The organism is Legionella nigrisilvae, assembly GCF_977063395.2.
Window position 1 is genome coordinate 115,343 of the sequence record NZ_CDRUGZ020000044.1, and the last position, 57,671, is coordinate 173,013.

Sequence of the window (57,671 nt, forward strand, 5' to 3'; positions counted from 1 at the left end):
CAAGTTCAGACACTTGCACACCTATTGGCCCTAAAGCCAACCACCGTCGGCTGCCATTAACTGACCGACCTATTCCGGGAATCAACACAATGACTAACATAAACAAACAAATTAGCAACATCGGCATGCTGATTCGTTCCCAAACACTACTATCTGTCCTAATCACGATAAGAGCAATCATTAGACCCGCAAATAAATAACATGCTTGGCGAATCAGAAAATGAAATGGTTGGTGGAAATATTTGGTAGAAATCATGACCGAACTTGAGGCCACCATCATCAGCCCGATGATCAGCAAACCGATAACCACACTAATTAGCCATTTATCATAAAGCGAAATAGGTCTACTTACAGGTTTGCCTCGTTGATTCACATGTCTTGGCCGCATTGATTACAATCCATTTACTAAAGACGCAAACGATTCACCGCGATGATTAAAATCACGGAACATATCTAAACTGGCACATGCAGGAGACAATAAAACAACATCGCCCGGTTTTGCCTGTGACTTAGCTACAACTACAGCATTATCCAAAGAAGAAGCGCGCGAAATAGGTACTACATTAGCTAATGCAGCTTCAATCTTATCTGCATCTTCACCAATTAAAATAATAGATCTTACATAATCAGCTATAGGTTGGGCCAGTTCACTAAAATCAGCGCCCTTTCCTTGCCCACCGGCAATAAGTACAATCTTACCTTCCATAGAACCTCCTATTCCATTAATAGCAGATATAGTTGCACCAATATTCGTCCCTTTAGAATCATTAATCCAGTCTACGCCATCGAGAGTTCGCACCCATTGGGATCGATGCGGCAAACCCGTGAAAGAACTTAACACCTTGATGATATGATGATGTGAAATTCCTGCAGCATCCGCTAAAGCAGAAGCAGCAAGCGCATTAAGCCAATTATGAACTCCTTTGATTAATACAGACTCAACAGGCAAAATGCAAGTACTACCTTTTGCCAAATACATTTTATCTTTTTGGGTAATCAAACCCCAATTGTTTTTTTCAGGAGCATCAACGCCAAAAGAAATATGATTCACTCCTGAAGTTGGAATAGTATAATGATCACCACGATTAAACAAAGCAACTTGTGCTTGATGATACACTCGTTGTTTCGCTTGTGCATAAGCTTCCATTGTATGATGTCTATCTAAATGATCAGGAGATACATTCAGAATGGTAGCTGCGATTGGTGCTAAAGAATAAGTTAAGTCCAATTGAAAGCTGGACAATTCCAGAACCCACAAATCGTATTGATGCTCGTCATCAAGCATATCAAGAACTGGCGTCCCTATATTTCCGGCCACAGCAACTTTGAATCCTGCTGCCTTTGCCATTTCTCCTACTAAAGTAGTCACCGTTGATTTTCCATTAGTTCCAGTAATTGCGATCACTGGAGCATGAATCTCTCGAGCCAAACACTCAATATCACCATAAACAGGGATACCTATTTGCATGGCTTTTTTTAAAAAAGGTATCTCCAACGGCAAGCCGGGGCTTGCAATTATATCTGACAGTTGGGTTAGTACTTCATCAGGGATATGCTGAGTATAAACAAGAACATCGGGGAATTCTTTTGTGAATTCAGCCACACTTGGAGCTTGTGCACGCGTATCAAATGCAATAAAAGGTTTATTTTTTCTACGTAAATATCGCGCTACCGATATTCCAGTTTTACCCAAACCTGCAACTAAATACAAAGGAGAATTCATGAATGCACCTTTTTATCGAAGTTTTAAAGTGGCTAACCCGCATAGCACAAAAACAACAGTAATAATCCAGAATCTGACAATTATCTTAGGCTCTGACCATCCTTTTAATTCAAAATGATGATGTAACGGTGCCATTCTGAATAAGCGTTTACCATGAGTATATTTAAAATAACCTACCTGTAAAATGACCGAAATTGTCTCGATGACAAATAAGCCACCCATCATTAATAAAACCAGTTCTTCTCTAATGACTACTGCGACAATACCCAAAGCAGCCCCTAAAGCTAAAGAGCCCACATCGCCCATAAATAACTGAGCAGGATAACTATTGTACCAAAGAAATCCAAGTCCTGCGCCCACAATCGAAGAGCAAAAAATGGTTAATTCTCCGGTATTTGGAACATAAGGTATACCCAGATAAGGTGCATAAACCGAATTGCCAGAGGCATAAGTAAAAATCCCCAAAGCACCTGCAACCATGACGATAGGCATAATCGCCAAACCATCCAATCCATCAGTCAAATTTACTGCATTGGAGCTTCCCACAATTACAAAATAACCTAAAACAGGAAAGAGAATACCTAAACCTATCGTTAACGATTTAAAAAAAGGAACGGTTAATTGAGTATGGACCGGTAATGTAGCATGCATGTATAAATAAATTACAGCAATAAGCGCAATGACTGATTGCCAAAAATACTTCCAACGTGCAGGCAATCCTTTACTATTTTTTAATACCAATTTGCGGTAATCATCAACCCAGCCTACTACCCCATTTGCCAGAGTCACCAAAAGCACAAGCCATAAGCTGGATTGTTGCAAATCACCCCAAAGCAAACAACTTACCGTGATTGCCAATAAGATTAAAACTCCTCCCATAGTGGGAGTTCCTGCTTTGGATAAATGTGATTGAGGACCATCATCTCGTACCATCTGACCAATCTGTAAGCCTCGCAACCAACGAATCATCGCAGGTCCACACAATAAACCCACTAAAAGTGCAGTTAGAGAAGCTAAAATGGATCTGAAAGTCAGGTATTGAAAAACTCTTAACGCATGATATTGCCCTTGAAATAGCTGCGTTAGCCAGTAGAGCATAATTGTTCCTCTTGGTTAACCCAATTATGGGTTTGTGTTAAATATCGTCCAATAGAATAATGGGCCAAAAAAGCGGCCAAGCATACCACAAACCTACATACCATTCAGCATCATACAAAAAAAATTTCTTTGCTTTTTTATCATCATATAGACAGGTCGCTAGAACTCCTCAATCTAGCAGTTGGTGCACAATTTTTTCCATTGCACTGGCTCGAGACCCTTTCACCAAAACAACAACATCTGGGGCTAATTTTTCTACTAGATTGTGCACCAGTAACTCTTGGCTGGAAAAATGCTCACCTCCGACACCAAACGACTCAGCCGCCAATTTGCTGTAAGAGCCACAACTTAGTAACTGATCAATTCCTAATCGTCGCGCTGCAAATCCAACTTCCTGATGGTGCTGAGTTGCCCAAGTCCCCAATTCCCCCATATCGCCAAACACAAAGATTTTTTTATCAGGACGTTCTGCCAATACTTCTAAAGCGGCTAGAACAGAACGTAAATTTGCATTATATGTATCATCGATTATTGTTGATTGATTTTTTCCTTTAAGAACTGTCAAACGTCCTTTTACACCGCCAAAGCTATTTAGCCCCTGTTGAATCTCTTTTATGGCAATTCCAACTGCATAACAGCAAGCTGCAGCAGCTAGCGCATTGCGAACATTATGCAAGCCAGGAATTTTTAAATGAATATCGGCCTGTCCATTAGGTACAATTAAAGAAAATTGACCACAACCTTGCTCATCTAGAACAACATCTTGAGCATAGATATCAGCAGGGTGATCTAGAGAAAAACGAAGAACCTTTTTCTCAATCAATAATTCATCCCAAAAATGAGCATAAGCATCATCATCATTAACTACTGCTACACCGGCAAGAGATAAACCTTGATGTATTTCTCCTTTGGCGCGAGCCACACCATCTATAGAACCAAATCCTTCCACATGGGCTGGAGCTATATTGTTAATTAATGTCACATCGGGATGAACAATTGCAACAGTGTGTGCGATTTCACCAGGGTGATTTGCACCCAGCTCAAAAACTGCATAACGGTGTTGGTTATTTAATTGTAAAATGCTCAGGGGAGCACCAATATGATTATTGAAGTTTCCCTTAGTAGCATGAGAAGGAGGGGGTAAAATGGCAGCAATCATTTCTTTGGTTGTTGTTTTTCCATTAGATCCAGTCAAAGCGATGACAGGGCAATGGATATTTTGTCGATGCGCTGCCGCTATTTTAGCTAATGCTTGTATGGGATCTGCAACAACAAATTGCGGTATACGTACTCCATCTACAGCATGACTTACTATGGCAGCGACTGCACCTCGAGTTTCTGCTTCTTTTACAAAGTCGTGTCCATCAAAACGCTCACCACAAATGGCAATAAACAAACTTCCTGGCTTGAGTTCACGAGTATCTGTAGAAATTCCAGTAAGTTCAGTATTAATCTGACATGGTTGGGCAAGTAATGCAGCAACAGTATTTAGGTTCATAGTATTCAGACATAGCTAAAAGTCTAGTGTACTAAGACTTGTGCTTAGAGTTCAAGTGGGTAATAACAGTAAAAAAAGTTTAATTTTTTTTCCTTACCAAACGCTATCTTGGATGCGGGTGTACCATGTAGGTTTCAAGAAAATGAGTAGCGTATCAATTCCCGGATTCATCTAGACACCCGGGCTAAATGAGGCCTATCCAGCAGCAAATTCAAAATGAGACTGATTAATTTGTAATAGGCGATAATAGCGAGCAATACGATCTTCAGTTAAGGGTTTACGCTGATCATCCAGTAAGTGCGCATCCAAACCTTCACTTAATTGCCTTGCTGTTTCTAACATCACTGTAAATCGTTCCATATCGATACCGGGATTTTTTGAGGAGTGCATGTACAAACAAAGACCACGCACACTAAAGGCACCAATATTTTGTAAATCAAAAACGCCTGTCGCAGTTGCAGCTGCCAAACTACATAAAACAGGGCCTTGACCATTAGAAAATTGATGGCGGTGAAATAATTGTCCTTCGCCAAAACGTAAACCGGCAGCTAAAACGGTTTGTAATAATTCATATCCAGCGAATTGTCTGTTTTCTTTTGCCAGCAAAAACATCATCAAAGTAGGCTGATGATCTGTTTGACCTTTCGTCTCAACTTCTATTTTAGGCGTGGATTTTGACTCAATTTCTATCTTTAGTTTATGGTCCTCTTCATCATCCAAAGGCATTAAACGGGGCTGTGATGGCTTTGTAGTCGTTTTCTTTGTTAATTGTAAATTCTTATCCACTTCAATTTTATTCTCCATTGCCGCAGCATTAACCTTACGCACAGCAATAATGTCATCAGTATAATTTTGTGTGCTATCGGAAGTCCTTTCTGGTGTTCCCAAATTAGGTTGATAACGTTCTGGACTTAAGCTCTGTCTTCGAGCTTTCATTAAGCGCCCAATTGCTACGATAACGCCAATTAACAACAGGACATTAAGAATTAAGCTCCAATTTGCCTGCATCATTTACTCCATAGCCAAAGCTTGTGTTACATCAACCGCAACCAAGCGAGATACTCCAGGTTCACGCATAGTTACCCCAATCAAATGATCTGCCAATTCCATTGTAACTTTATTATGTGTAATAAAAAGAAACTGTACGAATTGTGACATCTCTTTCACTAAAGCGCAAAAACGCCCCACGTTTACATCATCTAAAGGTGCATCCACTTCATCTAACATACAAAAAGGCGAAGGATTTAACTGAAAAATAGCAAAAACTAATGCTACCGCAGTCATTGCCTTCTCTCCCCCGGATAACAAATGAATGGTACTGTTTCGTTTTCCAGGAGGTTGTGCCATTACTACAATACCAGCTTCCAACAGGTTATCACAAGTCAATTCCAGCTGCGCTCTCCCCCCGCCAAATAAACGCGGAAATAGGGCTTTGAATGAAGAGTTGACTTGATCAAAGGTATTTTCCAAACGTGAGCGGGTTTCTTTATCCATTTTTTCAATGGCAGTTTCCAGTGTTGCCAACGCTTGATTTAAATCATTATATTGCTCATCCAAATACACTTTACGCTGTTGTTCTGCAGTAAATTCTTCAATTGCAGCAAGGTTAATAGCCCCTAAGCGTTTTATTTTTTCAGAAAGAGCAATTAATTCATCTTCCCGCATAACCTGAGTGATCTCAGCAGGAATCAACTCAAGTAATGAGGATGCTTGTAAACCTAATTCATCAAGCGATTCATGTACGGAGCTAGCACGCACAGCCAAAGCCTGCTCTTCCATTCGAGCTTGGCTTATTTGTTCTTGGATCCGTTTTACCTCGAAATCACAGTTTAAAATATTTTTCTCACATTCTTCAAGCTCCATCCTTAATTGTGAGGACTGCTCCCTACTTAGAGTCAATTGCAATTCTACTTCATTATGTTTTTGTAACAGTACACTCAATTGTTCGTTGAGCTCTTCTCCTGGACCTTCTGTTTGCAGGCAAAGCATTGCTAAATGTTCCAGCCGCTCCTCCAAAATATTCAACCGCTCTTGTTCTCGCTGAATACGATCGTTTATTTGCTGTATTTTATTTCGCTCTCTATCATATTCCAGTTCTGCCTGATGGAGCATAACGCGAGACTCTTCTACTTGTTTATTTCTTAGAGCCAAAGTGTGTACCCATTCTTGTTTTTCACGTAGGCAATGCTCATGTTGTTGCTCATACTCTCGACATTGTTCTTCTAAAGAATGTAATTTCGCTTTTATATCATATTCTTCTGCAGCCATTGCTTCCAAAGTTAGAGTTAACTCTTCGCACTCGGAGGCAAGTGCTAGTGCTTGTTGTTCTGCATGAATAATGGCTTGTTCATTTGCGCTTCTTGCCACACTATTTACTCTTAATGCCTCATTACTGGCATTTACATTGAGCTGTTGTAATTCGATTTCCTTTAAACTTCGTTGGACCTGCAGATGGGTCTCATCACGTTCGGTCCTTAAAATCGCAATTTTTTGTTGTTGCTCCTCAACAACTAGAGATAAATCAGAGATTTTTTGTTGTCTTGCCAATAAGCCTAACTCATCCTGAGTTTCTGGAATAACAAATTTCACCCAGCCCCTTCCCAACCAAAAACCGTCGGGAGTTATAATTGACTCATACTCGGCTAATTCAAGTAACCAGCTCAATGCCTCATCAATATCTTCGGCAGTGTAAATATGTTCCAAGGGGGATGCATGTGCGGGAATATCACCTTTTATTTTATCTATGAGACGTGGGTGAGCCCCAGATTGAAGCTCTTTTTTTCTCAGAGTGACAATGTGTTCGCCTTGCCGTTCACAAATTGCTCGCTGCGGCCATAGTTCATCAAAAGTTTCTAGGACATAGGCATGTAGTGCTTCATTAAGCACACGCTCACAAGCAGATTGCCATTTGGGCTCCACCTGTAAAACATCCATTAATCGAGGTTTTTCTGACCATTCCTTAATTGTATTCTTGTTGCTTTGCATACCTTGTTTTGCGGCACGCTGGGCTGCCATCAATGCGGCATATTCACTATTTGCATGATGGAAATCATCTTGTAATCCATGTAAGTTTTGTTCTACATCTTGTAATTGGGCGCGTAACCGTTCGGCATTCTCATGACTTTGTTTGAGTTGAAGCTGATCAAACTCTTGATCTGCAATTAATTTAATATGTTGAATCTGTAAATTTTCTCGAGTTTGTTGTAAATCTGCTACGGAAATTCGTTCTTGCTCTAATTGAAGTTTTTCTAATCTTAATAGGGTTTGCTGATGTTTCTCCTCCAGATGCTGTGCTTTAACTTGTGCTACTTGAAATTCCCTTTTTAGGGTACTTCCTTGTGTCTGAGCCTCTTGCCAACGAAGTTCCCATTCTGTCTGTTGTTTTTGCGTATCTAGCCAATTCGTTTCTTGTTCTTTAAACTGATTCTTTAATTGCTCAAGTTTCTTTTCTAAATCGCATGCATGCTGTTGACTATGCGCTAACTCTTCTCTATCGTGTTTGTGTTGTTCCGTAGCAACCCGCCAATCCTCTTGCATTTGCTGTTGATCTTGCTCCAAACGTTTTTTTTCACGTGTCTGCTGTTGTATGGTCTCTTCCAAACGTGCTATTTCAGTTCCCAACTGATAGAAGCTCGCTTGAATTTGCTGCGATTGGGCATCTGCATCATGCAGAGTTTCATTCAAAATGATCCGGTCTTTATTTGCTTTTGCTAATGCACTTTGCTGATGTTCGTAGCCCACTGCTAATTCTTGTATTTGGCGTTGTTTTATTTCTTGTTGGGCAATAAAATCTCGCCATTTTAGCGCTAAAATTTCTGCACGACATAACCGCTCTTCATCTTTAAGAATAAGATAACGTTCCGCCGCTTTAGCTTGACGCTCTAAGCGTTGTAATTGTTTGTCTAGTTCTTCTCGGATATCGGCAACACGAGTTAGATTCTCACGCGTATGTTCAATACGTTGTAAGGTCTCGCGTCGTCGCTCTTTATATTTGGAAACACCTGCCGCTTCCTCGAGGTGCGCTCTTAGATCTTCCGGTCTGGCTTCAATCAGCTGAGAAATAGTACCCTGACCAATGATTGAATAACCACGAGCTCCAGCTCCTGTACCAAGAAAAATATCGGTTATGTCTTTACGCCGACAACGACTGCCATTCAAATAATAAGAAGAATCACCATCACGAGTTACAACGCGCTTTACAGCGATTTCGCCATAACTCGCGAAAGGACCGGCCAAACGCCCAAGACTATTATCGAAAACCAGTTCAACCGAAGCCTGGCCTACAGATTTACGATTAGAAGAACCATTAAAAATCACATCGGCCATAGATTCACCCCGCAAGTTTCGTGCGGAACTTTCTCCCATGACCCAACGTACAGCATCGATAATATTCGATTTTCCACAACCATTAGGTCCAACAACTGCAACCAATTGGCTCGGAAAATGAACCACTGTAGGATCCACAAAAGATTTGAAACCGGCTAGTTTTAATTGCTTCAAATGCATAGGTCGGGGCAATTTAAAAAAAATAAGCTGGCATTATAACTGAGGATGAGCAGGCTATCCACATAAGTACAAAACCTCTTTCCAATTAAGACCGGATGAAAATAACTTAGATCTATGTAGCGATTACCTAAAGGCTAATTGACAAACAAATGAACAAGGATATAATTTGGGCATTTAGTAAAAATGGATAGATAATGAAGCGTGTACTCAATAAATCACTCTCCCTCCTTATACTCAGCACTGCTTTTCTTTTTTCAAATCCAATTTTTTCAGATCCACCGAATCTTACTTTAGTAAAAAATGAACTCAAAAATTATTATGATTCAGGCCTATATCAAAAAGAGTTAACTCAAGAGATAAAAAAAGCCCAAAATTATATTGATCAACAAGCCGAAATCAATCAAAAAGAAAAATCACCTAAAAAGCTTGCTTTAATTCTAGACATCGATGAAACCAGTTTATCGAATTATCAATATATGATTAAACGTGATTTTGGTGGGAACCGGGAAGCATATCATCAAGACATAATGGCTGCTAATGCTCCAGCGATTGAGCCTATGCTCACTTTATATCGAGATGCACAAGACCATGGTATAGAAGTATTCTTTGTTACCGGTAGAAATGAATCTGAACGCAAGGCCACGGAAGAAAATTTGCAAAAAGCAGGTTATACTGGATGGTCCGGTCTGTATTTGCGGCCTATGAACTATTCCTCAAAATCAATTATTCCCTTTAAATCCAATACCCGAAAGATGCTCACTGAAAAAGGCTACATCATTGTGGCATCGATAGGAGATCAATATAGTGATCTTAAAGGTGGGTATGCGCAAAAGATATTTAAGTTACCCAACCCCTTTTATTATTTACCGTAGGTATTTGACTATATGCTGCACCGCAGGCGAATAAAGCCGGTTATTCATAGTTTTTTAGAACTATCAGGTACAATTTCATTTGTATCCTGATGGACTATATCTTTTAAAACAAGTGACATTAACAATTGAATTTGTTGCTCATACATTTCTCGATCATATCCTCCTTCTAATCCCCAATATAATTTTTCGATGCAGCTTTTATTCTCTTGATATAATCTGAATAAACTCTCATAAAAATAGGTTAAGTCGGTTTCGTTAAAACGAGTTTTTCGTGCTTCAGCAGTCCCCATTAACTGACCGTCAACAAATTTCCCACAATAAGCTGTTTCCGCTTCATGAGAATCCCAACCTGTAGGTAAAAATAGAGCTACTTTCTGCTGATTGGTTTTCGCTTGTTTGATTTGTTCTTCAATTTTTTCTAATGCAAAAACTAAAGCTGGATGTACTAAACCGGGTTTGCGTACGGTACTACTTAAATCTACTGCAAAATATTCGAAACTTCCTCGTTGCCACGCCTGAATTTTTTGTCCTACATCTGTTGCACTCTGTTTAAAGGTTTTAGTAATAAATGCATTATCTTGTTGGGGATAAACCCTGGAGTCAAAAATATCAATATGGCATATATCCATATCTGAAGCAGAATTCATCAAAATATAACATAGGCCATTGTCTCGATTTACGTCAGTTCCAACAATAATATGTTTCAATGGTTTACTCGATAAATGCTCCAGATATTTAATTAGAACCGCTGACTTATTTAAAATACAAAAACCACTACCCTCGTCACTGTATGCATGATGCGTCGGCAAGCCAAAAGAAAAGTGTATTTTTCCCGAATTAAATAAAGTCATCGCAATATCTTTGATTAATACCTCAAACGTTCCAGGGGTAATGATGATATCTGGAGATAATTGTTTCCATCCTTTTTTTTGCGCTTGGATGCAGTAAATAATAATTTGTTCAAGATATTTTAATGGGTGTACTGCTAATAGAGCCTGGAGTATTTCATCTTCTTCGGGAAATTGCGCAAGAAGTGCCAGAGCGATTTCTGCATCCCCCTTTTTTATTGCAGTAAATAATTGTGTCCAGTGTTTCGGTAGGTTTACAAAATTAGTGGTAGCTACGGGTAAGGATGAGTCTGCTGATTGAATTTTTGTAATTACCTCGGTCATATGTTGGAGACGTTCAAATTGATCTTCGTCCGCACCTGCCGGCATGGCATGCATTTGATTTATATCTTGGGGGGAGGGAATTTGAATACAACATTCTTGAGCGTTATGCGTACTAGGAGAAACCTTAGGTCCAAAAAAATATTTATGCTTCATCTTCATTAATCCATATGAAAGTAAGGAGCAAAAGAGTTTCTGCTCCAAGCGAAACTCCTTTAATTTTTATTAGATTATAGCGTATAGGGGCATGATGCAATGAAGCGGGGCAATTAATTTAAGGCAACAGCACTATAAGGATAAGGTGGTGGTGCATCATAGCTCTCCATCCCATCTTTAATCTCTATAAGTTCTTGAGATAAACCTTTACGCCTTCCTGATTCAATAGCTTTAGGGCCCGCAAAGAAGGTTAATCCAACTCCAGAGGCTGCTGCTAGAGTAGAGGCAATTCCGAAAGCAAGCTCTGTTTCTAATAAGCTAAGTCCTAATGAAATACCCCAGGCACTTAGAACAGAGCTCGAGCCACAAGTAGTGATAAAACCAGCTATACTAGAGCAAATGAGCAGAGCACCCAATACAATAAGTAGACCACCTAAAACTTGTTTACCCGTAGAGTTGCTTCCCGATGTATAAGCAGCGATATCTCCTAAACGTTGCGCTAGTTGTTTATCTGTAGGATTAACTAAAGCGGAATTTAAAATAAGAACAGTTCGCCCATAAAAATGATAATCAATGTCTTCATGCTTTTGCTTTTTTAATTTTACTTCGGCATCAATTAAATTGACTGCATTGATGATGTGTTTTTGAAGCGCGGTAGGCTTTAAGAGCTTATTCTGACTAATATATGCCAATCCATTGTTCAGGATTTCTTCTTCCAAAATAGGCAAAAAGTATTCTTGAATTGCAAAACATCCTGGTGCACTTTGTTTATTACTTTCAAACCAGGCAGTCGCACTATAACCAGTCCATAATGGATATGGTAAATCTCCATGTTGCGCAATATGAGTACTTTCAATAAGGCTCCCTAAAACCTTCTCAAACTCGGCATCTTTTTTTTCATTTTTTACGTTGGTGTACATATCCCATAAGAAACCACACAAACGAAGATAATTACTCCGATGGACTTGATTCAAATAGTCAGGATCGCTTACTCCGGGATATATCGTCAATTGATTCAAATACCGCACAGCTATCAAGCAAATACGTACCTGAGGAGAAAGGTCAAACAGGTGCGTGTCTTCGTAATTAGCCAATGCATCCCAAATTCTATTACTCAAATCCTGCACCGATTTCATTGGATTTTCTTGCAACGTTTCTAAAAATAACTGTGCTGCAGGAATATGCTCATTTAACCATGCTCGGCGAGAAAAAAGGTTCTGCAACAACTCCTGGGTTTCAATTATTGCTTGCTCATGAGGAATCATCTTGTGTTCGAGGATATTACGCTCCTCTTGCAAACGGCTTAACTCCAGTTGCAACTCAAAGGTTTCTAGTACCTGAATATTCTCTCCATAATAATGAATCTTGGGACGCATTAAATCCTGAGCCAGCACCATATCCATAGAAACCTGATGCTCTATTAAGGAAATACGTAAATTCAAAGACCGCAATTGTTCTTCATAGGGATGAAGTTGTTGCCTCTGGCTTTCAACGAATTGTAAATTCTCTGAGATTTGTTGTTCGAGTGGGGTTAATTCTTTTTGCCAGGATAGGAGATCAGCGTGATTGTAAACAACTGGGTTAGCTGTAGGCATAATGATTCTCACATGTGGGTTACATTAGAAGCGCATTCGATTATACACGGTGGGAACTATTGATTCAATTATTGCATTTTATACTCATAGTAAGTTCTAACTTATTGATTGTAAATGCAAAAAATTGGTTAGAAACCTTACCCATTTTCCACTTCCTCCATGCATCCACTAATATATTGGGCCTAAACAAAGTGCTCCTTATTTATTTCATTCAACTTACTTTTTAATCAGAATGGATCACTAGAAATCACCATTAAAATCAAAAATTACTTTTTTATTTATTCCAGAAAGTACCAATTTATGTCTTATAAAAAAATGTGTATTATGTGGCTCCATTAAATCATCGATAAAAGGAGTTTTGATGAGGTTTATCCAAATTTTCTCAGCTTTGGGATTGATGGCATTAGCTTGTCTACCCACTCCACTCCATGCTATTTCTGCTGCTGAAGTTAAACAGCTTTATGAAGAAGCAACTTTAACATTTGATAATGTTTTTATCGGTGATTCCATTACATTTCTGGGTTTATGGCCTGAACTGTTGAACCATAGAACAATTGGTAACCGTGGAATTGGTGGGGACACTACAAACGGTTTATATGAAAGAATGGGTAATATTTTAACAACAAATCCTAAACGTGTATTCATAATGATAGGGCTAAATGACGCCTACCAAGACAGGACCCCTGTAGATTATATGTTTCTAAATTATAAAAAAATTGTCGATTTATTAATAAATAATAATATAAATGTTGTTATAACTTCAACTGTAATTTGCAATCAAGTTCTTTCAGAAAAATGCCGTAATGCATTACCTAAGATTAATGAGCTTAATAAACGTTTACAGTCTCTGACCCAAGATTATAGAATTCCTTACCTGGATTTAAACTCATTGTTGTCCGGAAAAAACGGGCTTGACGAAAAGTTTACCTCCGATGGAGTCCATTTGAATTTGAATGCTTATAAAATATGGGCAGGGCTCGTAGCTCCTTATATCCTATAGTAGTTTTTTATTAAACTTAGGATGGTTGAAAGGAGCCTATTGGCAGTTTATTCAGAATTAAAAGAACATATGTATCGAAAAGATCTTAATCAAAATAACCTCCCCAATCCTGGCGAGGCAAAGATCATAATTTTATCAAAATTCAAATCACTACTTATAAGCATCCGAAATAATAACCATCCGCTAACTTTCTTTAAAACATTCACCAGGATATAGCATGCCCCCTAGGGAACCGATACAATGGAAACAGTTTCTAAAATTTCTAAGGACATCGGTTGAGCACCCAAAAAACTTTTGGACCTTATTTTTTCCCATTTATGTTACTCACAGCTATTTTGCTTGGAGGCCTCACAGGTTATTTTTGGGGGCCAGCTACTCTCTATTTAAAACCTTTTGGGGAAATTTTTCTTAACCTAATTTTTACGGCAATTGTCCCTTTAGTTTTTTTTAGTATTTCTTCCGCGATTGCACGCATGGGCTCAATGGGAAAACTCGGTAAGATCTCTTTTTATATGGCGATTGTATTTGTTTTTACCGGAATCATAGCAGCAGTTTATGCTCTTTTTATTGTCAGCCTATTTCCTCCCGCTGAAGGAGTCACATTAACACTTCATGCTCAAGAAAAAACCTCTGAATTAAGTTTTCTCAATCAAATTGCTGATATTTTTACGGTTCCTGAGTTTAGCAAACTTCTTTCCCAGCAGCATATTTTGGCACTTATTGTATTTTCAATTCTCGTAGGCCTAGCGGCATCGAATACCAATAATAAAGAGACCATATTTATAGATTTTTTGAAAGCGGGTGAAGAAATTTTCATGCGTGTTTTTTCTTTGGTAATGTATTACGCACCATTGGGTTTTTTTGCTTACTTTGCAGTTTTAGTCCATGACCTAGGTCCTCAATTGATGACTAATTACCTGCGAATTGGAGTTCTTTATTATACATCCGGCATGATTTATTTTATCCTTGCTTCGACAGCATTTGCCTATTTAGCTGGAAAAACTCAAGGTATAAAATTATTTTGGAGTAACATTTTTTTACCCGTAGTTACTGCAATTGCCACATGCAGCAGTGCCGCGAGCATTCCTGCTAATTTGCTGGCCGCAAAAAAAATGCGAGTTGCTCCTGAAGTTTATGAAACTGTAATTCCTTTGGGTACCATTATTCATAAAGATGGCTCAGTAATCGGTGGGGTGTTCAAGATCGCTTTTTTGTTTGGAATCTTCCACTTAAATTTTTCAAGTCCCAGTGTACTGCTAACCGCCTTAGGAATTTCATTATTAGTTGGTACGGTAATGGGCGCAATTCCAAGCGGAGGCATGCTTGGTGAATTACTTATCCTCAATGTTTATGGATTTCCTCCTTCAGTTTTAATAGCAATAGCGGCAATTAGTATTATCATTGATCCACTTGCAACAATGCTTAATGTAACATGTAATACAATAAGTAGTATGATGGTTGCACGTTTTGTGGAAGGAAAAACATGGTTAACTTAACGTATTGAAGGTAAATTATGAATCAATCCTACAAAAAATTATGGCGCTCTCGTAGAGATCGAAAAATTGCTGGCGTATGTGGTGGTTTAGGGGTCTATTTTGGCGTCGATCCTGTATGGGTAAGAATTATTTTTGTTATTTTTTTCCTCCTAGGTGGTGCTGCATTTATTGCCTATATTCTGTTATGGCTTCTCATTCCTTTAGAGCCTGAAGACTGGCAGGATGCATAAACCCGTATGCGACCTGTAAGGCTTGATAAGGAGTTTTTTTCTTTGTTTTTTACATTAGACTAATCAGATTGGATTTTTAGTTCTAGGTAAGCCTGTACCCACTTCTATGAAGTTAAGTTTAATCGTTCCCACGCAGAAGTAAATCTATTCTTAAAACACTATCTCTATCCAGAAAGGGTTTTCGCGTTTGTGGGAACAATCGATTTTTCCATAACTTCATGCCCGTAAGGTGCTTAAACCCTATCTAATCAGTTATTTGCAGTTCATTGTTGTGTAAAACAAAAGACAATGCATTTAAAATCGCTGCAATCCGAAGTACAGATTGTACTGCAACTTTATTTAACTCATGTTCCAACAATTGCTTCACATGTGAGTGAATGCACATTCCACAACCATTGATTGCGGATACTGCCAAAGCGAATAACTCAAAATCCGCTTTAGGTACCCCAGGATTTAACATGGCATTCATACGTAAATTAGCAGGCATTGCTGCAAGTTCCTTATTTTCTGCTAAATGGATAGCTCGATAATAGATATTATTCATTGCCATTAAAGCAGCTGCGGTTTTTACAGCCTGCTCTAATTCCACAGTAATGTATGATGAACCTTCTGTTTTGATGGCATCGATAATATGATTATCTTTTAAAGTATAAGCTACAGATAATGCAACTCCATAAAACTGGGCCTCGGTTAAACCTGATTGAGTCACATTACCAAATAAACTGCTCACATTAAGACGAATATCTTTAGCAAAATCAGGTATCATTTGTTTCAATTGTTCTATAGACATAGTACTCTCCTTTGCAGAAGTTCTTATCGATAAGAACTTCTGGATTTTGCTCAGGTTATAATGTTTCACCGCCAATAGGACGATTACAAGGACATAATTCGTCGGTTTGCAAGGCATCCAAAATACGCAATATTTCTTGAGGATTACGTCCAACGTTTAATGAATTAACACTCACGTGTTGAATCACATTATTCGGATCAATAATAAATGTTGCCCTTAAAGCGCAACCACTTTCCTCATCCCTAATACCTAAACCATCAGTTAATTTTCCGTGGACATCTGCAAAACTGTATTGATCTAACTGATGTAAATCCTTATGTTCTCTTCGCCACGCCAATTTAACAAACTCATTATCAGTACTTCCCCCGAGTACTACTGCATCTCTATCGTTAAATTCGTTATTTAATTTTGCAAACTCCACAATTTCTGTTGGGCATACGAAAGTAAAATCTTTAGGATAGAAAAATAGTATTTTCCATTTTCCTGGAAAACTTTGTTCAGTAATCTCTTCAAAAGCACTTACACCATTTTCTTCATGATTATTAAAACCAGGCTTAGCTGCAACAACAGAAAATTCTGGAATTTTTTGACCAACAGTTAACATACCATTCTCCTCATTCATTTCGTTCAGTTAAATTATAGTTATGGTATATAATTATTTAAAATGAATAAAACAGATAACTTTAATCGGAAAAATCGATGAGTAGATTAATAAGTCTCAAACAACTCCATTACCTTATCACTCTATATGATCACCAACATTTTGGCCGAGCTGCGGCTGCTTGTTTTATTAGTCAATCAACCTTAAGCGCAGCCATTACCAGTCTTGAAGAAACTTTGGAAGCTCAATTACTGGAGCGAGATCATAAAACATTTATATTCACCCCCTTAGGAGAAGAAATAGTCCGTCGCAGTCGATTTATTATTGAACAAAGTAATGATTTAGTGGACTACGCACGGAATCAGGGAAAAGTAATGCAAGGACCATTTTATTTGGGAGTAATTCCAACCATTGCCCCATTTATTTTAAGTGATTTACAAAATTTGTGTCAGCAACTTTATCCTGAACTTATTTTATTTATCAGGGAAGACACTACGGACAATGTTTTAGACGATTTAAGTAAAGGAAAACTTGATCTTGTTATTTTAGCACTTCCCTATCCTACCCAAGAATTCAAGACACATGTCTTATGCAAAGATTATTTTAAAATGGTCTTACCAAAAAGCTGGTCCAATAAAGAATTAGACAAAGAAATCAGTCAATTACCGGAAAATAGTATTTTTCTTCTGGAAAAAGAACACTGTTTAACAGGACATGCTTTACAAGCATGCCAATTAAAAGAAAGTAAACAAATTAATCGTTTCTTTGCTACTAGTCTGCATACTTTAATTCAAATGGTGAGTCACCAGCCCGGCATTACCTTTTTGCCTAACCTTGCAATTAACAGCGGAATTCTTACAAGTACTGATTTAGTCTCACTTCCTTTAAAAGGGGCTCACGCCTATAGAGAAATTGGTGTGGCCTGGCGCTCAACTTCCCATAAAAAACACGATTACACGCTATTAACAAAGTTAATTAAACAAATTGTTGTGGCAAAATGTGTCGATGCGATTGAAAAGCCTTCTGAACATACTCCCAATATATTATAGTATCCCACAATCATGGAGAACATTATGCGTAAATACTTAACTTTGAACCTTTTTATTCTTTCCCTTTCAACATCAATAAGTTCCTATGCTGAGGAACAAAACACGGTTCGCATTCCCCAGCTATCAAATAAAGAAGTCTCAATATGGACAACCGTTATCCATCCGAATCAAAAACATATTCTAAAAATGCATCGACATGACCATAATCGAGTCATTGTTGCCTTAGATGATGGGCTGCTCAAAGTAGTAAACAATAAAGGAAAAGAACATTTCTTAAAATTGGAAAAAGATAAAGCATATTATCTGTCTAAAGACGTACCGGGGGAATTACACACTGATGAAAACATGAGTAATCATCCGATAAAAGTTGTGGTCATTGAATTAAACAAATAAACGGTTTCGCAAAAGGAACGAAACCGTCCAATGCGCTTTATGATCTTTTAATAAGATTTTTATTCTGAAAACCACAATGATGACTATGGTGGACAGGCAATAAAACACCCAATTTTTGATAGGTTTGAAATTGGGTTTGAGCCCAGAGGGTACTTATCTTAGCATTGACGCGATTTCTTTTTTCTACCAAGCTCGATATATCACTCCATTTTGCATTTGGACTAGCTAATTTGCCTTTTATTTGCATACTTAGAGCTCGTTTTTCTTTAATTAATGGTGCCATTTGGGTGCGAAAAGTATTTTTAATTTTAGCCAACTCTGAGCGTTGCTCCGGGGTTAACAGCTTACCAACATGCTGTTTATAATGGCCTGTGTGATTTATCGAAACTGTCGCACCCGATGCCGCTGGTTGTGCTATTGCAATAGAGGTACTTAATACACTAAAAGCTAAACTATTAATTAAAAGGAAACGTTTTACGTTCATTTTATTTTCTCCTATTAGGTTTTCACAGATAGTGTAAGGAGACAATGTAATAGGAATATGACAAATGCACTGTTTGTTGTAACAACTCTGTTACAATGCTGAACATAGGTCGGTTTGCTGTTATAATAAAGCCGGCATAGTCATAACCTTAAACGTTATATTTTTTAAATTCTGCTTCCAGTACTTAGACTAAATTTCTTTTATCTGGTGATTCATGAGCACAAGAAAAAGCCACATATTGATTATTGATGATGATCAAGAAATTACGCATTTGATTAATGATTACTTGATTAAAAATGGTTTTCGCACCACCTGGACCTTGAATGGCTTAAACATCAAACAGCTATTAAGAGAACATAATTTTGATTTAATTATTTTAGATATCATGCTCCCAGGCATTGATGGATTAAATTTATGTCAAACAATTCGTCAAACTCATAGCATGCCCATAATCATGCTCAGCGCAGCAAACAGTATTGCAGATCGGGTTGCCGGCCTGGAGTTAGGCGCAGATGATTATATTTCCAAACCCTTCAGCTCTCGTGAATTACTCGCACGGATCAAAGCCCAATTAAGAAGAACGCAAGGCGAATTGGAACAGGATCGTAAAAAACTAACTCCACTACAACAAATTCATTTTGATAATTGGATACTTGATCGCAATACTCACTCATTAATCGATAAAGAATCTGTAGCCATCCCATTAAGTCATCGAGAATATGAGCTATTGATTATTTTCTTAGAACACCCTGGTCGAATTCTGAGCCGCGATCAATTGATGGACTTATTGTACGACAAAGACTGTGATTCGCAAGATAGAACAATTGATGTACTTATAGGCCGTTTGCGTAAAAAAATTGAGCTCGATCCGCGTAATCCACGCTCCTTATTAACGATTCGAGGAGGAGGCTATCAATTCAAAACTAAGGTTAATTTGGTATGACGCAATTAACCAAAACCGCAAAAAAAACCCTCATCGGATTAATTCTTGGTAACTTATTAATAATTTTTTCCCTCATGCAGCTAGGGAAATATTATTATGAAAACATCCGTTCGCCTCTTCCTCCTAAAGCAGTGCACTCATTGATTCATCTCGTCACCTTATTACAAAAAAATCCACAATCCATATGGCCCTTGATCTTACGAAATCAAAGTATTTCTTGGGCTGAAATAACTTTATCTCCTAAACCCTTGCATGATAAAAATGCATTGGTAACATTAAAAGCTCCGGTGCTTTTTAACTTAATCAAACAAAATAAAAAATTAGAATTCTCGGTTTTTATAAAAGAGAATAATTGGTTAAATATTAAGGTTATCTCTTTTTTTCCCGTCCAAGCAAACTCAGTGGTCAGCCTGTTTCTTATCTTAATTGGCGCGTTACTCTTCATCAATTATTGGGCCGTACGAACACTCAACCAACCCATTCATACCCTAATTCAAAGCCTTAATTACAGTGAGCACCAAGAAAATTGGTTACCTATCCCAGTGACTGGAAACCAGGATCAAAAAACTATTTTTAAGAAAATTAATGACTTACAAGAAAAAGTGAACAAGCTTTTAGCAAATCGAACTCGAGTAGTTACTGCAATTTCGCATGATCTGCGCACCCCATTAACTCGTTTAAAATTACGTGCTGAATATTTGGAGGATGATCCCAATTACAACAAAATAATGTCGGATATTAATGAGATGGAACTTATGATTCGTGAAACTCTAGATTATTTCCGGGACGTCAATGTTGAGGAAAAGCCCCAACTTTTTGACTTGGTAGCTCTGCTTTCATCACTGAAAGATGATGCGCTAGAACTAAGCTATGATGTCAGTTTTACTAGTGAACCCACGAAGCTGGTCTATTATGGTACGGTGAATTTATTAAAACGGGCGTTCAATAATTTAATTAATAATGCAGTTCATTATGGTTATAAGGCAATGATTCACCTAAATTCCCTAGCTAATAAAATAGAAATTACAATTACCGACCAGGGCCCAGGATTAGCGGAAGCCGATCTAGAACATGTTTTCTTGCCTTTTTACCGAGGTGAATATTCGCGTTCACGCAGTACCGGAGGCACCGGACTTGGATTAACTATTGCTAGAGAAATTATTCAAATGCATCAAGGCGATATTACCTTGACGAATAATTTACAAGGAGGCTTAAAAGTCATTGTAACTTTACCCATGAGAACAAATTAAAATTTGCGCATTCCGAAAAGATACTACCTCCCTAATGCAGTTAATGAGCTTCAGGAGATGGTATCGTCTTATAATGAAATAATTCACAATATTAAAGGCTGAAGAGCCCTCTTGCCAAACTCATGATGACTGCTCAGAAGAACACGTCATCTCAAATCCAGTAAGGGATCTCCAGTAAGTAGTATATCCTGCGCTAAGATATCAAATTAAATTCGCAGCCCCTTCCAGACGTGTCTTAAGTAAGAACAGTATTATATTTTTCTTCTCATTGGGTAGGGAATTGGATTGTACCAAACCCAAACAATATTCAGCGAAGGCTGCAAGTTTTTGCTGGTTTGTCTGTGTCGATTCCTCCAACATATGAGTTTTTCTATAATTATTTTCCAACTCGTTAGCAACAACATCCATCATCTTCGAATCCGGATTTTTTATTTTTTCTATCCCCGCTTGTTTACTAACTTCCGCAATTTGTTCTAAAAGATCGCTAACTTGTTCCGAGGTCACTTCGTTCGCTTGATTCGATTTGTTCGCAATGGACTTTAAGTCATTTCGATGCGTACTTTCCCAATATTCCCTATCGCCCTGGAATGCAATTACAGTCATCAGCACTCGAGAATCAATGTTTTTTTGATTAAATAACGCCCGGTCAGTAATATTAAAAGTCCAATCATTCTTCAGTCTAAAAAAGGGTCGATACAGAGTAGCCATTTGTCTATCGGTTACTGGATCATAGATTGTGAATGTCGTCCCCCAGAAGTTCATACTCGCCTTAGCCAATTTTGTATACCCGTCTGGTCCATAAACATCAAAGGTAGGAAAAAAGGCAAATAATCGTTCATCAGCAGCTCCAATAAAATTTTCATAATTATCGTACACATCAAAATGGGCAGTCAGCGAAAGAAATCTTGAGCGCGCATAAGCTAACTTATTATCAAAAGGATCAAAAAATTCATACGTTAATAACAGACTAAAGAACTTTCTATATAAAGTACCTAATTTTCGTGTTTTTGTTTCAATGTCATAGCTAGTGGTTAAACTGATCCAATGTTCTTTAATGAACATTTCATCTGGAATTTCCGTATTTATTTGGGCAAAACTTGTATTAATACCTATGAATAGTGAAAACAAAATAGCGACTGCATTGTTCATATAAAACTTCATCCTATGCTTCCTTTTTTATTATTTTTATTCGTTCCAGAATGAATTGAATACTGCATTTCATTCAAGATTCAGAAGGTTGATTATAGGGAAGTTCTCTTAAGAGAATATTAATTGCATGATGCTGTTTGATATAAGAATAATATTATTCTCTTAGCGGAGTGGGATTTTAAAAGAATCCCGTACAAATGCCAACTTAATACGGGATTACATTAAGCATAAAAAGATAAAAAGAGGAAAAGTCCAACTCAAGTTAATTTTGCAGGTAAACTCTTCACATCAGGATTTTTTGAATACGCTTCAAGAATTTCATTAATTAATTGTTCTACAATACTTTCTTTCAGTTCTTCTTCAATCAAACCCATTTTTTCTTTCATACTATTCAGCCGAGTTTCTAATTCTTTGGCAACTGAACCATTAGGAAAAAGTGCGGCCAAAACACGCCTAGCTTCCCCAGGGCCAAGATGACGATATAAGTGGTTTCTCACCGTAGCATCTTCAGCCGTGGTACTAAATGCCCAAAGTTCTACTGGCCCTAAGGTCAAGGTAAGCAACTGAACATTCACACCAGTTTTAGTAGCATATTGAGCTAAAAACGTTCCCCCACCTTGTCGTGGACCATGGACTCGGTTTCGTAAAGCAGTTTTTGCAGTATCCGAGAGTCCAAATATTGCAGTTGTTTTTTCAATCGCTTGTGAAGGTCCTGCATCCATGATGTAAATTGCAGTGGCAAAATCGATCATTACCGGATCAAAGTCATCAACTGACTGGGATAACAAGGCGATTTGTACTTTCCATTTACGTCCTTCCCGCATATCGATAATAACTTGTTCACGCACTGCAGCAGATTTGGAAGTACGATGGAACTCGTCATAAACAATACGTTTGTGATCTTCACGAATTTCTTGCACTCTTTCTTTATGATATTCCTTGTATTGCTCCGGGATATTATTTAGGCTCTCTTCAGTTAAATAATAATGTCTTGCCAACACATAACGTGCCAACATATACATAACCGCCGTCTGTCTGTCTGCGGCATCACCACCACTTTTTGCAACTTCATCGAGATCAAGCGATACTACCCGTGCATCACCAATATCAAAGGCACTCACACGTGATAAGATAGGATATTCCCGAACTGCAGCAGAGATCATTCGAGAAAACGCGTTAATTAAGGACTCACCAGTCGGTGCCGTTATTCGTTCATATAAATCTTCAATAGAGGGGGTACGACAAATGGATGCAGCATCAGCCAATAAAGGCATCGCATAGCGTTGAGCCAACATCGCCTCATGAACAAATCCTGCTGAATAAAGTGAGTCAGTTACTTCCCACCACGTTGATTTTGAATCACGAATAAAACCAATTTCTTCTAATATACTGTCAATAAATTCCTCAATCCCAGGGGAATACGGGGCAGGATTATACTCATCAGCCAAACTTTTATATAATTCATCTACGACCATACCCGCAAGATCGGGCATACCATCGTAGGGCCTTTCTGCCCCAAGCGGCGTAGTGAGTAACGTTATAAAGTTCACTAAAAAAGCACGTTCTAATGCAGTAGGATAACGACATCCTAATTGGGTATCAAAAGGATTAATGGAATACTCAGGGGTCATCCTTAAGCGATGATAAGCAACCAAATGACGTTTTGATGCGGGAAGCGCCTCTTTGAGTAGAGAGATAAGTCCACTACTTGAAGGTCCAATATCAATAATCGCAATACGTGGTAAACGTAACAATCCACCCGACAAGCATAATGCTAAATTAATCGCATTGGATAAAACTGACTTACCAGAACCAGGACGTGCATAAACCAAATCAATCCAAGTAGTTTGTTCTGTAGATCCAGGTTGAAATGGCCAAGGCTTACCATCCGGTGTTCTAAAAAGCAATGCGCCTTTTGTCCAAGGTGAAGCAGGACGAGTAATAGGTAATATAGAGATTACCGAACTGAGGGGAGCGACTGTAGGTACTGCAGTACTATTGAGCGTAGCTCCTAACATTGTGGAAACAAAACCACCAAAAGGGTCACCACAAATTTCAGAAACATCAGTTGATCCCCAGCCTTCAATTGCTTTTACTAACTCAGAACTACGTTGACGCAATAATGGCATTCTGTCTTCAGGTGCCCAAGTTGTAGCCACAACCCGCAAGCGTACTAGAGATTCATCCGTATTAAGCTGTATATATTTTAATAAATTTACTGAATCACTGATCAAACGATTTTGGGCAGAACTAAAAGTAAGAATCGCAGCCAGCATCCCTTTGAGCTTAATCGTGGCAAGCCCTTCACTTTCAATTAAGAAAGAAATTCGCCAAGGAACATGGGAAGGAAGTATGCGGGAAAATAACTGAATAAATGGTCTGAGATCCTTAGGAAATAAATCGATGTAGGTTGATGAATAAATCTTATCTCCAACCCTCACTGTGCGTAAGTCTAATACTTCAGCGTCACGAGGGAATACTTGTTTTGCCAATGATGGCCATAATAAATCAGAAGCATCGCCTTCAAAACTGTTTATTTCTCTAATTGTAACCTTATCTCCAGGCAAACTTGGGCGCCAATCATCAGCAGTATAATCTGGATCTGCAGTCATGCGAATTGCATGGATGGCATCATGAACCTCCAATAATTTGACAAACACATGATGCGAATCCATATCATTCACCACCGATCGCACATATGCGTCATGGGTGTCACGTAACTCTGGAATTGCGGCATAGATAGTCTGGCTGTTCTTAAAAGGTGGAGCCTTCATATCTTTAATCATCTTCATTTTAGTTTTGTTAGCAATTTTTAATTGCTCTGATGTTAAATTGAAGGGGCGTGTGAACAGCACAAAATATACGCGTTCTTCCGCGCACCAGGATGCCATATAATCAACTCGTTCTTGAAACAAGTCTTCTAAATTCAGTTCCAGTCGTTTGGCAGTAGCCGTAGCGGGTTGATAGGTATCTTGGATCAATTTCTTTATGTTTTGTTTATCATGACTAAAATAAACCTGCAAAGCATGTCCTGGACGCCCCATAGCAGCTTGAAATGAATTGGTTAGACCTGCAACCAAATTATCAAATTCAGCATTTCCTACAAGGGCTGATACGCCTTCAACCTTCAAAACTGATACTAAGGAGCCATCGTGATTAACCAACACTGTTGGACTATCAGCTGTTTCTAAATCAATATATGATTCTGTTGTTTGCTTGAGCGATGTACTTAGCCAGGCAAAGAAGGTATCTATTCCTTCAAAAAAAGATTCTGACCAATGCGCCATTCCGTTCCTCACATTAACTTGAAATTTCTTCTAATGCACTTGCAGCCCATTTTTCAATTTGTTTACGAAATTTGGCCCTTGATGGCAATAGAAGTATATCTTTAAATAATTGAGCTCTTCGCTCTTCGTCATTTACACCTGCATCAATCATTAACTGACCGAATATTGCAGGGTCGCTAGTTCCTTCACCAAATTTTTCTTCCACGAGTTGAGAACGAAACTTGAAAGCTCGATAAATATTTTGTGCACTGGATTTATACCCCGTATCATTAGTGATCGCACAAAATAGTACATGACATATGCTATTCAACTCAGCTTGGGTTAACTCAGGAAGATAGATTAAGGTACCTCCACCATATCCACCCACGCCAACAGATTCAACAAAAAAGCACTGGGCACAGAAACAACATGAGGTAACCAAGTTATCTAATTTGTTGTTAGCATAATTATTATCAATATTTACCACTTCTTGAAATAAGCGTGCTTGAAATCCACAAAACCTACACGTATACCTATCTCTTTGAAATACTTTTTGCTCGAACGACTTGAATCGCTCGTCTACCTTCCTGGCTGAATACAAACGCCATGAACCTGGCGTAGCCATTAATTTTAATTTGTTTTGTTCTAGATTAACTGCCATATTCTTAGGCTCACATTTATTACAATCAATTTTTGGCAATTATTCGTTTAACACTCATTAAAAGATCCTCTTCCCTTACGGGAGGAGGATCAGAAATGAATCTTACCATTATAAAGCAACTACTAAATTATTAGCCGCCGCTTGTATAAACTGTTCCGCTTGGGCCTGCAGTTTGACCACCACTACCGCCGAACATTGTTACTCCGGTTACCCCTAGAATAGAGGGAAGGAATAATAAGGCCGCAGCGATAAATACCAAAGCAATTGGTGTACCTATTGGAATCTGGGTGGGGTTATCTTTATGTTGTTTAAATTTCATAATAGCACCGATTGAGAATCCCAATCCAGCCAGATAAGAACCTGCAGTGATTAATTTGGTCAAATTTTCAAATGACCCAGTAATCGTTGAGGCCATCTTTCCTACAGACATCCCGCCTCCTGCTGCGGCCTCTGGACTTACCAAAGCCAATAAACTTAAACAAATAAAACTGCCTAACCAATATTTGTAGCTAGATTTACTAATGACTTTACTCTTCACCTTTTTCTCCCCAATTTTAAATTTACTCACAATTAAATCAAATTAATATCGTGCTTTGCCTTTCACGATGTCCCATATAAAGTATTATTAATCATCTCAATTGTACCTACAATGTTAATCGCTAATATCCCTCCAAACACGTGAACTAAACCTTTTCCTGTTCCTCCTGGTGGTTGTCCTTGCGAAGCAGAGCGTGCAATCAACACCCATCCTCTTACGAAGGCAACTAAACCGATGACCTGAATAATAATTGTCAAGGGTCTTCCCACAACACTTCCAGAACCGAATAAGGTATCAAGTGTCGTATTATTACCTCCGGTTGGAGCATACTGGAGAACATTTTGATAACCAAAAGTACTCACCATTAATGTTGAAAAAGCCGATGGAAAATAAATAAATAACGCGCCAACAAATAGATATACAATCGGTTCTTTCATACTCGTATTACTGGACATCATCGTACGAGCTTCACCATATGTCTTTAAACTATAGACTGCTTTGAACAAAAAAGCACAACCAATCAGATACGCACCTCCGGTAATAAGACGCTCTACAGGAATCAGCGAATTTGCAATATTATTTAATATATTAACTTGACCTGATATCCAGCAAGCTACACTTCCGCCCGTACATGTATCAGCCATACAACACCTCAACTATCTTCTTGACTAAATCTGATTACTCGCCCTGAACTGGTTAAGACCCTACCCTGCATCGAGTCAATAAGCTTAACAGTCCCATATCCTGCGATTTTTGTCCCTTCTCTTACTGTAAGTGTAGAACCATTTGTGCCAATTAGCCAAGCCCGACCAGGAATTACTGCATTTATATAATAATTTATTTGTGGGGCCACGTGTTGAATACGCACTACTCGCTTTACAGGTTTAGGTTTTGTACGTTCTATTAATACGTTAATTACTTCTGATTGTTTGACAACCTGATTATTTAAATCGGTAATCATTTGATTCAGTTTAGTAATCTGGGCATTCAATGCATTGACATTATTATTAACATTCCCCACTTGCTGGTTCATTGAACTAACCTCGGATTGAACCGATTGTTGACTGGCCTCAATAGATGCTACTTTTTGCTGTAGCGCCGCATTGCTCTCTTGGAGCGCCGAGGTTTGCGGAGATTGCTCTTGTACTACCGGTTTTGGTTGAATAGGTTCCTGTGGAATCTCAGTCACCGGTGGAGCCGGAGGCGGTGTGATTTCTGCTATAGGAGCAGGCGTTATGCTTTCCTTAGGAGGGGGAGGGCTTTTAGAAAACATGCCACCGATAAATTTATACATCAACATCGCAAAAACAATAACACCTACCGCAATTAAAGCATTTCGTTTGATATTCTTTTGGGGCCCCATTCCACCTGGACGTGCGGGAGCAGAGCTTTTTGTATCAAACTCTGAAGTATCTAATGATTCATTCTCAAGAGAATCTAATTCTTCGAATTTATATTCATCGTTTTGATCATTATCTGCCATTTTTACCTACCATCAAATTAAATAGATTTTATATCCTGAGTGAATAAGACCCCAACAGGAGTTCCTGCAAAAACCTCAACAGTTGTAGGTGTGTTAAATAATACTTGAGCTTGCTGCCCCCAAGTTTTACCCACGGTGGCTAAACCAATCACCGCATTTTCTAAAGTAGAACGACCTACACCATTGGCAATGGTTACGTTATTACCACCACCTGTACCACCTATGGTAACTGTAGTATTAGCAGACTGGAATGCATTACCAAAGCCCTCTAAAAATGAGGAAGCAAACAACGAGCCGTATCTTAATAAAAAGTGATGGTTTGTTTTACTTGAAAGAGCCGTTCTTGCTGTATTTGGATCAATTGCATAAGCTGAGATCGAAATCGTTTTTGGAGCGCCAGGAATTGACATGGAATTAAATGTAATGACCATTTTGTCGGCGTTGGAAGGTAAATTAAAGCTACCAATTAGTTTGGCTCCTTTAAGCCTACCTGCAACTATGGTTGCTAAAATCGGCCCTGGCTCATCACTATTAACTGAAGTATCGATTACAGCGAACAAAACATCACCTGTTTTAATCATATTTACTTCAGTAGTTGATGTGGTAGTCGTGGTCTGAGTAACAGTTGCTCCGGTACCAGGACCAATTCCTGCAGCTGCAGCAACTGCTTTATCTTCATTTCCTGAAGTGTAAGTCTGCGTGGGCACGTTTTTCCATTCTGAGATTAGTTGATTCGCCGCTGTTAACATGTCAGAACTTTTTTGCTGAATTTTTTGTTGATATTTTTGTTCAGCCAATTGCTGATTTTGTCTATTAATAATGTCTTGCAATTGTTGATTACTCGCGGCAGATCCTGGCGTTATAGTTCCTTCGGCTCCCCCTTGTCCTAGGGTAGGAACTCCGCCAACATTAAATGTACCTTGTTGGACATTTGGAGCACCCAAGCCAGCCACTTGGAAAGCATTTATTAACTCAGAAGGGCTGTAGCCAGCATTCTTTAAATCATCAGAGGTAAATCCTGCATTCGCTAAATCTTTAGCGCTATAACCCGCTGCCGCTAATTGTGCAGCTGTGAACCCGGCGTCTTTCAAATCTTTCGCACTAAAACCTGCTGCTCGTAGTTCTGCAGCTGAAAATCCTGCATCTTTAAGATCTTTAGCGCTAAAACCTGCGGCTCTTAATTCAGCAGCGGAAAATCCCGCATCCTTCAATTCTTTGGCACTAAACCCTGCATCTTTTAATTCTTGGGCAGTAAAACCAGCTGCTCTTAATTGTGCGGCTGTACATCCAGCATATTGTTTTATTGATGCAGCACTGACTCCTGCAGCTCGCTCCTTTTTTAACTGCTCAACACTACAACCTGCATTTTTTATACTATCCGGGGTCACCCCTGGAGGTAAAGTTGCTCCTGCTGCATTTATTTCCCCAGCAGAATAGCCCGCTTTCGCTAGTTGATCAGGTGTAAATCCGGCACTTAATAAATCTCCTGCAGAAAATCCTGCATTTTTTAATTCTTCAGCGGTAAAACCAGCATTTTTTAAATCCGCTGCACTAAATCCTGCATCTTTTAATTCCTTCGCATTAAAACCAGCTGCTTTTAACTGTGCGGCTGTAAATCCGGCATCCTTCAAATCCTTAGCACTAAAACCGGCATCTTTTAATTCTTTAGCGCTAAAACCTGCATCCTTCAATTCTTTCGCACTAAAACCCGCATCCTTTAATTCTTTAGCGCTAAAACCCGCATCTTTTAGGTCTTTAGCACTAAAACCCGCATTTTTTAGTTCAGCTGCTGTAAAACCGGCATCCTTAAGTTCTTTTGCAGTATAACCCGCATCTTTTAATGCTTTGGCGGAACATCCCAGGGTTTTTTTAATAGTTAAGGCACTAACCCCTGCTGCTCTTGCTTTTTTCAGTGATTCCACACTGCAATCTGCAACACGGCCAGCTGCGATGATATCTGCAGGACTCAATCCTGCATTTTGTAAATCTTTGGGGGTAAATCCCGCCGCAAGAAGTTGGGCCGGTGTATATCCCGCATCAAGTAAGGATTTAGCACCATACCCAGCATTTTTTAATGCTTCGGCACTACAGCCATTTAATTCTTTAATTTGTTTGGCAGAAACACCGGCGGCGAATAGTTTCTTCAGATTATCTGGATTACAACCCGCAGCTTTGATTTGCGCATCGGTCAACGGAATTGCACTACTGATTTGTTGTGGGGTAAAACCCGCATTTGCTAAATCTGCATCAGTAAAACCTGCAGCTTTTAATGCTTGAGCACTACAACCAGCATATTGTCTAATAAGGGCGGCGCTCACTCCCGCAGCCTTTTCCCTTTTTAAGGCATCAACATCACAGCCTGCTTTTTTTACATCATCAGAAGTAATACCTGGCGGCAATTCACCCTGGGCCGCCCTTATATCCGCCGCAGAATAGCCCGCCTTAGCAAGATCATCTGGCGTAAACCCAGCATTTAATAAATCCCTCGCGCTATATCCTGCAGCCTTCAATTCTTCCGGAGTAAAACCAGCTCGTTTTAGATCGGCCGCACTAAATCCGGCATCTCGCAACTCTTTAGCGGTAAATCCAGCAGCTTTTAATTGCGCTGCGCTACATCCACTGATGCGTCGAATTGCTGAGGCGGTCACTCCAGCTTTACGTAATTTAGTCAATGCATCTACACTACAACCTGCTTTTAATACGTCCGCAGCAGTCATCCCTGGTGGTAAACCACTTGCATTGGCGATTTCTTCTGGAGAATAACCAGCCCCTTTTAATTCATCATCAGAAAAACCAGCATCTTTAAGTTCTCGTGCAGTAAAACCCGCATTACGTAATTCGCAAGCATTATAACCACAGTCTCTTAAGCGTTCTGCATTATATCCTGCATCTTTGAGCTGTCTTGCATTGTATCCTGCAGCCTTTAGCTCTTTACAGGGGCAAACTTGATTCAAATCCTTTAAAGAATAACCATTATCTTTTAATTGGGCACAACTACACGCCTCTTTAAGATCGGATAATTGGGCTCCTTGGCTAACCACCTGATTAACCACTTTTTTTGAGCACCCCCCGTTTTGAAGTGCCTGCAGCCACAGACTTTTTTGAGACCCTTCTTCATTCTCTCGGGCTAAGGTAGCAAACCCTACGCCACTTTGCCCTCCTTGAGAACCGATAACGCCAACTCCCTCACCCAAAGCTTGGGTACGGATAATTGTAGGAATTGCACTTCCCCCAGTTTGCTCCGCTTTTTTGGCCTGATCAAGATTCTGCTCTTCCTGCAATTTGGCATATTGAGCCGTTGGATTGAGAACACCCGGGATAGACTGGATAGCTCCTGGTGTACTCCCAAGAGTAGCAACCGCTGAAGGACCGCTATTTATAGATCTCAATTTTATATAGCCTATCACCACAGCAATTAATAATAATGCCACTGTAAAAATGATAATCACTCGCGTACGCGTGTTTGAAAAAAGCGATTTTATATTTTCTTTTCTGCCAGCCATTTATAACCCTTCTACCTTGAGCTGCATGACCTTCCCATGCCAGGAAACTAATAACACCGGAGATTTTTGCATTTCATAAGCATGCGTCCCATCTGCGCTGGTCATACTTGCTAACCAGCCCGGCGACAATATAGTAAGATTTGTTCTAACATACATTCTGTCGTTAGCTAACCAAGCCCGCGCATCCCCTCCGGTGATACTTAATCGTTTACTTCCAGGAGGTGGTACACCATCTAAAACATGAAGAAGCAATTCACTTGCTGAGGGCGGAATCCCTGTTTCTAGGGGCATGCTTTTAGCATTTGGTCCATAACCTTGCACACGCAAATCAACTCGGTAATCAACAGCTTTTTGACCCGGTATAAGGGTCAACATCACCGGAGTATTCAAACCTCTCAAACGGACGGCCAAATTACCATAATTGTATAATTTTAGTGCTTGAATCATTATTGTATTGCTGGTTTTATCCCATTGAATATTAAATGAGTTTGGGTCTCCTAAATCATAAGCAGCAATTGGCCATGGAGCTCCTGATGAATCAAGAAAAACTAAGGAAGAAACAAACCCTTGCGCCAAACGAATGACAGGTGGGGTAGAGCCTGGAGATAAATTCACAAATTGAGAAGTTGCTGTAGGTTTTGGTGGTGTACCTACAGGTGAAGCTTTTGCATACTCCATAGTCTCATTTAATTGTTTTAAATGAACAATTTGTCCTGTATTCAAGGGATAAAGACTTTTTGTCATATCCTTATAGGCTTTATTATCAATAATCTCCTCATCATTGCGAGTAATGACCTCTGGAGCATTAGAATTATTGTTAGGAGTAGGTGGAGCAGTGGGTGCCGGGGGTTTATAAATATTATTCGCTAGAGGAATAGGAATATTTGCTTCTGGGCTTGGTGCTGAAGCTGGATTTTGGCCAAGAGGCTGATTTGGTCCTGCAGGAGGGTTCTGCCCTGCTTGCTGATTTTGTGCTGCGGGCTGATTTTGTGATAACCGCTGCTGCAATAAACGCAACTGTTGTAATGCCTGTTGCGCACTATCAGACTGATCCTGCGCATAAGAAGAACCAGGAACCCCATAAGCTATTCCGGAAAGCAAACAAAACTTTAAAAACCAGTTCAGCTTTTTCATTAAGACACTCCACCCGCGGCAGGTCCCACAACAAATTGCGATATACCTATTCCTCTAGGGGAATTCAAAGTAGATACACGTGTAATCAGCATAGTAACTACATTATTCTGTTGCGTAAACTCACTGGCACTCTGATAGGTTACTAATATTGGCATTTGGACTCGCCAAGAAAAACTGCCATTTAATACACCTTTTTGTAAGATAATGGGAGCGCGGGTTGCGACAGCCGAAACAATCAGCTTCTTGGCTTTGACTGCATCCAGGTTATTTGATTGTTGTAAAGCGCTTAAAAATTGATCCCAACCTTCAGGTGTAAAAAACCCAGATGAAGCCTGTAGTTCGTCTCTGTAATTCACGAAATTATAAGTAAAAGCTGCAATAGCTGCTTGGTTTGCCCATTGTAATACTGCAGAATCGGATTGGTTTGGTTCATTTAAAGGGAAAAGTGGTGTTATACGGCCATTTATACTCGTAGCAAAATACTTGGGCGCTGGCGGATGAGTAATCATATATACCAATAATGAAGCTAGAACTATATTGACAATAAGAGCTATTAACAATGCAAGCATTACTTTACGCTGGCTGTCTTTATAAAATTTGTTTCTTAGTGCGACAACTGTCAAGGCATCTTCAGCCATAATATCCTCTATTTATACTTATTGTGGTATCAATTTATCCTCACTCTCCGCTGGTGGATCAGGAGGAAGTAACGCATTAGGTGTATAATTCGGAGCCAAAAGAGGTTGCAACTGAATAGGGGGAGCTATTCCACTCGTTGCATAATAATCCCGCTCAGGTTCTGTTAAATGAAGGTAAGCGATCAAAACTCCAAAAATGCAATTCACTATTGAAGAGATAATTAAAGTAATTAATCCACGTCTAAAGGAGAGAACATAGAAATTTTTACTATTTTTTATCAATTCCCAAGTGTTACGACTCATTTTTTCCCCTATGCCACAGCTCGTCTAAATGTAATCTCTACCCTTGCATTAATTGAATTATCACCACCCTTAGTAAACCCAATAATAGGTTTATCACTACCCAAACCTTGTGTAAAGATAAAACGGCTATCTACCCCCTGAGACCAAAGGTATTCACTAACAACTCGCGATCGAGCTAAAGTCAACGCGTGTTCTCTTTGTGGAGAGACATATTTGTTACTGTAACTCGCCACATTAATTGCAATTTTTCGAAACTGTTTCAGGAATACAGCAATTTCATTGAGTAATGGGTAGGATTTCCATTTTAACCGTGGTGTTTCGGGTTCAAACAAATAATTAGCAGGAATACTGATCATATAATCCTGACCAATAGTAATTACTTTTACCCCTTTTTTATTTAATTTTTTAGCGAGTTTCATGATGGTAGCATCACAGGCACCAAGGACCTTACACGGATATTTAGGCTCCTCTTTATCCAGTGCCCAATAGTCACCTTTGCAGGCGGTCAACGTCAATAAGACAACCAATCCAACAGCCTGAATTAGATTAATACGTACTGATCTCACTCACTATCCTCATATTTCAAAATGACCATTTTAAAATGATTCTGACTGTAGTTCTGTTGTGTTCCATCTTTAAGAAAAGGATGCAAATCATTACGTTACAATGAATTCAATAAAATAGCTATTTTTTTAAAAATTTATTTATTGCTTTACATTTTTTTGAATAAAAACAGCGCCGATAGGCTCTTTTTTTTCCAAACGGTAAAATAGCCTTAGAAAGCTAAGTATTTATGAAATAGGGTTTTGTAATAATAAGTCTCAAGGTGTTCTAGCCATGTATCAACATGGCTAGCTTGCTTGCGAAGGCTCTGGGATTTAACAAAGCAGTGAAATCTAAATATTGCAGAAATAGTTTACTCTTCTTCACTTTTTTTCGCTGCTTTTTCACGTTCCGTAGCAATTTTTTCTGATAATGATCTAACCAGATCGGTTAACTCATTTGGAGCAATGAAATCTCTTTCCTCAGGCGGATAGCTGGTAGCCAATTGGAAATCCTTAATCAATTCATTTGCTACTGTCCCTGCATATTTATCCTTAGCTCCAGCTAAACGCTCAATATTCATCATCTGGTTACGTGTTTCATTAATGGGCAGTAAAGACTCAGAGAATGCGGCTTTATCACTAACCAATATCGGAGGCGCACCTTCATTTTCTCGTAGTGGGCTAAATATTGTTAATGCACCTTCGACTTCTTCTTCAATTAGATCTTCGACAGGCTCAGGCTCATTATGACCATGAAATGCAATCAAAGCAGAGACACCTCGCTCTATTGGCTCTTCTATGGGAGATTCTCGTAACAACTTAGAAATAAGCGTAATTTCTTCACTTTCTGCAGTTTTGTTAATTGATAAATCCCCGCTTTCCAATATGGCCTGAAAAGAAGTCAGTTGTTTTTGTAACTTCATTAAATAGTCGTCGGGTGGCGCTTCAACTTTCAAAAATTGATTCAGTTTCAATTTCTTCACAGGTTTTGGATTCGCATAAAACATACGAGCACGAACAATTTTTGACTTGAAGAATATATGTGCCTCACCTTCTGTTTGTTCTTTTAAATCCAAAAGATCCACACGTGCTCTCTTTTCAAAAGAAGAACTTTTACTATCCATATAGGTATTTGCTATGCTGGTATCTTTAGCCTGGAACGAATCCACTTTAGTCACATAGGCTTCCCCTGCTGTTTTGGTGAAGAAATCCCATGTTTCTGTTGGATCCTCCAATTTCATACATATTTTAATGTTCGTATTTGCACCGATTGATGCAGCTTCTTCTTTAGACGCCTTTTGGAATGCAGGTAAATCTTGCCCTGCGAAAATTGCAGAGAATCCCAGAGAACGCGCTTGTGCAGGGACAACTGCAAAGCCCTGAACTGCATAATACCCATACTCATCCAAAATGCACATATAAGGTGTAGGTGCATTCGTGGGCTTTCTCAAGATCACATCTCGATAATCCCCTTCAACGTCTTCTCCTAAACCTGCAGCCATCATTGCTTTTAATGAAGAAACAATAATCTTTCCAAGGTTAGACAACTCATCTGGAGATTTTTCTAAAGCGGGCAATAATACAACCAGAATCCTACGATTTAATACCACGTCCTTAAAATCTACCTCAGCCAAGTTCGTACGAACAATATGTCCATACGTATCCGCCAATGATGAAAACGCTCTAACCAACTGCATGGTAATAAAACCATGTTGTTCCAAAACCTGGGATACTTGCTTTCCTTTTTTCTCTTTATTGTAACCTGGCAAGGTACCTAAATAGTTACGTAAAGGGTCGGTAACCAGTTTTGGTATTTGTTCAATATTCACACTTTCTTGATTATCACGTGGGAAGATTTTATCAACAACGATGACTTCTAGCCGGTTTAAATCAAAATAGTTACGGATAGTATCCGCATCCAAGAGTATGGCACCTTCATCACGCATATAGACTAGAAGCCGCATCAAAGCTTCAACGAAGGCAATCGCACGACCCTTCCACATGTCTCCATCTCCGCCTCCTTTTGAGTCACCCATTAAACTTACTACAAGTTGGGTTAACATACTGGAAGAACCTTGAGAAAAAGGATTAAACGTATTAGACAGTCTTCGTTCTTGAGGACCAATAATGTCGCGGGCCCCAGTCATAAAGTTGATTAGAAGCAAATCGTCTTCACGCCCCATGCTCCGGACCATGGAAAAAACTTTTGCATAAAGTGAGTTATCCCCTTTGCCGTCCACATAAATGAAACCACTGCCTTGGACTAAAGCATTAAAAGCAAGAGAAACCAAACATTCCGTTTTACCGCTACCGGTTGAACCGAAGATTAATGCATGGGTACGCATATCATCATTAGCAAACCATAATTCATGGCCTGTTTTTCGATCGTTACCAAAAAAAGCGATGCCACGAGCCATATTAGGCTTGTTAACACCTGGCTTCATATCGTTGAAATCTTTTACTCTAGAAATTAGAGGAAGTCGGAATGGTAATTTTTGTTTCCGAGTATAACTGTAAAGAAAACTTCCAGCACCTACAAGCATTAAGAAAGTTGCGGCCTCGGAAAAATAATAAGACATCGCTGCTAGAGTAAAAAGTATAATCGAGATATTAGTTGGATCAGCGAAAAAATCCGCTAATCTCTGCGTCAAAGTCCGCGTATCCCTAAGTAAAAGGGTGGGATCTAACTCATGACGTGATTCGATACCACGCATCATGGCTCTAACTCCTGCATTTGTCGGGGTGTTAACTTAACTTCTTTTATGGCTATTTCCAAAGCTTTAATCGCCTCATCTATCATTGGCACCAAAGAACGCCGGCCCATTTCTTTCTCAGCTTTCCAGTGAGCGTACGGGCCTGCAACTTCTGAAAAAGGTGTTTGTCTACCAACACAATTAAGCATATACCATAAACGTCTATCAACCGGTCTTAACCATAAAAATTCCGAGCTCGGAACAACCCCATCATCCCGGGCTTTTTCTAGTAATGAAGCCATTACACTTAAAGTATAGGCGTGTTTTGTAACAACTTCCTGTATAATTTCTGTGTTTTTATATTTTTCTATTGTGGGTCTAGCAACAGAATAGTCAAGTTTTCCTGCAACATAAGTTCTATCTAAAGTTGTTAAAATATTATTTGCAGCATCTCTATCCCGATTAATACGAGCAAGGAAAACAGCAGCTAACGCGTAAGCTTGTGGTGAACAATGTTCAAAACCATCCCAATATGGGCCTAATTGTAGGGTAAAAACTCGTTTCGCATCCCCTCTTCGAATCCCTGCGGTCATCTCCTGGCCGGGTACAGGATTGTCTAATAATACATCTTCTTTTTTTAACAAATTGTATTTGCGCGCAAATTCCATGGGTGTTAGAGCCATGGCCCAAGGACCTTTATTTATATCTTGCTCGACTAAATCTTCTTTAACAATAGGCATAATTGCAGGCCAGTTAAATTGCTCTTGCTCACGTAATTTTTTCATATCATAAATTTTGCGAAACTTAAGAGTAATATTGGACTGATACAAAAGAACTGCCAAAACAAGTAATACAAGAACTACAGGATAACGCATGAAGTCACCCACAGCACGTGTAGTATCTACGAGTTGTTCCCAATTCACTGCATTGGGATCAATAGTTTGCATGATTTGAATCAAGCTTGCTAGTTGCTCACTATGAACAAAAAGATTAACTAGTTTTGCTTGCCAAATATTAATTTGAAAAACAACCATCACAATATACTGATGTCCCATTTTCCATATCAGAAACACAGTAATAAACAACAGTACCATGACCCATATTGGACCCATGCCACTATCTTGACCTTGTTGTTGCGGTTGTTGTGCCATTAATGATACTTCAAAATAATTTGTTTGCTTTAAGTATATACTGCTCTATGATAATTTTGCGAGAGATCCGCAAGTATATCTATGCTTTTATACCATGTTAAAACAGGATCACTGTTCTTTAATCAAACGACCACGTGAATATTTATAAACACCCGTTAGATGCACAAAACGAGTAATATTTTCTACGTCTAAAGATCTATCTTTTAACGTGAGCAATGGACTACCTAATCTATCATATAAGATTTTATCAGGAGCAAGAGAAATAATATCAGTTTTATTAATGTAAATCGCAACATATGCCTCGTTCTGCTTATTCTCTTTTGATTTAATTATGGCGACTACTTGTTCTTCATTAGTGTAGATTGGACGAGAAATCATTTGACGCGGCAAATTGGCAATTATCCTTTCCCAGGATGAAAGATTAGAACCATCCGATGAGTATAAAGAAACAAAAACTTCCTGCTGACCGCTTCGTAAAGCAAGGCGATTTGCTAAATGAGCATCAGAGCGAAGTTGCGCTTGGCTACGCGCATTAATTTTCTTAGCAAAATTATCGCGAATTCCAACTAAGCGATTACCAATTGACCTCAGAAAATTTGACTTATCCCAAGGCCCATTTTGAATCGCATAATCCAATGCTTTAAGAATCGCGTCATTATGCTCTTCGGTAAACGTTTCTTTTTTCATAAAAATCAAATATAACCTTATAAGAATGAAACACACTGCATAAAACAATGCAATATTAAGGAGTATAACAGTAATTTCGATTATATAAAAAAGATAAACTCACAAAGAGGCATGTAACCTCTTTGTGAATCGTACAAAAAAAAGATTAAAATTTATTTGAAGTTACTATTAACTCATTCCTAAGCGAGATCCACTTTCATTTTCAACTTCTTTGGCTGTATCTTGTTGCTTAGATTCTTGAAGTTGTTGCTTCGCTTCATGGAAAAGTGGGTTTGCAACTTGTGTTTGTTGTTTCTCTTCTTTGGATTGTAGCGCTTGCAACGCTTCAGGACCTTGAGTTATTACATTGTTTACGGCATTTAAATTATTTATTGCTGCTTCAAGAAAATCCAAGCCATCTTTACCTGTTGCTAAAGCCACTGCTCTCATTTTTAGAACAGTATCTTTTATGTTAGAGATTTCTTTAGCAGCAACTGTAGCAGCTGGCTCATCGCTTGGTCCGTGTTCTCCGTGAGCAAAAAAACTCTCTCTTTTCAAAAATCCCATCGCATCACCCCTAAAACATAAAAATCTTTAATAGATTTAGTGTACCAAAAAATATCGCTAATGTATTCTAAATCATCAGTGCTTTCGATTTCTTTACAATTTATTTTTAAAAGAGCACCTAGTCGTACATCAACTCATCCAAAGGGGTATAATCACGACTGGGCCCCCCTTGAATTAACTCATTTAATACGTCGGTCATACACAACAAACGTAAAACATTCGGTGTTACCTCATCAAAAATCACTCGGAGTCCTAACAAAGCACCTTCGGCCTCATCAAATGTCGCTCCTAATCCATAACCAAGACATAGGGAGCACAATTGATCCGCCCGTTTCGCAATAGCGGGTAATAACCCTGTATCTACAAAAACCTCATCATAACTCACAAATCGATCGTTAAGATAAAATTTTGCATTTAAACTGGCTGCAATAACTGACATGCATTTACTTATATCTCGTTCCATATTATCGCCACCACGGTTTTGAAGATTTAAGGGAGCCGGCCAAAACGCTTCTTATCCACCTTAAAAAAACAGGAACTGTAAAACCGTAATGCTCAATAATGCCAAAAAACACTGCAGAGATTAAAACCAAAACCCCTGTCCAAATCCTAATGTGCATTAAAAATAAAAAAATAGGGAAAGCTGCTCGAGCATCAACTATAAAAAATCGGGCACTTCGCGCAGAATCTCTCCAATGTGCAGTTTCAGCAAATCCAGCCATATTTCAAGCCTCAAAAATAATCACCTCTTTTGAAAAGTATATACCTAAACAAAGTCTTTATCACCTTGGTAGTTTGTAAAATATATAATATTTTTACTACAATTCGTCTATTTAATGAATACTATAGATGATGGCTTAACATTAAAAAAAAGTCCTCTCCAATAAAGAAGAGGAACTATAAGTACGGATGACGATTTTAATACGGATGACACTTTTATATTATTTTTTATCCATTGGGGAATGTCCTTTGGTAAATGACGCCCCTAAGATGTTGTTTAGGACGTGTTTCATTTCTAATTCCTCAGATGGTTTTTTTGCAGAGGGCGTTAATTGAGGCACAGCAAATTCTTGTGCAACTTCCTCTGTCTCCTGCGAGTTAGCTTCAGTACGGGTATTGCTTTGTCCGGCACCCAGTTTTCCTAACATTTTCGAAGTACTGTATTGACTCATCTGAATTCCTTCTATGACACCATAACTAATAAATTAGCATAAAGAACTTAAGGAATTATTAACACAATTATATTTTTTATAAAAAATACTATTGAGTAGTATGTCTATTTTACGTTATGTTAAAACAACCTATTAAAAAAATAGGTTCACTTGTCATTTATGGATGAATGCAATTGCTCAACTGACTCCAAAAGTCAAAGCGATTGAGAAACAATAGAGTCTTAAGCAATGGGACTCTAGAACAGGAGGAAATATGGCTAAAGGTGAAGTTAAATGGTTTAATAACGCCAAAGGTTGGGGGTTTATTATTCCAGAAAATGGCGGCGACGATATTTTTGTTCATTTCTCGTCGATTCATGGCACAGGCTACAAAACATTAGTTCCCGGGCAAACAGTCAATTACGATGTAGAACAAGGGGATAAAGGTTTGCATGCAGCTAATGTAATAGTACTTAGTGAAAATGCTAATACTGAAATGGCTTAATTAAGTTAACGCAGTATCATGTGGTGCTGCGTCCATTAGCCAAGAAAACGAGATAATTTTTCACAAATACTGAATTAAAAACTGTCTTCATGTATGATCACCTTATCCTCTTTAAGGTTAAGAATTGGCAATGAAGCATGGTTTGTTACTCATAAATCTTGGCACCCCTAAGAGTGCAGATACTTTATCTGTCGGGAGCTATTTACGCGAATTTCTTACTGATAAACGCGTCATCGATCTCCCTGTTTTACTTCGCTATGTGCTCGTTTATGCATTTATTTTACCTTTTCGTTCGCGACGCTCTGCCCATGCCTATCAATCCATATGGACTGAACAAGGTTCGCCTTTACTATTTCATAGCCAAAACTTAGTTAACCAATTGCAAAAAGAAGTGGGAGCCGAACACCTCATTGCTCTTGGCATGCGTTATGGAGAACCCTCTATTGAGAGTGCTTTGAATAAGTTAAAACATTGCGAATCCATTACTATTCTGCCTTTATACCCGCAATATTCATCCGCAGCTAGCGGCTCATCCATTGCGGAAGCGATGCGTATCATGAGCAGTTGGGAGCTTATTCCATCCATTCACATCATCCGTGATTTTTTTCAACATCCAGCGTACTTAAAAGCACAAGCCCAAATTATTAAAGCGTCTCTTGAAGAAGATTCCCATGTTCTTTTTAGCTACCATGGAATTCCTGAGCGCCAAATTACTAAAAGCAGCTGTAAGACTATTTGTATTGAATCCTGCCCTCTTTTAAGAGATGAAACTCAAGGTTGTTATAGAGCACAATGTTATGAAAACAGTCGTTTATTGGCCCAGGAATTGGGCTTATCTGCGAATAGCTACAGTACTGCGTTCCAATCAAGACTGGGCAAAACACCCTGGGTAAAACCTTATACGGATCAGATCCTAGCTGAATTGATTGCTCGAGGAATTAAAAAATTGATTGTTGTTTGTCCTTCTTTTGTAGCCGACTGTTTGGAAACACTCGAAGAAATAGGAATGCGGCTCAAACAACAATGGATAACACTTGGTGGTGAAGAATTAATTAACCTGCCTAGTATGAATGTCGACCCTTTATGGAGGAAGGCCATTATTACAATCGCGCATCTGCAACCCGCTTCTCAACCCAAGAGCCTCTTGTGAAGCCCCAGCTAATCGTTGCCAATATCTGGGGTATCCTCGTTTCTAAATTGAAGATTATTGGATTATCAAGCACTCTGCTTATTGCTTTGGGTGTTTACTTTACATTCTATTATCAGACGTCCAAAGCTCCAGCCTCATCACTTAAAATAGTGGAGACCGTGACGGTTTCTCCGTCAACAATTGAAAAAAAGATAAAGCTTATTGGCATCATACGCCCTAAGCATGCTGCAGTTCTTATTGCCAAAGGATCGGGAGTGCTTGATATACTCATGAACTCAGGACAAATAGTCCAAAAAGGTGACTTAATTGCCAAAATAACTAATCCAGACATTGAAAGAAGCTATCAACTCTCTAAAGAAACAGAACGATTGGAAAACACTCAATATCAACGGCTTAAAAATTTACAACAAACAGGATTTGTTAGTGCACGAGAAGTAGAGGAGAAAAAGAGAATCTGGATTGATTCGCAAAAAGAAAAAGCAAAGACCAAAATTGAATTAAAAAATATGCGTTTTTATGCTCCATTCGATGGCGTTATTGGTGCATTTAAAATTAAAGAAGGGGCACAGGTAACTGACGGCGCGGCGGTAGTTACCATCTACGATCCGGATTCGTTAAGCGTTGAAATTGATATTCCTTGTACGAATATTCATTCAATCGATGAAAACCAGCCTATTTATATATTAGGAACACGGTATCATTTAAGTCATGTACAAAAAATGATTGATGATGAAACCCATATGTGCCCAGCGGATGTTGATATCCAATGCACTCATTGCTTAGTAGGAGCCAGCGTATCCACCCAATTGGTTGTGAATAAAAAAACAGAGGCCTTAGTTATTCCTACGCAAGCTTTATTTCTCAAAAAAGGTACAACTCATGTTTATAAGGTCGTGGATAAAAAAATTGAACTTGTAGCCGTCAAAACAGGGTTACAAGAGCAAGATAAGGTTGAGATTATTTCAGGATTAAAATCTGGAGATCAAATAGTAAGCAAAAGTCCCGAGCGATTATATTCGGGACTGGAAGTCTCAATTTATAAAGGCTAAGTATCCTCTTATGAAATTTACAAGCTATTTCTTAAAGCATCCCGTGATTGCAATTATACTTAATTCCATGGTTCTGCTTCTGGGAATACTGTGTTTTAATTCGTTACCTTTGAGAGAATATCCCAATATCAGTTTCCCGGTTATTACAATAAATACCACTTATCCCAATGCTAGCCCTGAATTAGTCGAATCAGTTGTAACTAATGCCCTCGAGGATCAGCTTGCTGGGGTAGAAGGATTAGAACTAATGACGTCACGTTCTAACCCAGGAAACTCATATATTACTTTAAGATTTCGTCCAGGGACCTCCATGGACAAAGCGTTGAATGCCGCTCATGAAGCCGCACGGTTGGCACAACTTCCATCATCAGTAAAATCACCTGTTATTGAACGTCAGCGCCAGGCGGATGGCTTGCCTTTTATAGGAATTGCCCTGGAGTCTTCTTCGTTAAATTTTGGAGAGCTCACCCATTATGCCAATTTGAATCTAAAAAATACGCTCCGTAGCCTTAAAGGAGTTGCCTCAGTTGATGTATGGGGGCAACCTTTTACTTATACTATTCAATTAGATCAGAAAAAATTATATACATTCGGCATCAATGTTGATGAGGTTGCCAATGCGATTGCTAATAACCATTTATCGCTACCAGCAGGTAGTTATCAAGACAAGATTCCTACTACACTTGATTTTGAATTGAAAACTCCGGAAGATTATGAAAATCTAGTAATCAAAACTCAAAATCATCATCCAGTTTTTCTCAAGTCATTAGCAAAAATTCAATTAACTACCGACACCAGCCAATTTCGAGTTAAAGTCAACGGGCATTCAGGATTAGTACTTGCAATTAATCGCGCGAGTGATGCAAATCCAATTGAGGTATCTCAAAGTGTCCGTAAAGAACTCAACATCTTAAAAAAAAGTTTACCTGATGACATCAAGACTAAAATCATAATTGATCAATCGGAATTTATTAAGGCTTCCCTTAAAAACATTCAATCTTCTATCATTGAATCAATTTGCTTAGTCTTAGTGATCATTTTCATTTTTCTGCGAACTATACGCGCTACACTTATTCCTTTAATTGCAATTCCGATTTCTCTTTTGGGTTCTTTATTGTTTTTGAAAATTGCAGGCTTTAGTATAAATCAAATGACGCTTCTTGCGATGGTATTGGCTGTTGGTTTAGTAGTGGATGATGCCATTATTGTTCTTGAGAATATATGGCGTCATATTGAAGACAATTTATCTCCTATGGAAGCCGCACTTAAAGGCTCCAAACAAATAGGTTTTGCCATTGTCGCGATGACATTAACTTTAACGAGCGTTTATGCCCCTATCGCTTTAATTGACGGCATGATCGGTCAATTGTTCATTGAATTTGCAGTCGCCCTAGCAGGAAGTGTATTCATCTCAGGAATGGTAGCATTAACCCTTTCACCTTTGATGTGCGCTACATTCTTGCATAAAAATACCAAACACCTATGGCCAGGGATTGATAGGTTCCTAAATAGCCTTGCTCAGTATTACTATAAATTACTTAATATTATCATCCATCGGAAAAAAACTACCCTTTTTATCCTATTCCTTTCATTGAGTTTGAGCCTGCTCTTTTACAAAATAATGCCTGGTGAAACGGCCCCGAAAGAAGATCGTGGCTTGATAGGTATTTACACTCCACCGTTATCCGGAGATAACTTAGACACCCTAGAAGTCAATACCAAACTCGTGCAAAAATTTGTAGGTAAAGTGCCCGAAGCAAAAAATACATTAACCTTTTTAGGAAGTTGGGGTAGTAGTATTGTTATGCCTTTAAAATCTCATCAACAAAGAACTCGTTCAGCCGAGCAGATTGTTCATTCATTAAAACCTAAAACTGAGCGACTACCCTCAGTCGATGCTTCGGTTTGGAGCTGGGACTCAGGATTACCTGGAGTAGAAGATGCACGTAATAACTCTGAACTGGAACTCGTTATTTCAACCACCGAGAATTTCCGCCAATTATTTGAAGCAACAGAACGCTTGAAAAAGATACTGGATCGAAGCAAAACATTTGCTTCTACTCGTTATGATTTGCGTCTCGATTCGATGGGATACTCAATAAATATAGATAAAAACACCTTAGCCCAATTAGGATTGACTCCCGCGCAATTAGCTAAAACCGTTGAAGTTTTTTTCAGCAGTGATAAGTCCTTATCATTTCAAAAAGATGGGGTCTCTTACAATCTAACCTTGCAGGGATCATCCAAACCCTGGACCCTAGATGAACTTTATCTTACAACGCCCTCTGGAAAACGCATTTCATTAGGTTCAGTGGCTCAAATGAAAAGACGTGCTCAGCCCACCGCATTAGAGCATGTCAATCAAATGCGTTCGACAACTTTATATGCCCAATTACCTGAAAAACAATCCTTTAAAAAAGGAATGAATGAGCTCTTGGAGCTTGCTAAAGAAAACCTCCCCAACCAGTATAAATTAAGTTGGGGTGGTGCCGCCAAAGCTTATAATGAATCGTCGCATACGATGGTTTTGTTATTTGCTTTAGCGATACTCTTTATTTATGCCATTCTCGCAGCCCAATTTGAAAATTTTATTTACCCACTCATCATTTTACTCACCGTACCCCTGGCTTCTTTTGGTGCGCTCTTCTTTGCTTATTTATTTGGACAATCTCTAAATATTTTTACCCAAGTCGGTTTAGTCACATTAGTTGGACTAATCAGTAAACATGGTATTTTGATCGTAGAATTTGCTAATCAATTGCAAAAAGAGGGAAGTTCATTAGCAGATGCGATAAAGAAATCGTGCTCATTAAGGCTGCGCCCCATTCTTATGACTACTGGAGCCATGGTTTTTGGTGCTATTCCGTTGGTACTTTCACATGATGCTGGCGCCGAAGCCCGGCATGCAATAGGTACAGTGCTTATAGGGGGCTTATGCATTGGTACATTATTTACTTTATTTGTGCTTCCTGCTGTCTACTTCATGATCTCAAATATCATAAAAAAACCTGAGAAATTCTAATTAGTGTTAGTCAGGGTATTGCAGAATTAAAAGTCTAGGAAAACTTTAACCGCCTAGGTTAAGCTTCTTTATCAAGGCTACCGAATCCTATCAACACTTCTTAAATTTTCTATACTCTGAATTATCAATTTAATGTACTATGAAATCGTTCGACTTTTATAGGAGATTATGTTGAAAAGGATCTGTTTTTTAATGATATTTTTTGTTTCTCAAGCAATAAGCTCTGTATTTAGTTCAGAGGATATCCAAAAACTAAGACAACATTTTTATGCCAATATCCAATCTAATGGAGCAATAGTAGCCGCTCCCTCAAAACAAAATCCAGATTATTATTATGATTGGGTTCGTGACTCAGCGATAGCCATGAGCTTGATTGAAACCTGGTACGAATCCTCTCATGCCATTGGATACAAAGAACGTTTATTTAACTATATTTCTTGGACTCAAAAACTTCAGCATCAATATGATCCATTACCGGGGCAAGATATATTGGGAGAACCTAAATTTTATATTAATGGTTCGCCGTTTGATGGTTCTTGGGGCAGGCCACAAAATGATGGTCCAGCTTTAAGAGCATCGGTTCTAATTCGTTTTGCGCAACAATTGTTAGATGATAATGAATCAGAATATGTACTGGCGAATCTTTATAATAGTAGTTTGGATCCAAATTCAATGGGCGTCATTAAAATGGATTTGGAATATACCGCTCATCACTGGTCTGATAAAAATTATGATCTGTGGGAAGAAGTATTTGGAGATCATTTCTTTACTGCCATGACTCAGCAAAAAGCACTTCATGAAGGGGCTGCTCTTGCTCGTCGGCTCAATGACAAGGAAGCAGCTCTTTATTATGACCAACAAGCAAAACTAATAGGTCAGCGTCTCAATGCGCATTTGGATCCAGTACATAAAACAATTCAAGCAACACTTTTGCCCCATCCAGGTCCACAAAAGGCTTTAGAGCTTGATTCATCTATAATTTTGGGTATTTTATTTAATCCACAAACAGAGGGTGATTTAGCGCCAGATAGTTTATATGTCCAAAATACAGTTGAAGCGTTATACAAACAATTTAATTCAATCTTCCCAATTAATAACAACCATTCAGGAGAAATTTTATTTGGACGTTATCCTGGAGATACCTACGATGGATATCAAACCAATAGCATGGGTAACCCCTGGTTTATTTTAACAGCAACTATGGCTGAATATTACTATACGCTTGCTGATAATTTACCTTTAACCAAAATCAATCAACCTGCAATCATAAAACACATTCAAGTGGGTGATAATTATCTGAAACTTATAAAAAATTATGGCAAAGACATGAAATTAAGTGAGCAAATTAATTTAACTACCGGAGTCCAACAAGGTGCGCCATCTCTAACTTGGAGTTATGTTGCTGTTTTACGTGCCATTGATTTAAGAGATAAACTAACTAATAAGTTAAAATAATTTCAAGAAACTTTTCACTAGCCAACGGTCTTTTCAAAGCCCTATGGCTAGTTTTTTATTTCCTTTTAGGTAGAAGCGTAATAAGAGGGTTCTTCTTTGTCTGTATCTTCAATCGGAAATGTCTCTTCGCGTCCTAACATACGTAGTGGCTTGCCTGACATAATATAATTCTCAATTTGCTCCAAGCTAATGTTTTTTGTTTCAGGCATATAAAAATAGGTATAAATAAGACCTAGAAGACAAATCACCGCATACACAGCAAAAGTGTATTCAATACCCAACATTTTTTCTAAAAGAGGGAAACTAAAAATGACAATTGTATTAAAAGTCCAGTTACTCATAGCGGAGAAACCCATTCCCACGCCACGAACGTGTAAAGGAAATATTTCAGCCATCGCAATATGGGGTATTGGCCCCACACTCACCGCAAAAGAGAAAATATAAAGAATCAGACAAAGAACTGATAAGTAAGGTAACCAAGGGATTTGATATACTGAAAACATACATAAAAACAAGAGGCTGAAACACATGCCGGAGAAACCAAATAGCAGGAGTTTACGCCGACCTATTTTATCAACACTAAGCATAGCTATTACTGTCACCAGTAAATTAACAAGACCAATACCAATGGTTGCCAAGATTTGTCCCGCGACACTATTCATTCCTAAATTTTTGAAAATTTCAGGTGCAAAATAGATAACTACATTAATTCCGCTCAACTGTTGTAGACAAAATAGCATGGTGCCTAGCATCAAAACTGGTAATAAGGGGCTTTTAAACAACAATAGCCAACTTCCCTTTTTAGGTTCATTAGCCAAAGTCCTTTCGATATCCAACAGCTCATGCTCGATTGAATGACTTTTACGTAATTTTTTTAAAGCCTTGGATGCTGCCTCACGACGTCCCACACTGCATAACCACCTAGGAGACTCTGGCATGAGTAAAATTCCAATGCATAAGACCAGGGCAGGAAAAGCACTTGAAGCAAACATGGCACGCCAATCATTGTTTTCAAGAAATAAATAATTGACTGAATAAGAGCAGACGATTCCTACTGTCATTGCCAATTGGTAAATAGCAACGACTGCTCCTCTTGTTTCATAAGTTGCTGTTTCTGCCAAATACAAGGGGGCCATTACTGAAGCCATACCAATTGCTAAGCCAAGAACTAATCGTGAAATAATAAGTATAGTAATTGAATCAGCAAATCCAGCTCCTAAAGCTCCTAAAAAAAACAAGACTCCGGAAAAAGACAGTAAGGTGCGACGACCGAAACGCTTCACCCCTTTTGATGCCGTAATCGCACCAATTAACATGGATCCGAACAAGGCACCAAAGGGCAATGCTGAGGCCATCACCCCAACATGAGTAGCCGTTAAGCCAAAATGATTTTTAACCAATTCTATAGAACCTGCAATGATTCCTTCATCATAGCCAAACAAAAAACCCGCGACCGAACCGATAATTGCAACAACCCATGTCATATTTAACTCCTTGATCGATAATCCCAAATTGGGTGTAAATACCTTATTCCCAATTTATCGGGCTATTCTTTATCTACTCCCATCCTCGTACACTGTGACGCGCCGAAAGAGATAAATCAGTAATTAATGCCCAATCACCTTTTTTAATCGCTTCTTCGGGAACTATCCAGGAACCTCCAACACAGGAAACATTTGGCAGTGCCAGATAATCAGAAAAATTCTTCTCATTAATCCCTCCTGTTGGACAAAATTTAGCTTGCGGGAAAGGACCATGCATCGCTTGTAACATATTGGCTCCCCCCGCAGCAGTTGCAGGAAAAAATTTAAAATGGGTATAGCCCAAAATTAATCCTTCCATTAATTCCGATACACTCGACACACCAGGTATTAATGGGATATTGGAAGTACATCCCGCAGTTAAAAGGGCTTGGGTTTTTCCGGGGCTTAGGGCAAATTTTGCACCCATATCTGCAACGTGTTTTAGTTGTTCGGGAGTAGTTACAGTTCCAACTCCAATTAAAGCTTCGGGGAAAGTTTTTAGGAGTAATTCAACGGCCTCTAAGGCAATTGGCGTTCTAAGTGCGACTTCAATTATATGGATACCCCCTGCAAATAACGCTGTAGCTAAAGGCAGAGCGTCCTCTATTTGTTTAATTACAACAACCGGGATAACAGGTGATGTGGAAAAAATAATTTCCGGCCGCACCAGCCAATTTGGAAACGACATGAAGCTCTCCTTGTAGTCGATTGCAGCCTAAATGAAGTAAGTGTAATTCTAGAAATAAGACTTATCCGATATTCTAATTTTCATCTAAGCCACGATTGTTTTAAATAAACTGCAGCCCCCAATATCCCGGGTTGCTCGGCAGTAATCACATAGGTCGGGATTTTCGCATTGAAATCGCTAAAACGCCCTTTTTCTTCAAAACAAGATCGAAAATCACTGCCATGCAACAAGGTAATTAATCGTGGTACGATACCACCCGCAATGTAAACACCCCCAAAGGCAGCAAAAATTAATGCTAAGTCACCAGCAAAAGAACCTAAAATTTCGAAGAATTGCGCTACGGTCGCTTCAGCAATGGTACATTGTTGTGCTAAAGCCAACGCAATTATTTCTGATGCGGAAACTAGACCTATTTCCCTTTGATGCAAACTAGCCAGTGCTTCGTATAAATTTTCTAAACCCTGCCCTGATAATAAGCGCTCATAGGATACATGCTCATATTTTCGTCTGAGATAACGATAAATAAACCATTCTTGCTCTGTTTTTGCACCCCAACTAATGTGCCCTCCCTCTCCTGCATGAGCAGAATATCCTTCCTGAGTTGACACCAGAAATGCCACCCCAAGTCCGGTTCCAGCCCCCAAGATCGCCCTGGTTCCATTTTGTTCTGCAGTCCCTCTTCCTATTTGGAGAATTTGTTGGGTGGTTAAAACAGGTAAACTCATTGCAATGGCATTGAAGTCATTCAAAACCTTAAGCACTGTCAGCCCTAATTTTTGCTTGACTTCATTAATAGAAAAACGCCAATGTGCGTTGGTCATACAAATCACATCCCCAAGCACCGGACAAGCAATCGCGAGGGCAGCTTGCTTTATTTCATCCAAACCATGTTGTGATTTATAGGCTGAAAACAGGGATTCAAAACTAGGATATGCAGCGCATGAGTAAATTTCAATTTTATCCATAAGCAGATTATTTAAATTGACACGACTGAAGCGTGCAAAAGTTCCACCGATATCTGCAACGATCGCATAATCTTTTAAACCATCACTCATAACACGTCTCTTTTCCCTGAAACAAACTACATGCTCCCTGCTCAGCTCCGGTGAATTGGGATCTTAAACTGCTAAATAGTTCTCTACCCATGCCAAGATAAGAGCCCATTTCAGTTAAAACTGCTTTCGTTCTTAATTCCAGCTCATGATCTGTAACTAATAATTGCAGTACCCCTTGTTCGGCATCAATTAAAATCATATCCCCAGTTTCAATTCGACAAAGTACTTCATTATCTAATGCCTCAGGTGTGACATGAATCGCAGCAGGAACTTTACCTGAAGCACCAGACATCCGGCCATCAGTCACTAAAGCAACTTGAAAACCTTTATCCATGAGCACACCCAGTTTGGGTGTTAATTGATGTAATTCGGGCATTCCACAGGCTTTAGGTCCCTGAAAGCGCACTACTACCACGCAATCTTTATTTAAATCGCCTTTTTGGAACATCTGTGCAAACTCCTCCTGACTGGAACATACCACTGCGGGCGCTTCAATTTTACTTTTCCCAGCAGCAAGCCCTGAAGTTTTAATTACCGCCCGTCCAATATTTCCACTTAATACTTGCAAGCCACCTTGAGCTTTAAAAGGAGTTTTAGCAGAAGTTAATACACTTTCATCATTTGAACTAGAAGGGCCAGGAGCCCATAACAATTGCTCATTATCTAATAAAGGTTGTTGGGTATATTGCTGCAAACCAAAACCCATCACTGTATGAACATCCTCATGGAGCAATTTTGCATCCAGTAAGGTATGGATAAAATAGGCCATACCACCCGCTCGTTGGAAGTGATTGATGTCTGCATATCCATTCGGGTAAATCTTGGCTATTAAAGGAGTTACGGCAGACAATTGAGCAAAGTCATCCCAATTAATCGAATACCCTGCTATAGCCGCTATGGCAATTAAATGCATAGTATGATTCGTTGAACCGCCAGAAGCCAATAATGCCACAATGCCATTGACAATATTTTTTACATCCATCAATTTGCCTATGGGCATATAATGATTAGTTAAATCCGTTAAGGAAAGAATTTGTTGTGCCGCAGCCCAGGTTAGTGCATCACGTAAAGGCGTACCCGGATTGATAAATGATGAACCGGGAAGCTGCAATCCCATGGTTTCAATAATCAGTTGGTTGGAGTTAGCAGTGCCATAAAAAGTGCAGGTGCCTGCAGAATGATATGAAGCCGCTTCTGCCTCAAGCAATGCATTTTTATCTACTTTCCCTTCAGCATACAATTGACGAATACGCGCTTTCTCTTGGTTTGATATGCCTGAAGGCATAGGGCCTGCGGGTATAAAAATGAAAGGTAAATGACCAAAGCTCAAAGCTGCCATCAGCAATCCCGGAACAATTTTATCGCAAATACCGAGCATAAGGCCGCCATCAAACATATTATGAGACAAACCTATGGCTGTTGACATGGCAATTACATCTCGGCTTAATAAGCTTAATTCCATGCCACTTTGTCCTTGGGTAATTCCATCACACATTGCCGGAACGCCTGTAGCAAATTGTGCTACGCCACCCGCAGCAGAAATAGCTTTTTTGATTAACGAGGGATAATTCAGATAAGGTTGATGCGCTGAAAGCATGTCATTATAAGACGAAACAATAGCAATATTTGCGTTAGTCATCCCCCTCAGCTTGGCTTTATCCTGTTTCGCACACGCAGCAAAACCATGGGCTAAATTACCGCAATGGAGCACACTGCGATGAGGGCCTTTAATACGTAATTGTTCTATATGCTTTAAATACAAATCTCTGCTACTTATACTCCGTTCACGGATTCGGTCCGTAACTTGAGCTACAACCGGGTGCATTTTTCTTCCTTAAGGTGCGTATAGCACCTGAACATTTGCATCAAAGTTATTTAAAAAAGCACTCACTGGCATTACCATAGAATCATGCTCTGCCATTGCTTGATGCAATACAGTCAATTTCTTCTGACCTAATAAATGTAAAAAGATAACGCGACTATTTAATAATCTTTTTTTAGATAAGCTTATGCGTTGATGAGGGGCAGTCTTTGGGCTAATTCGAAGCACTGCTGCAGCGTTATCATCCAACCCCATACCCAGTTCATCAGAGCAAGGAAACAAAGAGGCGACATGCCCATCCTCACCCATCCCTAAAATCACCGCATCAAACGTAGGTAGAGAGGCAATCATTTGCTGTGTTTGTTCTAAAGTACAATCTTCATTGTATAAACTCAAAAAATGAGCTTTAGCTGCCTGATGCTGCAGTAAAAAATTTCGGACTAAACGGTCATTTCGATCGGAATCATGAGCAGGCACACAACGCTCATCGGTCAAAGTGATTGTAATTTTATCCCATGGGAGATCCGTTTTAGACAAAGCTTTAAATAAATCAATAGGAGTTTTTCCACCCGAGACCACTAAATAAGCGTGGCCACGTTGCTCCACTGCATATCTAAGAATACCTTTTATCTGCTCGACCAAATCCTCTGTTAAGATAGACGCTTCACTAAAACTACGTAACTGCATTTTGCTCCCCCCATACATGCGCCTTACCATTATATAAACGAATTACTTCTAAAGGCCCCCAAGTTCCTGCAGGATAAGTATAAAGTGGGGTCTCCTGCCTTTCCCATGCTTGCCCAATTTCATCAATCCATTTCCAAGCTTGTTCTACTTCTTCACGACTTACAAACAGATATTGATGACCTAGCATCACCTCCAACAATAAGCGCTCATAAGCATCGGCAATTCTTTGCGAGTTAAAGAGATGATTAAAATTTAAGTCCAGCTTACTATCTCGTAATTGCATAGTTTCACTAAGACCAGGGATTTTATTCATCATTCGTAATTCTACTCCTTCATCGGGTTGCAAACGAATGATAAGTTGATTAGGAGACAATTCTTGTTTTAATTGTTTAAAAACATTATATGGTTGTGGTTTAAAGTAAATCACTACCTCACTTTGTTTTTTTGATAATCGCTTACCGGTTAATAAATAAAAAGGGACACCAGACCAGCGCCAGTTATCTATAAATGCCTTGATTGCAACAAAAGTTTCAGTAGTTGAATTTTTATGGGCGCCTTCTTCATTCAGATACCCAGGTATTTGTTGGCCCTTAATCACGTTTCCCACATACTGCGCACGCACCGTGTGCTCCTGGGCATGTACAGGAGAAATAGGTCGCAATGATTTTAATACCTTTAACTTTTCACTACGAATACATTCAGCAGAGAGACTCATTGGTGGTTCCATTGCCACAAGAGCTAGAATTTGTAAGAGATGATTTTGCAACATATCCCTTACTTGACCCGATTTATCATAATAAGACCATCGTCCTTCCACGCCTACTTCTTCTGCTACGCTAATTTCAACTTTATCAATAGCTTGATGATCCCAATTTGAAGAAAATATCGCATTTGCAAAACGAAGTACTAGGAGATTCAATACTGTTTCTTTACCCAAATAATGATCAATTCGATAAATTTGATCTTCGGCAAAAAAATGGGCCACCTCATTATTAATTACTATGGATGAAGGTAAATCATGACCAATTGGTTTTTCTAAAACCACTCGTGAGGGTTGTTTGGTTAAACCAATACTTGACAGACCTTGGCATGTTTGAGCATAAAGTGTCGGAGGAATTGCAAAATAAGAGATTGCGATTCGCTCCTCGGGACTTACATAATCTAATATCCTCGAATAATCTTGGGGTTGTGTGAGATCAATCTGGCAATAAGTCATCTTATGAATGAGACGTGACCAAACCTGTTCATCCAGTTCTTCATTGATAAAAGCTTGTACTTTAGATTTTATTAACCCGGTATAGTCAGTTAATGTGAAGGAATCCCGAGCGCATCCAATAATTCGGGTATTGGCATGAAGCAAATTGGCGCGTTCGAGTTGATACAAGGCGGGAAATAGCTTACGACATGACAAATCCCCCAAAGCACCAAATATAATTAAATCACAAGGATATTTTACAGCAACTTCTTCGATCATGTTTGTCCCAAACAATCCTTTTTTGAGGTTCAATACTAAATTGAAAGATTGTGCAGATCAACACAAATCAAAGCTTATCCTGAGAAAAGGAGTTTCACGGAAAAGCCTTTGGGGCCAAATGTTTTTGGGACAATCATTGCAAAACCTGATTTTTATGCTATATGAAATAAATAAGATAGCCGTTCGCTTCGCCTGCTTCATTGGCTTAGCTATGAGGCGATGACTAGAGGAGTAATTAGATGTATTTTACCCTAAATCGTTATTAGGAGAAGCCGATGCTTAATAAGAGATTTTCTGAAAGATTAAATAAAGAACTTGACAATATTGGTGCACCCGAATCAAGTGCAGAACGTATTGAAGTATTATCGAAGCTGGTTAAAATCCCAAGGTTTAAGGCGGAAGCATTGCTTAACGGCGCCACTAACCCAGATGAAAAATTACTCAATGCATTAGCCCAAGAATTCGAGGTAAGTGCTGATTGGTTGGTCGGTAAAAGTGATTCGTCTCATTAATGTATTTATTCGACTTTATGCGCGCATAAACACATATTGTCTATAATTAGAGCTACATGTTTGTAATTATGGGGTATTTGTATTATGCGAGCACCAATAGATGCCTCAACTATCGAAATTGAAAATTAGCTTCTTCTATTAAGAAGTGATCCTTGTGGAAAGAAAATCCTCACTCCTAAAACAATGGACGTGGTCAATAAATTTACGAAAATGCTTGATGCCGCCAAAGTTGAACTCGAAAATGCCCCCTCGTTCTATGGTGCTCATCCAGATACTTCCTTTTTTAAAAGAAAGTATCGTGAAGTAATAAAGGGGAATCGTGAGCAAGAGGAAGAAAATTCCGATATTTCATATCGCTAAACGACGAGCCGTGAAGCGGCTTAACCATGGAACCGATCATTCACACTGATCGGTTTTGCATGTTTCTCAATGTACTCAAAAATTTTGCCAGCTATATTAATTCCAGTGGCTTTTTCCACACCTTCAAGACCGGGGGAGGAATTAATTTCTAAGACTAAAGGTCCATGATTCGATCGAATTAAATCGACACCCGCAACCTTTAATCCCATTGTTTTAGCAGCACTAACTGCAATAGAACGCTCTTGTGGGGATAACTTTACTTTGACCGCTTTTCCACCTTGATGAACATTGGCCCGGAACTCCCCCTCTTTCGCTTGTCGTTTCACCGCCGCAATTACTTTTTCTCCGACAACAAAACAGCGAATATCGACGCCACGTGACTCCTCAATAAATTCTTGTACCAAAATGTTGGCATGCATTTCTTTAAAAGCATTAATAATACTCACCGCTGATTGATGACTATCTGCGAGAATAACCCCTTTCCCCTGAGTTCCTTCCAATAATTTAATAACTAATGGAGCACCCCCAACCATACGAACTAGGTCTTCAGTATCATCCGGTGATTGGGCAAAGCTTGTTAAGGGCATAGGGATTCCTTTGCGGGCTAATAACTGTAATGAGCGGAATTTATCACGCGAGCGGGCTATGGCTAAGGATTCATTTAAAGCATACATACCCATAGTTTCCATATGACGCAAAACTGCTGTACCGTAATAAGTATTCGATGCACCAATTCTTGGAATGACTGCATCAAAATGAGGCAAGGGTGACCCTCCTCTATAATGAACCTTAGGGCAGGAAGCGGCGACATTCATGTAACAATATAAAGGATTAATAATTCTAATCTCATGGCCAGCAGCTTCTCCCTCTGCTTTCAGACGCTTGTGAGAGTACAAATGTGGATTTGTGGCCAATATTGCAATTTTCATGAAAAACGCTTTCCTCAATTTTTTTATTATTCTAGAAATTTCGAGCCTTTTTACAACTCGCTCGTATAAATAAAGCCTAGTCCAAAAATGTAAAAATCACCTTGGAGCAACAAAATATATTTCAAAAAAATGTTCCCTTAAGAAACCAACAACAGATAATCCTGCGCTAATAAATCTGCATGATGCGGCGTGGTAAAAAATGCATTAAGTTCTCCGTGGGGATTGAACAGCATCAAAGCACCACTATGCTGAATATCATAATTTGTGGCATCATTAGTTCCCCTTTCAATTACTTTTGCATAAGCAATTCCCATTTCTCGAGTCATTAACTTAATGGATTCCTCATCTCCTCGGGCCCCATAAAAATTAGGATTGAATGAAGTGACATAATGTCCTAGTTTTTCTTGATTATCACGCTCAGGATCAATTGAAATCATCACGACGTGCGGCAAATTCTTTACACCCTTCTCTTCAAGAATGCGATACATTTTGGATAATTCGGCCATAGTAGTGGGACAAACATAACCACAGTTTGTAAAACCAAAAAACATTAAAGTCCATTTCCCTTTTAAGCTCTTATTGCTAAATGGTTTTTCATCCATTCCTGTTAAATTAAACTGATTCACTTGTCTTGGATTTTCAAGGTAAGTACCATGAAATGAAGACACATCTATTTTTTTCTTAAAATGAAAATGCTGACCTACAAAAATTCCTGAAAACAATCCTGCAAGAGCCAGCAAAACAACTACAGTAAAGGTAACACTTTTAGCCTTTAAACTCATTTTACCCCCTTATAGGAACATACATGGAATAAGTCTCATAAACAGCTTTCACAAAAATTACTGTTCTTGGAACTTATTTCATACCTATTCCTTATAGATAATGATCGATCAATAAAAAAACAAACAATAACATCAAATACACGATTGAAAATCTAAATGTTTGCATTGCAACAACAGGTTTATCGGTACGATATAATTTATGCGACCAAAATAAAAATCGCGCACCCAGCACTAAAGCCCCTATTAAATAAAATAAGCCACTCATCCCTACAACAAAAGGCAATACACTCACTACAAGCAATAAGATGGTATATAAATAAACACTCAATTTAGTAAACGCAATCCCATGGGTGACCG

General features: G+C 38.9%; 53 protein-coding genes (2 of these 53 running past the window's edge). 15 read left to right on the forward strand and 38 right to left on the reverse strand.

The features are described 5' to 3' along the window. The 6 genes from ftsW to smc form a co-directional block, all read right to left on the reverse strand. Positions 1-388, reverse strand: partial view of a putative lipid II flippase FtsW gene (gene ftsW / locus ACWTE2_RS32855; protein ID WP_182391526.1) — the 5' end (the start) only. It extends 788 nt beyond the left edge of the window; the window shows 388 of its 1,176 coding nt (coding positions 1-388); its start codon is at positions 386-388; its stop codon lies off the left edge, out of view. Positions 389-391: 3 nt separating this feature from the next. Next, entirely contained in the window at positions 392-1,723 is a 1,332-nt protein-coding gene (gene murD, locus ACWTE2_RS32860) for a UDP-N-acetylmuramoyl-L-alanine--D-glutamate ligase (protein WP_454786064.1), read from the reverse strand. Between the two features lie 12 nt (positions 1,724-1,735). Then, on the reverse strand, positions 1,736-2,821 hold the full coding sequence (gene mraY / locus ACWTE2_RS32865) for a phospho-N-acetylmuramoyl-pentapeptide-transferase (RefSeq protein WP_182391528.1): 1,086 nt from the start codon (positions 2,819-2,821) through the stop codon (positions 1,736-1,738). A 169-nt stretch (positions 2,822-2,990) separates the two neighbouring features. Continuing rightward, entirely contained in the window at positions 2,991-4,319 is a 1,329-nt protein-coding gene (locus tag ACWTE2_RS32870; RefSeq protein WP_454786065.1) for a UDP-N-acetylmuramoyl-tripeptide--D-alanyl-D-alanine ligase, read from the reverse strand. Between the two features lie 195 nt (positions 4,320-4,514). After that, positions 4,515-5,327: a cell division protein ZipA C-terminal FtsZ-binding domain-containing protein gene (locus ACWTE2_RS32875; protein WP_454786159.1), complete on the reverse strand. Its 813-nt coding sequence runs from the start codon at positions 5,325-5,327 to the stop codon at positions 4,515-4,517. A 3-nt stretch (positions 5,328-5,330) separates the two neighbouring features. After that, positions 5,331-8,825 (reverse strand): chromosome segregation protein SMC, encoded by a 3,495-nt coding sequence (gene smc / locus ACWTE2_RS32880; protein WP_454786066.1) that lies wholly within the window; start codon positions 8,823-8,825, stop codon positions 5,331-5,333. A 194-nt stretch (positions 8,826-9,019) separates the two neighbouring features. On the opposite strand from smc, the gene ACWTE2_RS32885 reads away from it, so the two are divergent. Further along, entirely contained in the window at positions 9,020-9,697 is a 678-nt protein-coding gene (locus ACWTE2_RS32885) for an HAD family acid phosphatase (RefSeq protein ID WP_182391531.1), read from the forward strand. A gap of 44 nt (positions 9,698-9,741) precedes the next feature. Here the strand turns inward: ACWTE2_RS32885 and ACWTE2_RS32890 are convergent, their stop codons facing one another. Both ACWTE2_RS32890 and ACWTE2_RS32895 read right to left on the reverse strand, forming a co-directional pair. Continuing rightward, positions 9,742-11,022 (reverse strand): acetylpolyamine aminohydrolase, encoded by a 1,281-nt coding sequence (locus tag ACWTE2_RS32890; RefSeq protein WP_454786067.1) that lies wholly within the window; start codon positions 11,020-11,022, stop codon positions 9,742-9,744. A gap of 113 nt (positions 11,023-11,135) precedes the next feature. Next, positions 11,136-12,617 carry a hypothetical protein gene (locus ACWTE2_RS32895; RefSeq protein ID WP_454786068.1) on the reverse strand — a complete coding sequence of 494 codons (1,482 nt, stop codon included), beginning with the start codon at positions 12,615-12,617 and terminating at the stop codon, positions 11,136-11,138. A gap of 361 nt (positions 12,618-12,978) precedes the next feature. Between ACWTE2_RS32895 and ACWTE2_RS32900 the strand changes: the two genes are divergently transcribed. From ACWTE2_RS32900 to ACWTE2_RS32910, 3 genes are all read left to right on the forward strand, one after another. After that, on the forward strand, positions 12,979-13,617 hold the full coding sequence (locus tag ACWTE2_RS32900; protein ID WP_454786069.1) for a GDSL-type esterase/lipase family protein: 639 nt from the start codon (positions 12,979-12,981) through the stop codon (positions 13,615-13,617). Positions 13,618-13,934: 317 nt separating this feature from the next. After that, a complete protein-coding gene (locus tag ACWTE2_RS32905; RefSeq protein ID WP_454786160.1) occupies positions 13,935-15,113 on the forward strand; it encodes a dicarboxylate/amino acid:cation symporter in 1,179 nt (392 codons plus the stop codon). A 17-nt stretch (positions 15,114-15,130) separates the two neighbouring features. Further along, positions 15,131-15,343, forward strand: a complete 213-nt coding sequence (locus ACWTE2_RS32910; protein ID WP_454786070.1) for a PspC domain-containing protein — start codon at positions 15,131-15,133, stop codon at positions 15,341-15,343. Between the two features lie 244 nt (positions 15,344-15,587). Here the strand turns inward: ACWTE2_RS32910 and ACWTE2_RS32915 are convergent, their stop codons facing one another. Both ACWTE2_RS32915 and ACWTE2_RS32920 read right to left on the reverse strand, forming a co-directional pair. Next, a complete protein-coding gene (locus tag ACWTE2_RS32915) occupies positions 15,588-16,133 on the reverse strand; it encodes a carboxymuconolactone decarboxylase family protein (RefSeq protein ID WP_454786071.1) in 546 nt (181 codons plus the stop codon). A 55-nt stretch (positions 16,134-16,188) separates the two neighbouring features. Next, on the reverse strand, positions 16,189-16,737 hold the full coding sequence (locus ACWTE2_RS32920) for a peroxiredoxin (RefSeq protein WP_182391537.1): 549 nt from the start codon (positions 16,735-16,737) through the stop codon (positions 16,189-16,191). Positions 16,738-16,832: 95 nt separating this feature from the next. Between ACWTE2_RS32920 and ACWTE2_RS32925 the strand changes: the two genes are divergently transcribed. Further along, positions 16,833-17,783: a hydrogen peroxide-inducible genes activator gene (locus ACWTE2_RS32925; RefSeq protein ID WP_454786072.1), complete on the forward strand. Its 951-nt coding sequence runs from the start codon at positions 16,833-16,835 to the stop codon at positions 17,781-17,783. A 24-nt stretch (positions 17,784-17,807) separates the two neighbouring features. Beyond that, entirely contained in the window at positions 17,808-18,176 is a 369-nt protein-coding gene (locus ACWTE2_RS32930) for a cupin domain-containing protein (RefSeq protein ID WP_454786073.1), read from the forward strand. Positions 18,177-18,213: 37 nt separating this feature from the next. On the opposite strand, the gene ACWTE2_RS32935 is transcribed toward ACWTE2_RS32930, so the two are convergent. Next, positions 18,214-18,660 carry a Spy/CpxP family protein refolding chaperone gene (locus ACWTE2_RS32935; RefSeq protein ID WP_454786074.1) on the reverse strand — a complete coding sequence of 149 codons (447 nt, stop codon included), beginning with the start codon at positions 18,658-18,660 and terminating at the stop codon, positions 18,214-18,216. A 214-nt stretch (positions 18,661-18,874) separates the two neighbouring features. Between ACWTE2_RS32935 and ACWTE2_RS32940 the strand changes: the two genes are divergently transcribed. Further along, positions 18,875-19,603 (forward strand): response regulator transcription factor, encoded by a 729-nt coding sequence (locus ACWTE2_RS32940; RefSeq protein ID WP_182391541.1) that lies wholly within the window; start codon positions 18,875-18,877, stop codon positions 19,601-19,603. After that, on the forward strand, positions 19,600-20,853 hold the full coding sequence (locus ACWTE2_RS32945) for a sensor histidine kinase (RefSeq protein ID WP_454786075.1): 1,254 nt from the start codon (positions 19,600-19,602) through the stop codon (positions 20,851-20,853). The genes ACWTE2_RS32940 and ACWTE2_RS32945 overlap by 4 nt, the downstream gene beginning before the upstream one ends. Before the next feature lie 201 nt (positions 20,854-21,054). On the opposite strand, the gene ACWTE2_RS32950 is transcribed toward ACWTE2_RS32945, so the two are convergent. From ACWTE2_RS32950 to ACWTE2_RS33035, 18 genes are all read right to left on the reverse strand, one after another. Further along, positions 21,055-22,014 carry an LURP-one-related/scramblase family protein gene (locus tag ACWTE2_RS32950; RefSeq protein WP_454786076.1) on the reverse strand — a complete coding sequence of 320 codons (960 nt, stop codon included), beginning with the start codon at positions 22,012-22,014 and terminating at the stop codon, positions 21,055-21,057. A gap of 245 nt (positions 22,015-22,259) precedes the next feature. Continuing rightward, positions 22,260-25,289, reverse strand: coding sequence for a type IV secretion protein IcmB (locus ACWTE2_RS32955; RefSeq protein ID WP_454786077.1), 3,030 nt, complete (start codon positions 25,287-25,289; stop codon positions 22,260-22,262). A gap of 13 nt (positions 25,290-25,302) precedes the next feature. After that, positions 25,303-25,929: a type IVB secretion system protein IcmJDotN gene (gene icmJ / locus ACWTE2_RS32960; protein WP_182391544.1), complete on the reverse strand. Its 627-nt coding sequence runs from the start codon at positions 25,927-25,929 to the stop codon at positions 25,303-25,305. 130 nt (positions 25,930-26,059) lie between these two features. Continuing rightward, complete coding sequence (locus tag ACWTE2_RS32965) at positions 26,060-26,467, reverse strand: type IV secretion protein IcmD (protein WP_182391545.1); 408 nt, start codon at positions 26,465-26,467, stop codon at positions 26,060-26,062. A gap of 62 nt (positions 26,468-26,529) precedes the next feature. Further along, a complete protein-coding gene (locus tag ACWTE2_RS32970; RefSeq protein ID WP_182391546.1) occupies positions 26,530-27,111 on the reverse strand; it encodes a type IV secretion protein IcmC in 582 nt (193 codons plus the stop codon). Positions 27,112-27,119: 8 nt separating this feature from the next. Further along, positions 27,120-27,950, reverse strand: a complete 831-nt coding sequence (gene icmG / locus ACWTE2_RS32975; protein ID WP_454786078.1) for a type IVB secretion system protein IcmG/DotF — start codon at positions 27,948-27,950, stop codon at positions 27,120-27,122. A gap of 17 nt (positions 27,951-27,967) precedes the next feature. Beyond that, positions 27,968-31,453, reverse strand: coding sequence for a type IVB secretion system protein DotG/IcmE (gene dotG / locus ACWTE2_RS32980; RefSeq protein ID WP_454786079.1), 3,486 nt, complete (start codon positions 31,451-31,453; stop codon positions 27,968-27,970). After that, entirely contained in the window at positions 31,454-32,587 is a 1,134-nt protein-coding gene (locus ACWTE2_RS32985; RefSeq protein ID WP_454786080.1) for a DotH/IcmK family type IV secretion protein, read from the reverse strand. It lies immediately after the preceding gene. Continuing rightward, positions 32,587-33,225 carry a type IVB secretion system apparatus protein IcmL/DotI gene (locus ACWTE2_RS32990; protein ID WP_058466659.1) on the reverse strand — a complete coding sequence of 213 codons (639 nt, stop codon included), beginning with the start codon at positions 33,223-33,225 and terminating at the stop codon, positions 32,587-32,589. Before ACWTE2_RS32990 ends, ACWTE2_RS32985 begins: the two co-directional genes overlap by 1 nt. Before the next feature lie 18 nt (positions 33,226-33,243). Continuing rightward, the gene (gene icmM, locus ACWTE2_RS32995; RefSeq protein ID WP_182391550.1) at positions 33,244-33,528 is read right to left on the reverse strand and encodes a type IVB secretion system protein IcmM/DotJ; all 285 of its coding nucleotides are present in this window, start codon (positions 33,526-33,528) and stop codon (positions 33,244-33,246) included. Positions 33,529-33,536: 8 nt separating this feature from the next. Beyond that, complete coding sequence (icmN, locus tag ACWTE2_RS33000; RefSeq protein ID WP_454786081.1) at positions 33,537-34,094, reverse strand: type IVB secretion system protein IcmN/DotK; 558 nt, start codon at positions 34,092-34,094, stop codon at positions 33,537-33,539. 350 nt (positions 34,095-34,444) lie between these two features. Next, positions 34,445-36,790 (reverse strand): TraM recognition domain-containing protein, encoded by a 2,346-nt coding sequence (locus ACWTE2_RS33005; protein WP_454786082.1) that lies wholly within the window; start codon positions 36,788-36,790, stop codon positions 34,445-34,447. Continuing rightward, the gene (gene icmP / locus ACWTE2_RS33010) at positions 36,787-37,917 is read right to left on the reverse strand and encodes a type IVB secretion system coupling complex protein DotM/IcmP (protein ID WP_182391553.1); all 1,131 of its coding nucleotides are present in this window, start codon (positions 37,915-37,917) and stop codon (positions 36,787-36,789) included. The genes ACWTE2_RS33005 and icmP overlap by 4 nt, the downstream gene beginning before the upstream one ends. Positions 37,918-38,025: 108 nt before the next feature. Then, positions 38,026-38,604 (reverse strand): Dot/Icm secretion system protein IcmQ, encoded by a 579-nt coding sequence (icmQ, locus tag ACWTE2_RS33015; protein ID WP_182391554.1) that lies wholly within the window; start codon positions 38,602-38,604, stop codon positions 38,026-38,028. Between the two features lie 168 nt (positions 38,605-38,772). Continuing rightward, positions 38,773-39,150, reverse strand: coding sequence for a hypothetical protein (locus ACWTE2_RS33020; RefSeq protein WP_454786083.1), 378 nt, complete (start codon positions 39,148-39,150; stop codon positions 38,773-38,775). Between the two features lie 118 nt (positions 39,151-39,268). After that, positions 39,269-39,613, reverse strand: a complete 345-nt coding sequence (locus tag ACWTE2_RS33025) for a type IV secretion IcmS family protein (protein ID WP_182391556.1) — start codon at positions 39,611-39,613, stop codon at positions 39,269-39,271. A 1-nt stretch (position 39,614) separates the two neighbouring features. Then, the gene (gene icmT / locus ACWTE2_RS33030) at positions 39,615-39,872 is read right to left on the reverse strand and encodes an IcmT/TraK family protein (RefSeq protein WP_220470997.1); all 258 of its coding nucleotides are present in this window, start codon (positions 39,870-39,872) and stop codon (positions 39,615-39,617) included. Positions 39,873-40,091: 219 nt separating this feature from the next. Continuing rightward, entirely contained in the window at positions 40,092-40,322 is a 231-nt protein-coding gene (locus ACWTE2_RS33035) for a hypothetical protein (protein ID WP_182391557.1), read from the reverse strand. Positions 40,323-40,575: 253 nt separating this feature from the next. Between ACWTE2_RS33035 and ACWTE2_RS33040 the strand changes: the two genes are divergently transcribed. The 5 genes from ACWTE2_RS33040 (at position 40,576) to ACWTE2_RS33060 (ending at position 47,482) form a co-directional block, all read left to right on the forward strand. Then, on the forward strand, positions 40,576-40,806 hold the full coding sequence (locus tag ACWTE2_RS33040) for a cold-shock protein (RefSeq protein ID WP_182391558.1): 231 nt from the start codon (positions 40,576-40,578) through the stop codon (positions 40,804-40,806). 130 nt (positions 40,807-40,936) lie between these two features. Continuing rightward, entirely contained in the window at positions 40,937-41,956 is a 1,020-nt protein-coding gene (gene hemH / locus ACWTE2_RS33045) for a ferrochelatase (protein ID WP_454786084.1), read from the forward strand. Further along, positions 41,953-43,005 (forward strand): efflux RND transporter periplasmic adaptor subunit, encoded by a 1,053-nt coding sequence (locus tag ACWTE2_RS33050; RefSeq protein WP_454786085.1) that lies wholly within the window; start codon positions 41,953-41,955, stop codon positions 43,003-43,005. The genes hemH and ACWTE2_RS33050 overlap by 4 nt, the downstream gene beginning before the upstream one ends. 10 nt (positions 43,006-43,015) lie before the next feature. Further along, positions 43,016-46,027 carry an efflux RND transporter permease subunit gene (locus ACWTE2_RS33055; protein WP_454786086.1) on the forward strand — a complete coding sequence of 1,004 codons (3,012 nt, stop codon included), beginning with the start codon at positions 43,016-43,018 and terminating at the stop codon, positions 46,025-46,027. A 192-nt stretch (positions 46,028-46,219) separates the two neighbouring features. Continuing rightward, positions 46,220-47,482, forward strand: a complete 1,263-nt coding sequence (locus ACWTE2_RS33060) for a glycoside hydrolase family 15 protein (protein WP_454786087.1) — start codon at positions 46,220-46,222, stop codon at positions 47,480-47,482. A 65-nt stretch (positions 47,483-47,547) separates the two neighbouring features. Here the strand turns inward: ACWTE2_RS33060 and ACWTE2_RS33065 are convergent, their stop codons facing one another. The 6 genes from ACWTE2_RS33065 to zwf form a co-directional block, all read right to left on the reverse strand. Then, complete coding sequence (locus ACWTE2_RS33065; RefSeq protein WP_454786088.1) at positions 47,548-48,966, reverse strand: sugar porter family MFS transporter; 1,419 nt, start codon at positions 48,964-48,966, stop codon at positions 47,548-47,550. Positions 48,967-49,039: 73 nt separating this feature from the next. Next, positions 49,040-49,693 carry a bifunctional 4-hydroxy-2-oxoglutarate aldolase/2-dehydro-3-deoxy-phosphogluconate aldolase gene (locus ACWTE2_RS33070; RefSeq protein ID WP_454786089.1) on the reverse strand — a complete coding sequence of 218 codons (654 nt, stop codon included), beginning with the start codon at positions 49,691-49,693 and terminating at the stop codon, positions 49,040-49,042. A gap of 80 nt (positions 49,694-49,773) precedes the next feature. Beyond that, complete coding sequence (glk, locus tag ACWTE2_RS33075) at positions 49,774-50,748, reverse strand: glucokinase (RefSeq protein WP_454786090.1); 975 nt, start codon at positions 50,746-50,748, stop codon at positions 49,774-49,776. Further along, positions 50,741-52,573 carry a phosphogluconate dehydratase gene (gene edd, locus ACWTE2_RS33080; RefSeq protein WP_454786091.1) on the reverse strand — a complete coding sequence of 611 codons (1,833 nt, stop codon included), beginning with the start codon at positions 52,571-52,573 and terminating at the stop codon, positions 50,741-50,743. The genes glk and edd overlap by 8 nt, the downstream gene beginning before the upstream one ends. A gap of 9 nt (positions 52,574-52,582) precedes the next feature. Continuing rightward, positions 52,583-53,257 carry a 6-phosphogluconolactonase gene (gene pgl, locus ACWTE2_RS33085; RefSeq protein WP_454786092.1) on the reverse strand — a complete coding sequence of 225 codons (675 nt, stop codon included), beginning with the start codon at positions 53,255-53,257 and terminating at the stop codon, positions 52,583-52,585. Beyond that, positions 53,244-54,731 (reverse strand): glucose-6-phosphate dehydrogenase, encoded by a 1,488-nt coding sequence (gene zwf / locus ACWTE2_RS33090; RefSeq protein WP_454786093.1) that lies wholly within the window; start codon positions 54,729-54,731, stop codon positions 53,244-53,246. The genes pgl and zwf overlap by 14 nt, the downstream gene beginning before the upstream one ends. A gap of 275 nt (positions 54,732-55,006) precedes the next feature. Between zwf and ACWTE2_RS33095 the strand changes: the two genes are divergently transcribed. Next, positions 55,007-55,243 (forward strand): hypothetical protein, encoded by a 237-nt coding sequence (locus ACWTE2_RS33095; RefSeq protein ID WP_182391570.1) that lies wholly within the window; start codon positions 55,007-55,009, stop codon positions 55,241-55,243. A gap of 189 nt (positions 55,244-55,432) precedes the next feature. After that, positions 55,433-55,603: a hypothetical protein gene (locus ACWTE2_RS33100; RefSeq protein ID WP_483099552.1), complete on the forward strand. Its 171-nt coding sequence runs from the start codon at positions 55,433-55,435 to the stop codon at positions 55,601-55,603. A 20-nt stretch (positions 55,604-55,623) separates the two neighbouring features. Here ACWTE2_RS33100 and rimK read toward each other — a convergent pair whose 3' ends face one another. The 3 genes from rimK to cyoE all read right to left on the reverse strand — a co-directional run. Next, entirely contained in the window at positions 55,624-56,532 is a 909-nt protein-coding gene (rimK, locus tag ACWTE2_RS33105; RefSeq protein WP_182391572.1) for a 30S ribosomal protein S6--L-glutamate ligase, read from the reverse strand. A gap of 137 nt (positions 56,533-56,669) precedes the next feature. After that, positions 56,670-57,314 carry an SCO family protein gene (locus ACWTE2_RS33110; RefSeq protein WP_454786094.1) on the reverse strand — a complete coding sequence of 215 codons (645 nt, stop codon included), beginning with the start codon at positions 57,312-57,314 and terminating at the stop codon, positions 56,670-56,672. A gap of 91 nt (positions 57,315-57,405) precedes the next feature. Next, positions 57,406-57,671 carry the 3' portion of a heme o synthase gene (cyoE, locus tag ACWTE2_RS33115; RefSeq protein ID WP_454786161.1) on the reverse strand. The gene runs 622 nt beyond the window's last position, so the window shows 266 of its 888 coding nt (coding positions 623-888); the start codon falls outside the window, past its right edge; it ends in the stop codon at positions 57,406-57,408.

Coding starts and splice junctions, on each gene's coding strand:
- murD (WP_454786064.1), bottom strand. CDS start 1,723: ATGAATTCTCCTTTGTATTTAGTTGCAGGTTTGGGTAAAACTGGAATA.
- mraY (WP_182391528.1), bottom strand. CDS start 2,821: ATGCTCTACTGGCTAACGCAGCTATTTCAAGGGCAATATCATGCGTTA.
- ACWTE2_RS32870 (WP_454786065.1), bottom strand. CDS start 4,319: ATGAACCTAAATACTGTTGCTGCATTACTTGCCCAACCATGTCAGATT.
- ACWTE2_RS32875 (WP_454786159.1), bottom strand. CDS start 5,327: ATGCAGGCAAATTGGAGCTTAATTCTTAATGTCCTGTTGTTAATTGGC.
- smc (WP_454786066.1), bottom strand. CDS start 8,825: ATGCATTTGAAGCAATTAAAACTAGCCGGTTTCAAATCTTTTGTGGAT.
- ACWTE2_RS32885 (WP_182391531.1), top strand. CDS start 9,020: ATGAAGCGTGTACTCAATAAATCACTCTCCCTCCTTATACTCAGCACT.
- ACWTE2_RS32890 (WP_454786067.1), bottom strand. CDS start 11,022: ATGAAGCATAAATATTTTTTTGGACCTAAGGTTTCTCCTAGTACGCAT.
- ACWTE2_RS32895 (WP_454786068.1), bottom strand. CDS start 12,617: ATGCCTACAGCTAACCCAGTTGTTTACAATCACGCTGATCTCCTATCC.
- ACWTE2_RS32900 (WP_454786069.1), top strand. CDS start 12,979: ATGAGGTTTATCCAAATTTTCTCAGCTTTGGGATTGATGGCATTAGCT.
- ACWTE2_RS32905 (WP_454786160.1), top strand. CDS start 13,935: ATGTTACTCACAGCTATTTTGCTTGGAGGCCTCACAGGTTATTTTTGG.
- ACWTE2_RS32910 (WP_454786070.1), top strand. CDS start 15,131: ATGAATCAATCCTACAAAAAATTATGGCGCTCTCGTAGAGATCGAAAA.
- ACWTE2_RS32915 (WP_454786071.1), bottom strand. CDS start 16,133: ATGTCTATAGAACAATTGAAACAAATGATACCTGATTTTGCTAAAGAT.
- ACWTE2_RS32920 (WP_182391537.1), bottom strand. CDS start 16,737: ATGTTAACTGTTGGTCAAAAAATTCCAGAATTTTCTGTTGTTGCAGCT.
- ACWTE2_RS32925 (WP_454786072.1), top strand. CDS start 16,833: ATGAGTAGATTAATAAGTCTCAAACAACTCCATTACCTTATCACTCTA.
- ACWTE2_RS32930 (WP_454786073.1), top strand. CDS start 17,808: ATGCGTAAATACTTAACTTTGAACCTTTTTATTCTTTCCCTTTCAACA.
- ACWTE2_RS32935 (WP_454786074.1), bottom strand. CDS start 18,660: ATGAACGTAAAACGTTTCCTTTTAATTAATAGTTTAGCTTTTAGTGTA.
- ACWTE2_RS32940 (WP_182391541.1), top strand. CDS start 18,875: ATGAGCACAAGAAAAAGCCACATATTGATTATTGATGATGATCAAGAA.
- ACWTE2_RS32945 (WP_454786075.1), top strand. CDS start 19,600: ATGACGCAATTAACCAAAACCGCAAAAAAAACCCTCATCGGATTAATT.
- ACWTE2_RS32950 (WP_454786076.1), bottom strand. CDS start 22,014: ATGAAGTTTTATATGAACAATGCAGTCGCTATTTTGTTTTCACTATTC.
- ACWTE2_RS32955 (WP_454786077.1), bottom strand. CDS start 25,289: ATGGCGCATTGGTCAGAATCTTTTTTTGAAGGAATAGATACCTTCTTT.
- icmJ (WP_182391544.1), bottom strand. CDS start 25,929: ATGGCAGTTAATCTAGAACAAAACAAATTAAAATTAATGGCTACGCCA.
- ACWTE2_RS32970 (WP_182391546.1), bottom strand. CDS start 27,111: ATGGCTGATACATGTACGGGCGGAAGTGTAGCTTGCTGGATATCAGGT.
- icmG (WP_454786078.1), bottom strand. CDS start 27,950: ATGGCAGATAATGATCAAAACGATGAATATAAATTCGAAGAATTAGAT.
- dotG (WP_454786079.1), bottom strand. CDS start 31,453: ATGGCTGGCAGAAAAGAAAATATAAAATCGCTTTTTTCAAACACGCGT.
- ACWTE2_RS32985 (WP_454786080.1), bottom strand. CDS start 32,587: ATGAAAAAGCTGAACTGGTTTTTAAAGTTTTGTTTGCTTTCCGGAATA.
- ACWTE2_RS32990 (WP_058466659.1), bottom strand. CDS start 33,225: ATGGCTGAAGATGCCTTGACAGTTGTCGCACTAAGAAACAAATTTTAT.
- icmM (WP_182391550.1), bottom strand. CDS start 33,528: ATGAGTCGTAACACTTGGGAATTGATAAAAAATAGTAAAAATTTCTAT.
- ACWTE2_RS33005 (WP_454786082.1), bottom strand. CDS start 36,790: ATGATGCGTGGTATCGAATCACGTCATGAGTTAGATCCCACCCTTTTA.
- icmP (WP_182391553.1), bottom strand. CDS start 37,917: ATGGCACAACAACCGCAACAACAAGGTCAAGATAGTGGCATGGGTCCA.
- icmQ (WP_182391554.1), bottom strand. CDS start 38,604: ATGAAAAAAGAAACGTTTACCGAAGAGCATAATGACGCGATTCTTAAA.
- ACWTE2_RS33020 (WP_454786083.1), bottom strand. CDS start 39,150: ATGGGATTTTTGAAAAGAGAGAGTTTTTTTGCTCACGGAGAACACGGA.
- ACWTE2_RS33025 (WP_182391556.1), bottom strand. CDS start 39,613: ATGGAACGAGATATAAGTAAATGCATGTCAGTTATTGCAGCCAGTTTA.
- icmT (WP_220470997.1), bottom strand. CDS start 39,872: ATGGCTGGATTTGCTGAAACTGCACATTGGAGAGATTCTGCGCGAAGT.
- ACWTE2_RS33035 (WP_182391557.1), bottom strand. CDS start 40,322: ATGAGTCAATACAGTACTTCGAAAATGTTAGGAAAACTGGGTGCCGGA.
- ACWTE2_RS33040 (WP_182391558.1), top strand. CDS start 40,576: ATGGCTAAAGGTGAAGTTAAATGGTTTAATAACGCCAAAGGTTGGGGG.
- hemH (WP_454786084.1), top strand. CDS start 40,937: ATGAAGCATGGTTTGTTACTCATAAATCTTGGCACCCCTAAGAGTGCA.
- ACWTE2_RS33055 (WP_454786086.1), top strand. CDS start 43,016: ATGAAATTTACAAGCTATTTCTTAAAGCATCCCGTGATTGCAATTATA.
- ACWTE2_RS33060 (WP_454786087.1), top strand. CDS start 46,220: ATGATATTTTTTGTTTCTCAAGCAATAAGCTCTGTATTTAGTTCAGAG.
- ACWTE2_RS33065 (WP_454786088.1), bottom strand. CDS start 48,966: ATGACATGGGTTGTTGCAATTATCGGTTCGGTCGCGGGTTTTTTGTTT.
- ACWTE2_RS33070 (WP_454786089.1), bottom strand. CDS start 49,693: ATGTCGTTTCCAAATTGGCTGGTGCGGCCGGAAATTATTTTTTCCACA.
- glk (WP_454786090.1), bottom strand. CDS start 50,748: ATGAGTGATGGTTTAAAAGATTATGCGATCGTTGCAGATATCGGTGGA.
- edd (WP_454786091.1), bottom strand. CDS start 52,573: ATGCACCCGGTTGTAGCTCAAGTTACGGACCGAATCCGTGAACGGAGT.
- pgl (WP_454786092.1), bottom strand. CDS start 53,257: ATGCAGTTACGTAGTTTTAGTGAAGCGTCTATCTTAACAGAGGATTTG.
- zwf (WP_454786093.1), bottom strand. CDS start 54,731: ATGATCGAAGAAGTTGCTGTAAAATATCCTTGTGATTTAATTATATTT.
- ACWTE2_RS33095 (WP_182391570.1), top strand. CDS start 55,007: ATGCTTAATAAGAGATTTTCTGAAAGATTAAATAAAGAACTTGACAAT.
- rimK (WP_182391572.1), bottom strand. CDS start 56,532: ATGAAAATTGCAATATTGGCCACAAATCCACATTTGTACTCTCACAAG.
- ACWTE2_RS33110 (WP_454786094.1), bottom strand. CDS start 57,314: ATGAGTTTAAAGGCTAAAAGTGTTACCTTTACTGTAGTTGTTTTGCTG.